53 protein-coding genes and 3 pseudogenes (2 of these 56 running past the window's edge) are annotated in these 54,686 nt (G+C 70.8%); 23 read left to right on the top strand and 33 right to left on the bottom strand.

Going from position 1 to position 54,686, the window contains the following annotated elements; translation table 11 throughout:
- A protein-coding gene (gene rho, locus AB0Q90_RS12755; protein ID WP_363164215.1) for a transcription termination factor Rho crosses the window boundary here: on the top strand, window positions 1–892 show its 3' portion. 254 nt of this gene lie to the left of the window's left edge; the window shows 892 of its 1,146 coding nt (coding positions 255–1,146); its start codon lies off the left edge, out of view; its stop codon occupies window positions 890–892.
- A 19-nt stretch (window positions 893–911) separates the two neighbouring features.
- On the opposite strand, the gene AB0Q90_RS12750 is transcribed toward rho, so the two are convergent.
- The gene (locus tag AB0Q90_RS12750; RefSeq protein WP_363164214.1) at window positions 912–1,907 is read right to left on the bottom strand and encodes a caspase family protein; all 996 of its coding nucleotides are present in this window, start codon (window positions 1,905–1,907) and stop codon (window positions 912–914) included.
- A 315-nt stretch (window positions 1,908–2,222) separates the two neighbouring features.
- On the opposite strand from AB0Q90_RS12750, the pseudogene AB0Q90_RS12745 reads away from it, so the two are divergent.
- Window positions 2,223–3,107 (top strand): annotated as a pseudogene (locus AB0Q90_RS12745) (serine hydrolase); the annotation flags it as partial.
- Between the two features lie 35 nt (window positions 3,108–3,142).
- Here AB0Q90_RS12745 and AB0Q90_RS12740 read toward each other — a convergent pair.
- The 4 genes from AB0Q90_RS12740 to AB0Q90_RS12725 all read right to left on the bottom strand — a co-directional run bounded on the left by AB0Q90_RS12740 (window position 3,143) and on the right by AB0Q90_RS12725 (window position 7,800).
- Window positions 3,143–4,498, bottom strand: a complete 1,356-nt coding sequence (locus AB0Q90_RS12740; protein WP_363164213.1) for a glycosyltransferase 87 family protein — start codon at window positions 4,496–4,498, stop codon at window positions 3,143–3,145.
- On the bottom strand, window positions 4,495–5,889 hold the full coding sequence (gene mptB, locus AB0Q90_RS12735; RefSeq protein ID WP_363164212.1) for a polyprenol phosphomannose-dependent alpha 1,6 mannosyltransferase MptB: 1,395 nt from the start codon (window positions 5,887–5,889) through the stop codon (window positions 4,495–4,497). Before mptB ends, AB0Q90_RS12740 begins: the two co-directional genes overlap by 4 nt.
- 121 nt (window positions 5,890–6,010) lie before the next feature.
- Window positions 6,011–6,421 (bottom strand): hypothetical protein, encoded by a 411-nt coding sequence (locus tag AB0Q90_RS12730; RefSeq protein ID WP_363164211.1) that lies wholly within the window; start codon window positions 6,419–6,421, stop codon window positions 6,011–6,013.
- Between the two features lie 59 nt (window positions 6,422–6,480).
- Window positions 6,481–7,800, bottom strand: coding sequence for a hypothetical protein (locus AB0Q90_RS12725; RefSeq protein ID WP_363164210.1), 1,320 nt, complete (start codon window positions 7,798–7,800; stop codon window positions 6,481–6,483).
- A gap of 104 nt (window positions 7,801–7,904) precedes the next feature.
- Here AB0Q90_RS12725 and AB0Q90_RS12720 point away from each other — a divergent pair, with 104 nt between their 5' ends.
- Window positions 7,905–8,324: a DUF6234 family protein gene (locus AB0Q90_RS12720; protein ID WP_363164209.1), complete on the top strand. Its 420-nt coding sequence runs from the start codon at window positions 7,905–7,907 to the stop codon at window positions 8,322–8,324.
- A 7-nt stretch (window positions 8,325–8,331) separates the two neighbouring features.
- On the opposite strand, the gene AB0Q90_RS12715 is transcribed toward AB0Q90_RS12720, so the two are convergent.
- The 12 genes from AB0Q90_RS12715 to AB0Q90_RS12660 all read right to left on the bottom strand — a co-directional run bounded on the left by AB0Q90_RS12715 (window position 8,332) and on the right by AB0Q90_RS12660 (window position 20,698).
- Complete coding sequence (locus tag AB0Q90_RS12715) at window positions 8,332–9,264, bottom strand: glutaminase (protein ID WP_363164208.1); 933 nt, start codon at window positions 9,262–9,264, stop codon at window positions 8,332–8,334.
- A gap of 36 nt (window positions 9,265–9,300) precedes the next feature.
- Window positions 9,301–10,713: an aspartate ammonia-lyase gene (aspA, locus tag AB0Q90_RS12710; protein WP_363164207.1), complete on the bottom strand. Its 1,413-nt coding sequence runs from the start codon at window positions 10,711–10,713 to the stop codon at window positions 9,301–9,303.
- Window positions 10,714–10,849: 136 nt separating this feature from the next.
- Window positions 10,850–11,860 (bottom strand): asparaginase, encoded by a 1,011-nt coding sequence (locus tag AB0Q90_RS12705; RefSeq protein WP_363164279.1) that lies wholly within the window; start codon window positions 11,858–11,860, stop codon window positions 10,850–10,852.
- Window positions 11,861–11,904: 44 nt separating this feature from the next.
- A complete protein-coding gene (locus AB0Q90_RS12700) occupies window positions 11,905–13,347 on the bottom strand; it encodes an amino acid permease (RefSeq protein WP_363164206.1) in 1,443 nt (480 codons plus the stop codon).
- The gene (locus AB0Q90_RS12695; RefSeq protein WP_363164278.1) at window positions 13,344–14,027 is read right to left on the bottom strand and encodes a FadR/GntR family transcriptional regulator; all 684 of its coding nucleotides are present in this window, start codon (window positions 14,025–14,027) and stop codon (window positions 13,344–13,346) included. The genes AB0Q90_RS12700 and AB0Q90_RS12695 overlap by 4 nt, the downstream gene beginning before the upstream one ends.
- 157 nt (window positions 14,028–14,184) lie before the next feature.
- A complete protein-coding gene (locus tag AB0Q90_RS12690; RefSeq protein WP_363164205.1) occupies window positions 14,185–15,021 on the bottom strand; it encodes an undecaprenyl-diphosphate phosphatase in 837 nt (278 codons plus the stop codon).
- Between the two features lie 67 nt (window positions 15,022–15,088).
- The gene (gene crcB, locus AB0Q90_RS12685) at window positions 15,089–15,463 is read right to left on the bottom strand and encodes a fluoride efflux transporter CrcB (RefSeq protein WP_363164204.1); all 375 of its coding nucleotides are present in this window, start codon (window positions 15,461–15,463) and stop codon (window positions 15,089–15,091) included.
- Window positions 15,460–15,822 carry a DUF190 domain-containing protein gene (locus AB0Q90_RS12680; RefSeq protein WP_363164203.1) on the bottom strand — a complete coding sequence of 121 codons (363 nt, stop codon included), beginning with the start codon at window positions 15,820–15,822 and terminating at the stop codon, window positions 15,460–15,462. The genes crcB and AB0Q90_RS12680 overlap by 4 nt, the downstream gene beginning before the upstream one ends.
- Window positions 15,810–16,280 carry a CrcB family protein gene (locus AB0Q90_RS12675; RefSeq protein WP_363164202.1) on the bottom strand — a complete coding sequence of 157 codons (471 nt, stop codon included), beginning with the start codon at window positions 16,278–16,280 and terminating at the stop codon, window positions 15,810–15,812. The genes AB0Q90_RS12680 and AB0Q90_RS12675 overlap by 13 nt, the downstream gene beginning before the upstream one ends.
- A gap of 244 nt (window positions 16,281–16,524) precedes the next feature.
- On the bottom strand, window positions 16,525–16,812 hold the full coding sequence (locus tag AB0Q90_RS12670) for a helix-turn-helix domain-containing protein (protein ID WP_363164201.1): 288 nt from the start codon (window positions 16,810–16,812) through the stop codon (window positions 16,525–16,527).
- A gap of 194 nt (window positions 16,813–17,006) precedes the next feature.
- Entirely contained in the window at window positions 17,007–18,566 is a 1,560-nt protein-coding gene (locus tag AB0Q90_RS12665) for an arabinogalactan endo-1,4-beta-galactosidase (RefSeq protein ID WP_363164200.1), read from the bottom strand.
- Between the two features lie 110 nt (window positions 18,567–18,676).
- The gene (locus AB0Q90_RS12660; RefSeq protein WP_363164199.1) at window positions 18,677–20,698 is read right to left on the bottom strand and encodes a beta-galactosidase; all 2,022 of its coding nucleotides are present in this window, start codon (window positions 20,696–20,698) and stop codon (window positions 18,677–18,679) included.
- 182 nt (window positions 20,699–20,880) lie between these two features.
- On the opposite strand from AB0Q90_RS12660, the gene AB0Q90_RS12655 reads away from it, so the two are divergent.
- The 7 genes from AB0Q90_RS12655 to AB0Q90_RS12625 all read left to right on the top strand — a co-directional run bounded on the left by AB0Q90_RS12655 (window position 20,881) and on the right by AB0Q90_RS12625 (window position 27,227).
- Entirely contained in the window at window positions 20,881–22,209 is a 1,329-nt protein-coding gene (locus AB0Q90_RS12655) for an extracellular solute-binding protein (protein ID WP_363164198.1), read from the top strand.
- Complete coding sequence (locus tag AB0Q90_RS12650) at window positions 22,206–23,132, top strand: sugar ABC transporter permease (protein WP_363164197.1); 927 nt, start codon at window positions 22,206–22,208, stop codon at window positions 23,130–23,132. The genes AB0Q90_RS12655 and AB0Q90_RS12650 overlap by 4 nt, the downstream gene beginning before the upstream one ends.
- Window positions 23,129–24,034, top strand: a complete 906-nt coding sequence (locus tag AB0Q90_RS12645) for a carbohydrate ABC transporter permease (RefSeq protein WP_363164196.1) — start codon at window positions 23,129–23,131, stop codon at window positions 24,032–24,034. Before AB0Q90_RS12650 ends, AB0Q90_RS12645 begins: the two co-directional genes overlap by 4 nt.
- The gene (locus AB0Q90_RS12640; protein ID WP_363164195.1) at window positions 24,031–25,062 is read left to right on the top strand and encodes a LacI family DNA-binding transcriptional regulator; all 1,032 of its coding nucleotides are present in this window, start codon (window positions 24,031–24,033) and stop codon (window positions 25,060–25,062) included. The genes AB0Q90_RS12645 and AB0Q90_RS12640 overlap by 4 nt, the downstream gene beginning before the upstream one ends.
- A gap of 187 nt (window positions 25,063–25,249) precedes the next feature.
- Window positions 25,250–25,600: a VOC family protein gene (locus AB0Q90_RS12635; protein ID WP_363164194.1), complete on the top strand. Its 351-nt coding sequence runs from the start codon at window positions 25,250–25,252 to the stop codon at window positions 25,598–25,600.
- Window positions 25,601–25,675: 75 nt separating this feature from the next.
- A complete protein-coding gene (locus AB0Q90_RS12630) occupies window positions 25,676–26,065 on the top strand; it encodes a MarR family transcriptional regulator (RefSeq protein WP_363164193.1) in 390 nt (129 codons plus the stop codon).
- A 106-nt stretch (window positions 26,066–26,171) separates the two neighbouring features.
- A complete protein-coding gene (locus tag AB0Q90_RS12625; RefSeq protein WP_363164192.1) occupies window positions 26,172–27,227 on the top strand; it encodes an AraC family transcriptional regulator in 1,056 nt (351 codons plus the stop codon).
- 167 nt (window positions 27,228–27,394) lie between these two features.
- On the opposite strand, the gene AB0Q90_RS12620 is transcribed toward AB0Q90_RS12625, so the two are convergent.
- Window positions 27,395–27,802, bottom strand: coding sequence for an SseB family protein (locus AB0Q90_RS12620; protein WP_363164191.1), 408 nt, complete (start codon window positions 27,800–27,802; stop codon window positions 27,395–27,397).
- A 213-nt stretch (window positions 27,803–28,015) separates the two neighbouring features.
- On the opposite strand from AB0Q90_RS12620, the gene AB0Q90_RS12615 reads away from it, so the two are divergent.
- Window positions 28,016–28,597, top strand: a complete 582-nt coding sequence (locus tag AB0Q90_RS12615) for a hypothetical protein (RefSeq protein WP_363164190.1) — start codon at window positions 28,016–28,018, stop codon at window positions 28,595–28,597.
- A gap of 201 nt (window positions 28,598–28,798) precedes the next feature.
- Here the strand turns inward: AB0Q90_RS12615 and AB0Q90_RS12610 are convergent, their stop codons facing one another.
- The gene (locus AB0Q90_RS12610) at window positions 28,799–31,243 is read right to left on the bottom strand and encodes a tetratricopeptide repeat protein (RefSeq protein ID WP_363164189.1); all 2,445 of its coding nucleotides are present in this window, start codon (window positions 31,241–31,243) and stop codon (window positions 28,799–28,801) included.
- Between the two features lie 183 nt (window positions 31,244–31,426).
- Between AB0Q90_RS12610 and AB0Q90_RS12605 the strand changes: the two genes are divergently transcribed.
- Entirely contained in the window at window positions 31,427–31,882 is a 456-nt protein-coding gene (locus AB0Q90_RS12605) for a carboxymuconolactone decarboxylase family protein (RefSeq protein ID WP_363164188.1), read from the top strand.
- A gap of 71 nt (window positions 31,883–31,953) precedes the next feature.
- Entirely contained in the window at window positions 31,954–32,415 is a 462-nt protein-coding gene (locus AB0Q90_RS12600; protein ID WP_363164187.1) for a DUF1801 domain-containing protein, read from the top strand.
- Between the two features lie 75 nt (window positions 32,416–32,490).
- Here AB0Q90_RS12600 and AB0Q90_RS12595 read toward each other — a convergent pair whose 3' ends face one another.
- Both AB0Q90_RS12595 and AB0Q90_RS12590 read right to left on the bottom strand, forming a co-directional pair.
- Window positions 32,491–33,531, bottom strand: coding sequence for a zinc-binding dehydrogenase (locus AB0Q90_RS12595; protein WP_363164186.1), 1,041 nt, complete (start codon window positions 33,529–33,531; stop codon window positions 32,491–32,493).
- Window positions 33,532–33,573: 42 nt separating this feature from the next.
- Window positions 33,574–33,774 carry a hypothetical protein gene (locus AB0Q90_RS12590; RefSeq protein ID WP_363164185.1) on the bottom strand — a complete coding sequence of 67 codons (201 nt, stop codon included), beginning with the start codon at window positions 33,772–33,774 and terminating at the stop codon, window positions 33,574–33,576.
- A gap of 18 nt (window positions 33,775–33,792) precedes the next feature.
- Between AB0Q90_RS12590 and AB0Q90_RS12585 the strand changes: the two are divergent.
- Window positions 33,793–34,035 (top strand): annotated as a pseudogene (locus AB0Q90_RS12585) (helix-turn-helix transcriptional regulator); the annotation flags it as partial.
- A 153-nt stretch (window positions 34,036–34,188) separates the two neighbouring features.
- A pseudogene (locus AB0Q90_RS12580) lies at window positions 34,189–34,350 on the top strand (RNA polymerase subunit sigma-24); the annotation flags it as partial.
- Window positions 34,351–34,408: 58 nt separating this feature from the next.
- Here the strand turns inward: AB0Q90_RS12580 and AB0Q90_RS12575 are convergent.
- Window positions 34,409–35,548 carry a helix-turn-helix domain-containing protein gene (locus AB0Q90_RS12575; RefSeq protein ID WP_363164184.1) on the bottom strand — a complete coding sequence of 380 codons (1,140 nt, stop codon included), beginning with the start codon at window positions 35,546–35,548 and terminating at the stop codon, window positions 34,409–34,411.
- Window positions 35,549–35,634: 86 nt separating this feature from the next.
- Between AB0Q90_RS12575 and AB0Q90_RS12570 the strand changes: the two genes are divergently transcribed.
- Both AB0Q90_RS12570 and AB0Q90_RS12565 read left to right on the top strand, forming a co-directional pair.
- The gene (locus tag AB0Q90_RS12570; RefSeq protein WP_363164183.1) at window positions 35,635–36,693 is read left to right on the top strand and encodes a ferredoxin reductase; all 1,059 of its coding nucleotides are present in this window, start codon (window positions 35,635–35,637) and stop codon (window positions 36,691–36,693) included.
- A 7-nt stretch (window positions 36,694–36,700) separates the two neighbouring features.
- Window positions 36,701–37,819 (top strand): acyl-CoA desaturase, encoded by a 1,119-nt coding sequence (locus AB0Q90_RS12565; protein ID WP_363164181.1) that lies wholly within the window; start codon window positions 36,701–36,703, stop codon window positions 37,817–37,819.
- A gap of 155 nt (window positions 37,820–37,974) precedes the next feature.
- Here AB0Q90_RS12565 and AB0Q90_RS12560 read toward each other — a convergent pair whose 3' ends face one another.
- The 3 genes from AB0Q90_RS12560 to AB0Q90_RS12550 are packed head-to-tail and all read right to left on the bottom strand — an operon-like array spanning window position 37,975 to window position 40,068.
- Window positions 37,975–38,958 carry an EamA family transporter gene (locus AB0Q90_RS12560; protein ID WP_363164180.1) on the bottom strand — a complete coding sequence of 328 codons (984 nt, stop codon included), beginning with the start codon at window positions 38,956–38,958 and terminating at the stop codon, window positions 37,975–37,977.
- Window positions 38,955–39,557, bottom strand: a complete 603-nt coding sequence (locus AB0Q90_RS12555; protein WP_363164179.1) for a TetR/AcrR family transcriptional regulator — start codon at window positions 39,555–39,557, stop codon at window positions 38,955–38,957. The genes AB0Q90_RS12560 and AB0Q90_RS12555 overlap by 4 nt, the downstream gene beginning before the upstream one ends.
- Before the next feature lie 52 nt (window positions 39,558–39,609).
- Window positions 39,610–40,068: an Lrp/AsnC family transcriptional regulator gene (locus tag AB0Q90_RS12550; protein WP_363164178.1), complete on the bottom strand. Its 459-nt coding sequence runs from the start codon at window positions 40,066–40,068 to the stop codon at window positions 39,610–39,612.
- A 62-nt stretch (window positions 40,069–40,130) separates the two neighbouring features.
- Here AB0Q90_RS12550 and AB0Q90_RS12545 point away from each other — a divergent pair, with 62 nt between their 5' ends.
- Both AB0Q90_RS12545 and AB0Q90_RS12540 read left to right on the top strand, forming a co-directional pair.
- Complete coding sequence (locus AB0Q90_RS12545) at window positions 40,131–40,880, top strand: AzlC family ABC transporter permease (RefSeq protein ID WP_363164177.1); 750 nt, start codon at window positions 40,131–40,133, stop codon at window positions 40,878–40,880.
- Window positions 40,873–41,202, top strand: a complete 330-nt coding sequence (locus tag AB0Q90_RS12540) for an AzlD domain-containing protein (RefSeq protein WP_363164176.1) — start codon at window positions 40,873–40,875, stop codon at window positions 41,200–41,202. The genes AB0Q90_RS12545 and AB0Q90_RS12540 overlap by 8 nt, the downstream gene beginning before the upstream one ends.
- A 69-nt stretch (window positions 41,203–41,271) precedes the next feature.
- Here the strand turns inward: AB0Q90_RS12540 and AB0Q90_RS12535 are convergent, their stop codons facing one another.
- The gene (locus AB0Q90_RS12535) at window positions 41,272–41,814 is read right to left on the bottom strand and encodes a TetR family transcriptional regulator (protein ID WP_363164175.1); all 543 of its coding nucleotides are present in this window, start codon (window positions 41,812–41,814) and stop codon (window positions 41,272–41,274) included.
- A 14-nt stretch (window positions 41,815–41,828) separates the two neighbouring features.
- Window positions 41,829–42,410, bottom strand: coding sequence for a sugar O-acetyltransferase (locus tag AB0Q90_RS12530; protein WP_363164174.1), 582 nt, complete (start codon window positions 42,408–42,410; stop codon window positions 41,829–41,831).
- Between the two features lie 114 nt (window positions 42,411–42,524).
- On the opposite strand from AB0Q90_RS12530, the gene AB0Q90_RS12525 reads away from it, so the two are divergent.
- Both AB0Q90_RS12525 and AB0Q90_RS12520 read left to right on the top strand, forming a co-directional pair.
- Window positions 42,525–43,118 (top strand): TetR/AcrR family transcriptional regulator, encoded by a 594-nt coding sequence (locus AB0Q90_RS12525; protein ID WP_363164173.1) that lies wholly within the window; start codon window positions 42,525–42,527, stop codon window positions 43,116–43,118.
- Window positions 43,119–43,207: 89 nt separating this feature from the next.
- Window positions 43,208–43,885, top strand: coding sequence for a type 1 glutamine amidotransferase domain-containing protein (locus AB0Q90_RS12520; protein ID WP_363164172.1), 678 nt, complete (start codon window positions 43,208–43,210; stop codon window positions 43,883–43,885).
- A 163-nt stretch (window positions 43,886–44,048) separates the two neighbouring features.
- On the opposite strand, the gene AB0Q90_RS12515 is transcribed toward AB0Q90_RS12520, so the two are convergent.
- Window positions 44,049–44,807, bottom strand: coding sequence for a glucose 1-dehydrogenase (locus AB0Q90_RS12515; protein WP_363164171.1), 759 nt, complete (start codon window positions 44,805–44,807; stop codon window positions 44,049–44,051).
- 132 nt (window positions 44,808–44,939) lie between these two features.
- Here AB0Q90_RS12515 and AB0Q90_RS12510 point away from each other — a divergent pair, with 132 nt between their 5' ends.
- Together AB0Q90_RS12510 and AB0Q90_RS12505 are read left to right on the top strand one after the other, a co-directional pair.
- Window positions 44,940–45,614: a TetR family transcriptional regulator gene (locus AB0Q90_RS12510; RefSeq protein WP_363164170.1), complete on the top strand. Its 675-nt coding sequence runs from the start codon at window positions 44,940–44,942 to the stop codon at window positions 45,612–45,614.
- A gap of 247 nt (window positions 45,615–45,861) precedes the next feature.
- The gene (locus AB0Q90_RS12505) at window positions 45,862–46,398 is read left to right on the top strand and encodes a DUF4240 domain-containing protein (protein WP_363164169.1); all 537 of its coding nucleotides are present in this window, start codon (window positions 45,862–45,864) and stop codon (window positions 46,396–46,398) included.
- 161 nt (window positions 46,399–46,559) lie between these two features.
- Here the strand turns inward: AB0Q90_RS12505 and AB0Q90_RS12500 are convergent, their stop codons facing one another.
- The 5 genes from AB0Q90_RS12500 to AB0Q90_RS12480 form a co-directional block, all read right to left on the bottom strand.
- Window positions 46,560–49,619 (bottom strand): SAV_2336 N-terminal domain-related protein, encoded by a 3,060-nt coding sequence (locus AB0Q90_RS12500; RefSeq protein ID WP_363164168.1) that lies wholly within the window; start codon window positions 49,617–49,619, stop codon window positions 46,560–46,562.
- Window positions 49,616–50,608, bottom strand: coding sequence for a MoxR family ATPase (locus tag AB0Q90_RS12495; RefSeq protein ID WP_363164167.1), 993 nt, complete (start codon window positions 50,606–50,608; stop codon window positions 49,616–49,618). The genes AB0Q90_RS12500 and AB0Q90_RS12495 overlap by 4 nt, the downstream gene beginning before the upstream one ends.
- On the bottom strand, window positions 50,605–52,539 hold the full coding sequence (locus tag AB0Q90_RS12490; protein ID WP_363164166.1) for a VMAP-related conflict system protein: 1,935 nt from the start codon (window positions 52,537–52,539) through the stop codon (window positions 50,605–50,607). Before AB0Q90_RS12490 ends, AB0Q90_RS12495 begins: the two co-directional genes overlap by 4 nt.
- A gap of 5 nt (window positions 52,540–52,544) precedes the next feature.
- Window positions 52,545–52,901: a CU044_2847 family protein gene (locus AB0Q90_RS12485; protein ID WP_363164165.1), complete on the bottom strand. Its 357-nt coding sequence runs from the start codon at window positions 52,899–52,901 to the stop codon at window positions 52,545–52,547.
- 92 nt (window positions 52,902–52,993) lie between these two features.
- On the bottom strand, window positions 52,994–54,686 hold the 3' portion of the coding sequence (locus AB0Q90_RS12480) for an aminotransferase (RefSeq protein ID WP_363164164.1). The gene runs 1,259 nt beyond the window's last position; the window shows 1,693 of its 2,952 coding nt (coding positions 1,260–2,952); the start codon falls outside the window, past its right edge; it ends in the stop codon at window positions 52,994–52,996.

Raw genomic sequence — 54,686 nt, 5'->3', positions numbered from 1 at the left:
GCGCGGCCGGCGCCGCTTCGCCGACCTCACCCCGCTGCACCCGGGCGAGCGGCTCCGCCTCGAACACCCGGGCGCAGCCCTGACCGGTCGCGTCGCCGACCTGGTCGCCCCCGTCGGCAAGGGCCAGCGCGGGCTGCTCGTCGCCCCGCCCAAGACCGGCAAGACCGTGCTGCTCCAGCAGATCGCGGCCGCCGTCGCCGGCAACCACCCCGAGTGCCGCCTGATGGTGGTCCTCCTCGACGAGCGCCCCGAGGAGGTCACCGACATGCGCCGCTCGGTGCGCGGCGAGGTGTACGCCTCGACGTTCGACCAGGCCGCCAAGCAGCACATCGCCCTCGCCGAACTCGTCATCGAGCGCGCCAAGCGGCTGGTCGAGGCCGGCGAGGACGTCGTCGTCCTGCTCGACTCGCTGACCCGCCTGTGCCGGGCGCACAACAACGCCGCCGCCTCCGGCGGCCGCACCCTGAGCGGCGGTGTCGACGCCGCCGCCCTGCTCGGCCCCAAGCGCTTCTTCGGCGCCGCCCGCCGCGCCGAGGAGGGCGGCTCGCTCACCATCCTCGCCACCGCCCTGGTGGAGACGGGCTCGCGCGCCGACGACTACTTCTTCGAGGAGCTCAAGAGCACCGGCAACATGGAGCTCCGCCTGAACCGCGAACTCGCCTCGCGCCGCGTCTTCCCGGCCGTCGACATCAACGCCTCCGGCACCCGCCGCGAGGAACTGCTCCTGACCCCGGCCGAGTTGACCACCGTACGCGGACTGCGGCGCGTCCTGCAGAACAAGGACGGCCTGGAGACCCTGCTGGAGCGGATGCGCGAGACGCCGGACAACGCGACGTTCCTGCGGCGGATCCAGCCGACGCTGCCGCAGGACGACGGTTCCGGGCGCGCCTGATCCAGCGGGCGGCCAGACCTCACCAGGCGCGGTCCAGGACCCCCAACTCGTCCTCGAAGTACTCCACATCGTGCGCACGGCCCAGGGCGCGGGCTGCCGCCACGCCGTCGCAGAGCGCCCGTTCCCCGGCGCTCCACAGGAGGCCTTCGGCGAATGCCGGGGCAGCGGCGCGCACGAGCGTCACTACGGCCTGGTACACGCTGACGATCTCGGGATGGGAGAGGACCAGGGCCGCCTCGGCGGCCCGATGGAACCGGTACCGCTGGGTCACGTCTTGTGCGAGGGCTGCGTGCATCCTCTTCACTGCCACGGTGCGGTCGAGACGAGTGTCCCGCGCGCGGTGGACGGCCGCCATCCCGCCTCGCCCGATCAACTCGCCCATCGCATACCGGCCGCCGAGCAGCCGCGCCGCCCGGGCGATGACGACGCGGAACTGCACGTCGGCCCACATCTGGGGACGCTGTCGAAGACTCGCGGCCTGCATCCGTTCGTAGACGTACTCGTAGAGGTCGTTGTGGGTCACCAGGCCGTCGTGGTTGCCGTCGGCCTCGCCCGAGCGCAGTCCCTCGATCACCGCGCCGGTGAAGTGGGACTGCTCGGGCTCCAGTTCGCTGAGGTGGGTACCTTCCCAGGCGAACTCGGCGCGGTTCGTCGCCGTCAGTACCACCCGGCCGTGGCCCGCCAACTCGTCCTTGAGGTGCACCCGGCGGTCCCCCTTGGACCCGGGCAGGAAGGCGCCGCTGTAGCAGCAGTCGAGCAGCAGGACCACGGACCGGGCCCAGCAGCGGCTCATCTGGGCGCGCAGGAAGGCTGCCTCCACGGCGGTCGAGCCGAGCAGGTTCAGGTCCGTGCCGCCGGCCGCGAAATACAGTTCGCCCTGGTCGTCCTTGATGCCGTGACAGGAGAGGTGCAGCAGGAGGACGTCGTTCCTGCGGCGGTCCCGGAAGAACTTCTCGATGGCCCGCTTGACCTCGTGGTTCCGGGCGTCCACCAGGGTCTCGACCCCCGAAGTCACCGATGGACCGATCGGCGAGCACCTCGGCCAGCCCCTCGACATCGCGCACGGGCGAGCGCAGCCGCCGCAGTTCGGCGCTGTCGTACCGGCCCGTGGCGATCAGCAGGGCGAAGCGGCCACCGCCGTCGCCACCCATGCCGGCCCCCTGCCACCGTCACAGCTGATGGGCAGCCAGTTCAGTGCCGGGCGCGCGGCGTTGCCCCGTCGTCGCGCAAGGGCGTGCGGGGCTGCCCGGCGTGCGGCATCCGGGTGCTCGCGGGCGACGCTCCGTCCGGGCAGCGTGGTGTGTCGCGCGGCTGTTCCTACGTTGATCATATGAAGATCGGATTCTCCTCTCGGGTGGCCATCTCGACCTGTGCGCTGTGTGTGGCGGGGCTGATGGGGCTCTCCCCCGCCATGGCCGCTGCTCGTGGCGGCGCGGATCCCGGTGGCCCGGACCGGCAGCGTGCGGCGGTCGCGGACCCGTCCGTGCTGCACCGGCCCGGCACACAGGTCCAGCGGCGGGCCGGGGCGCCCCGGGTGCCGGCCGTTTCCGCGCTGTCGTGGGTCGTTGCCGACGCCGACACCGGCCAGGTGCTGGCCGCCCACAACGCGCACCGCAGACTGCCGCCCGCCAGCACGCTCAAGACGCTGTTCGCGCTCACGGTGCTGCCGCTTCTGCCGGGCGGTGTCCGGCACCGGGTCGACGCGGAGGAGCTCTCGGGGATGGGGCCGGGCAGCAGCCAGGTCGGGGTCGCCGAGGGGCGTACGTACCGGGTCGCCGATCTGTGGCACGGGGTGTTCCTCAACTCCGGCAACGACGCCGTGCACGTCCTGGCCGAGCTGAGCGGCGGCTGGCGCAGCACGGCCGCGCGGATGCAGGCCAAGGCGCGTTCCCTCGGCGCCCTGGACACGCGCGTGCTGTCGCCGGACGGCTATGACACTCCGGGGCAGCTGTCGTCGGCGTACGACCTGGCGGTGTTCGGCCGGGCGGGGCTGCGCAACCCCGACTTCGCCCGGTACTGCGCCACCGTCGAGGCCCGGTTCCCGGGCGGGGGCGGATGGTCGTATCCCATCCGCAACACCAACCGGCTGCTGACCGGGGCCGACGGGGTGGCACGGTACCCGGGCCTGATCGGTGTGAAGAACGGCTATACGAGCAAGGCGGGGCACACCCTCGTGGCGGCGGCGCGCAAGGGCGGGCGGGCGCTCGTCGTCACGGTGATGAACCCTCAGGCGGGCGGCGGGCTCACCGTCTACGAGGAGGCGCGCGAGCTGCTCGACTGGGGGTTCGCGGCAGCCGGGCGGGTGCAGCCCGTGGGCTCGCTGGACGCGCTGCGGGCCAGGCCGAGGCCGGGTCCCGAGGCGGTGACCGCGGCCGTGGCGCCGCCGCCCGCCGAGGAGGGGCCGGGCTGGACGGAGACGGGGGCGATCGCGGGCGCCGCGGCGCTGGGCGCCGGCGCCGTCGTGCTGACCCTTCGCTCCAGGAGCGGCCGCTCGTCTCGGAGTTGACCCACCGGCAGCCACAGCAGCAGGCCCAGGGTGATCCAGACGTAGGTGTTGGCGCCGACGAACCCGTCGGCGCCGGACGCGTCGTCGAACCACAGCCACACCACGCTCGTGCACATCACCGCGTACAGAACGCCCGCCACGCGCGCGTACCCGGCGCGCAGCAGCACGGCGAAGGACGGCAGCAGCCACACCAGGTGGTGCACCCAGGTGATCGGGCTGACCAGACAGGCGGTCAGCCCGGTCAGGGCGAAGGCGGCCTGCCACTCCCCCGCGGCCACCGCCCGGCGGGTCCGCCAGGCCCAGACGCACAGCACCAGCAGCACGGCGATCGCCCACGGCGCGCGGTCCGGTTCGCCGAGGCGGGCCAGGACGCCCTGGAGGGACTGGTTCGAGACGTAGTCCAGGCGGCCCACACGGGTCGTGTCCCACAGGGCGCGCGTCCAGTAGAACCGCGAGGCGTCCGGGGCCGCCCAGGCCGCCAGGGCCGTGGCCCCGGCGGCGACCGCCGTCGCGACAGCCGCGGCCCGCCATCTGCGGGCGAGCAGCAGCAGACCGATGAAGAGCGCGGGCGTGAGTTTGACCGCCGCCGCCAGACCGATCCCGAATCCCGCCAGGCGTCCCCGCCCGGTGCTCAGCAGCCAGGCGTCCGTCAGCACCAGGGCGAGCAGCAGGACGTTGACCTGGCCGAAGCTGAAGGTGTCCCGCAGCGGCTCGAACAGGGCGAGCGCACAAACGGCCAGCGCGCAGCCGTACCAGCCGTGGCGGCGCCAGTCCGGGCCGGCCAGGATGCGCACGACCACGGCCAGGGCGAGCAGGTTCAGCAGGAGCGCGACGACGATCGCGCCGGGCAGGTCCAGCAGGGCCATCGGCGCCATGGCCACGGCCGCGAACGGCGGGTAGGTGAAGCCGTACGTCGTGCCGGGCACCAAGTAGTCGTAGATACGGCCGCCGTGGTGGAGCCAGCTGTCGACCGTGCCGTGGTAGACGCGCAGGTCGAACCAGTCGCGCAGCAGCGGCACGGTCAGGGTGAACACGGTCACGGCGGTGGCGAGGAACACCACCAGCAGCAGTCGGCCGCGGTCGGTGCGGGACAGTCTCATGCGGCCCGTCCCCATGCCGGTGCCAACTCCGCCTGGTGGGCCTGCCACAGAACGACGACGGCGAGCGCGCCACCGGAGACGGCCAGGACGAGTTGCCCGGTGTCGGCCGGACCACCGCTGGGCAGCGTGGCGAGCGCCAGTACGCCGGTCACGGCCGCCACCCGGTGGCGTACCGAGGTGCTGGGGGCCGCGGCGGCTATCAGGAACAGGCCCCACAGCGCGTACCAGGGGCGGACGGCGGGGCCGAGCGCGGCCACGGCGGCCAGGCTCAGGCCGAGCGCGTACACCGGTCGCGGGCGCAGGCGCAGCCATATCGCGGCTACGGCGGCCACCGCGGCGGCGATGCCGAGCGCGTGCCAGGCGGGGACGGCGAAGGGGGCCAGGTCGCTGCCCAGCCACTCCAGCAGGGCGCGGGTGGCACGGCCCAGGAGGCTGGTGAGGGCCCAGTTGTGCGGGGATACGGGGGTGTCGAGGGCGCCGATCCAGCCGTAGCCGGTGCCTGCGACGGCGGTCGCTGCGACCGTGGTGGCCGCCGCCGCGGCCGTCGTGCCCGCGATGGCCGGTGCAGGCCTGCGGCCCGCCCGGATCTGGAGCACCACGACCGCGGCCAGGCCGAGGACGGCGGGCGCCTTGACCAGGGCGGCGAGCGTGACCAGCACGGCGCCCAGCGCGGGCCACCGGCCGAGCGCCGCGACCAGGCCGACGCCCAGCAGACCGAGCATGACGGCGTCGTTGTGGGCGCCCGCCACCAGGTGCAGCAGGACCAGCGGGTTGAGCGCGCCGAGCCAGAGCGCCGCGGCCGGGTCGGCGCCGCTGTGCCGGGCCAGGCGCGGCAGCGCGGCGGCCATCAGCGCCACCCCGATCAGGGCGACGAGCCGCATCCCGAAGAGCCCCGCGGGGAGTTCACCGCTGGTGAGGGCGGACAGTCCGGAGGCGAGGGCGAGGAAGACCGGGCCGTACGGCGCTCCGGTGTGCTGCCAGAGCGGGGCGACCTCGTCGGCGAGGGGGCCGCCGAGGTGTGCGGGGCCGTGCGTGTAGACGTCGAGGTGGGCGTCGACCATGGCGCCCTGGGCGAGATAGCTGTACACGTCCCGGCTGAACAGCGGCGGCGCGAGCAGCAGCGGGGTCGCCCAGGCCGCGAGTGTGACCAGCAGGGCGCGGGGGGACGGCGGCCGACCGCTGGTCAGCAGCCGGCCCAGCAGCGCCCAGGCCGCGATCAGCAGGACGACGCCGAAGTACACGCCGATCAGGCCGAGGGCGGCCTCGGCGGAGGAGGGGGCGAGGAGGTCCCGGACGGGGAGGGCTCCGGCCGTTCCTCCGCCCGCCGTGAGGAAGGCGGTACCGGCCAGCCCGAGCACCTGGCAGCGGCGGAGATCGACGGGAAAAGCCATGGCCAACACTCGGGTAGCGTGTCAACGCAGGGTGGCCGGAAATCGACGCGAAGCCCTCGGGTGGGAAGCCGGGGTGTGTCCGGTGCGTGGTGGGTTCCGGTCCGTACGGCGGGACGCGCCGTCAGGCCTCGCGCGGCGCCGCCGACCCGTCCCCGCCACGGAAGAACCCCGCCTGAAGGGTGTGGACGGTGACCGTGCCTCCGCCGAGCATCTCGGCCTTCTGCCGGAGCTGGTCCACGACCACCGGGCTCGGCCGGCCGTACACGTCGATGGCCCTCATGCGGATGAGCCCGCCGAACGCACGGAATTTCTCCCGGCCGATGTCCAGGTGGAGCTCCATGGACGCCGCATCGGGGTGGACAGCCACGGTCGTCATCATCGACTCGGCCTCGTCGATGAAGAAGCAGTAGGAGATCAGCTGCGGCTCGCGCGCCTCGACGAACGCGGCCAGATCACGCATCGCCTCCTTCACCTCCGCGAGCTTGCCCTCGCGGAGGTCGGAGCGATCCGTGTAGAAGATGGGGTCGGTCATGCCGCCCGAACCTAGCGCCGGCCCGCGGGCAAGCCCGCGCGGCGCGCGGGCCGGCGCAGCTAGATGAAGCGCGAACTCGGTACCGGGCCCGGGGACGACAGATGTGAGCGGTCGCCCTGGAGCCAGGTGTCGCGGATCGCCGTGACGAAGTCCGTGAGGCGGTCGTCCGGGTCCGCAGGGGTTTCCCCGTCGCCCTCGTCCTGGGCCGGGTCGGCGGCGACGATCTGTGCGGCGATCTCCTGCTCCGGGCGGGAGTCGGGTGCCGTCCGCTCCACGTTGCCGTCCTCGCCCACCTGCATGCCCCCGTCCCACGGCGCCGTCGCCGACTGGTGGAGCAGGGTGACGCTGTCGGGGGTGACGGCCGGCGGGTCGGTCCAGCAGCTCGCGTGCTCGTGCAGGATCTGCCCGGGTGCGCGGTCGAAGAGCTGGCCGATGGTCTCGGGGCCCTGCTCCGTGCCGGCCAGTTCGTTCAGGTCGTAGGCGATGACGACGGTGTCCTCGCGGGCGGGGTCGAAGGGCACGGCGGGCAGGGCCAGCACCTCGGCGGCGGCCAGGCCCAGGATGCGACTGCCGCGGTCGGGCAGCAGGGATACGGACGTGGGCCGTACGCCGGCCGCGTCGAGCACCGTCTTCAGCCGCAGCAGGCCCCGCAGGCACTGGTCGTAGGTGTCCTGAAGCCAGGCGAAACGGCCGGTCATGCCCGCGCCGTAGCCGTACGGCGAGAGCGTGCCGAGAACGGTGCCGCCCAGCGCGTACTGCCAGCCGCGCAGGTCCGTGAGGTCCAGGGGACTCACCGCGGCCGCGCTCGCCGCCCGCTCCAGCATGCGGTTCTGGCGTGCCCGCGCGGGCAGCCACTGGGAGTCCTCGGGGTCCGGCAGCAGCGCGTGCTGACGGCGGGCCAGGGGGAGGTCGCCGGACATGAGGGCGTTGAAGACCAGCAGATAGCGGTCCGGCCAGTCGGCGAGGCGGCTCTCGTGCGCGGTCAGCACCTCGACGGCCTCGCCGTGGCGTCCCTCGCGCTCGCAGGCGGAGACGAGTTCGCGCAGCGCGGCCGTGGAGCCCGGTACCTGTCGCAGTGCCTCGCGCAGGGCGGGTATCGCGAGGTAGGGCACGCCGCGTTCGACGCACGCGTAGCCGAAGTCGTAGAGCTCCTGCGGCTGTTCGGGTCGTGCGGTCAGGGCCTCGGCGGCCCGCTGGAGGTCGTCGAAGCCGGCGGATCCGGCCGCGCGGGCGACCACCAGGGCGACCTCCCCGAGCGGTAGCCCGTCGGTCCCGGACCGCATCTGGCGCAGGGCGCCGGGGATGTCCCCGGAGTCCAGGGATTCCCAGGCCTTGAGGAGTTCGGGGGACTTGGGGCGGCGAGGCTTGCGCGAGAACATGGGGACGATCTTCGCCCGCCGCCGGTCCGCCCTCAACCGCATTAACGGCCACAGTGAGTACGCGTACTCAGGACACGGCATGCACGCGCGGCAAGGCTGGGGGCATGACCACAGCTGCCCGGCCCGAGCGTCTGCATCCGGTGGCCGACGTGTTCCTCGCGCTCGTCCTGCTGGTGGCGGACGCCGTGGCCGCGCTCCTCGCCTACCTGTGGGGCCTGGACGCGGCCGGGTTCGAGTGGCTCGCCGACGACGCGAACCGGTCCGTCAGCTTCACCACGGCCGCCGTGTTCCTCACCGTCGTGGGCTGCCTGGTGCTGGCGACGGCGTTCCTCGCCCGCCGCGGCCGGGCGTACGTCACCGTCGCCTTCCAGGGCCTGGCGGGACTGACGCTGCTGCTCGTCGCGGGCTACGGCCAGCTCCAGCAGTACCGTGAGGACCATCCGCCCGCCCCCGAACCGGGTTACAGCGGACCGCAGTCGCAGTGCCGGTCCGGCGGGGACAGCCGGGAGTGCCTCGGGGGCTGACCCGCGCTCAGAACACCGACAGTCCCGTCAGCGTCGTGAAGCGGTCCAGTGCCGCCACACCCGCCACCGAGTTGCCGCGCTCGTCCAGGCCCGGGCTCCACACGCACAGCGTGCAGCGGCCGGGTACGACCGCGATGATGCCGCCGCCCACGCCGCTCTTGCCGGGCAGGCCGACGCGGTAGGCGAAGTCGCCCGCCGCGTCGTAGGTGCCGCAGGTCAGCATGACCGCGTTGACCTGCTTGGCCTGGCTGCGGGTGAGGAGGCGGGAGCCGTCGGCGCGGACGCCGTGCCGGGCCAGGAAGCCGGTGGCCAGGGCGAGGTCGGCGCAGGACGCCTTGATCGAGCACTGGCGGAAGTACTGGTCGAGCAGGACCGGCACCGGGTTGTCGATGTTGCCGTAGGAGGCCATGAAGTGGCCCAGTGCGGCGTTGCGGTCGCCGTGGGTGGATTCGGAGGCGGCGACGTCCTTGTCGAAGTCCAGGTCCGGGTTGCCGCTCTCCGCGCGGAGGAAGGCCAGCAGTTCGCCCGCCGCGTCACCGGTACGGGTCTGGAGGCGGTCGGTGACGACGAGGGCGCCGGCGTTGATGAACGGGTTGCGCGGGATGCCGTTCTCGTACTCCAGCTGGACCAGGGAGTTGAAGGGGTTGCCGGAGGGTTCGCGGCCCACGTGCTCCCAGAGTTCGTCGCCCTCGCGGGCCAGGTCCAGGGCGAGGGTGAAGACCTTGGTGATGGACTGCGTGGAGAACGGCTCGCGCCAGTCCCCCACGCCGTACACCGTGCCGTCCAGCTCGGCAACGGCCATGCCGAAGCTGCGCGGGTCGCAGGCGGCGAGCGCCGGGATGTAGTCGGCTGCCCGGCCGCGGCCGGGGGTGCGTTCGATCTCCTCGGCGATGCGCTCCAGGACCGGCTCGAAGGTCTGGGACGAAGTCATGATCACCATTGTGCCTCCGGGTCGGTCCTGGCGCGCATCCGCAGGTCAGGCCAGGGGTGAACCGCTGCCCGCGACGACCTCCGGGCGCAGCAGGTCGGCGAGCGCCTCGGCGGGCAACAGGCCCTTCTCCAGGACGAGTTCGGCCACTCCGCGGCCGGTGACGAGGGCCTCCTTGGCGATGTCCGTGGCGGCCGTGTATCCGATGTGCGGGTTGAGGGCGGTGACCAGGCCGATGGAGTTCTCCACGGTCCGGCGCAGCTCCTCGGTGTTGGCGGTGATGCCGTCCACGCAGCGCTCGGCGAGGGTGAGGCAGGCGGCCCGCAGGTGGGTGATCGACTCCGACAGGGAGTGCAGGATGATCGGCTCGAAGGCGTTGAGCTGGAGCTGTCCGGCCTCGGCCGCCATGGTGATGGTGACGTCGTTGCCAATCACCTCGAAGGCGACCTGGTTGACGACCTCGGGGATCACCGGGTTGACCTTGCCGGGCATGATCGACGAACCGGCCTGCACGGGCGGCAGGTTGATCTCGCCGAGGCCGGCGCGCGGCCCGGAGGACAGCAGGCGCAGGTCGTTGCAGCTCTTGGAGAGCTTCACCGCGATCCGCTTGAGGACACCGGACATCTGGACGAACGCGCCGCAGTCCTGAGTGGCCTCGACCAGGTTGGCGGCGGTCACCAGGGGCAGGCCGGTGATCTCGGCGAGGTGGCGGCGGGCGGACTCGGCGTAGCCGGCGGGGGCGTTGAGGCCGGTGCCGATGGCCGTGGCGCCGAGGTTGATCTCATGGATCAGCTCGACGGCCTCGTCAAGACGGGACCGGTCCTCGTCAATCATGACGGCATAGGCCGAGAACTCCTGGCCGAGCGTCATGGGGACCGCGTCCTGCAACTGTGTACGGCCCATCTTGAGCACATCGCGGAACTCGACGGCCTTACGGGCGAAGGAGTCCTGCAGTACAGCCATCGCCTTGAGCAGTCCACGGACCGCGAACACCGTCGCGATCTTGACGGCGGTCGGGTAGACGTCGTTGGTGGACTGGCTCAGGTTGACGTCCTCGTTGGGGTGCAGGTGCTGGTACTGCCCCTTCTCGAACCCGAGCAGCTCCAGCGCCCGGTTGGCGACGACCTCGTTGGCGTTCATGTTGGTCGAGGTGCCGGCACCGCCCTGGACGACGTCGACGACGAACTGGTCGTGCAGCTTGCCCTCGCGGATCTCGCGGCAGGCCTCGACGATCGCGGCGGCCTTCCTGGGCTCCAGCAGGCCGAGTTCCTCGTTGGCGAGGGCGGCGGCCTCCTTGACGGCGGCGAGGGCGTCGATCAGGTGCGGGTAGGCGGAGATCGGGGTGCCGGTGATGGGGAAGTTCTCGGTGGCGCGCAGGGTGTGGACACCCCAGTACGCGGCGGCGGGGATGTCGCGGTCGCCGAGCAGGTCGTGCTCGCGGCGGGTGACTGCGGCGGTCATGGGATGGGGTTCTCTTTCTAGGGGGAGAGGATGAGCGCGCCCCAAAGGGGCGCAGGGCTGTATTGATTTGCGGCTCCGCCGCGCGGGCGCGAGCAACCACGGACGGCCCGCAGCAAACGGCGAAACCGAAGCCACATCAGACGGTCACAGTCACCGGGTCCAAGGCCCGGACAGGCCGCACTGCACCCACCGGCACACCGCCCCCGAGCAACGCCTCCCCCGCGAACTCCACAAGCAGCGAGGGATCCACGCCCGCCCGCGCCAGCGCCGCCGCGGCAACCGGAATCCGCGCCCGGTTCGCTCCGTCGGCGATCTTCACGCCGATCGCCCGCCCATCGGCCAGCGCGGCGACCTGCACCCCCTCGAACCCGTCCTTGGCCAGCAGCCCGGGAACGGCCCGCATCAGGGCGGCCACGTCCCGGCCCGAGCCGGAGGCCATCTCCGCGTGCTCGCGCATCGCGTCCGCCACCCGGGCCTCGGGCGTGCCCGCGGCGGCGGTGGTGATCCGCGCCGCGGCCCGCGCCAGGCCGTGCAGGGAGACGGAGAACAGCGGAGCGCCGCAGCCGTCCACGGTCACCTGCGCGATGCGCTGACCCGTGAGGTCCTCGACGATCTCGGCGATGGCCTGCTGCAGGGGGTGCGCGGGGTCGAGATAGCCGTCCAGGGGCCAGCCGTTCAGCCGGCAGGTGTAGAGCATGGCCGCGTGCTTGCCGGAGCAGTTCTGGGCGAGCTGCGACGGCGTGCGTCCCTCGCGGATCCACGTGTCGCGGACGACCGGGTCGAACGGCATGTCGGTGACGTTGCCGAGGTCGCTCTCGGAGACACCCGCGAGCTCCAGGATCCGCCGGGTTCCTTCGATGTGCCGCTCCTCACCGGAGTGGCTGGCCGCGGTGAGCGAGAGGAGTTCGCCGTCGAGCGGCAGGCCGGCCCGGACCATGGCGACGGCCTGGACGGGCTTGAGCGCCGAGCGCGGATAGAACGCCGCCTCGATGTCGCCGAGCTGGAACTGCACGTCGCCGTCGGCGCCGAGGACGACGACGGAGCCGTAGTGGATCCCTTCCACGACCCCGCCGCGTATGAGGTGGGCGACGGGGGCGTGGAGGGGTTCGCGGACAAGGGGTGCGTCCGCGAGGGAACTGCTGCACATCACTGCCTGACTCATGGGGTGGTGGGTGGCAGCCGGGGCGCTGTTCACGCGTCGGCCCTGCTGGATTCCGTGCGCGCGACCCGGTTACGGATGCCGTACCAGCCGGCGACGAGCGCCGCGACGATCAGAGGCAGGCACAGCACGGTGGTGCGGCCGGCGCCTCCGTCGGCGTACATGAGGACCAGGACGGAGGCGAGGAAGGCCAGCGTCACGAGTTCGGTCCAGGGGGAGCCCGGCAGTCGGTAGCCGGGGCGGGTGAGCTCGCCCTTCTGGGTCTTCTGCCAGAAGAGCAGGTGACAGATCATGATCATGCCCCAGGTGGCGAGGATGCCGATCGCCGCGAAGTTGAGGACGATCTCGAACGCGTCGGCGGGGACGACGAAGTTGAGGCCGACGCCGAGCACACAGATGCCGCTGGTGAGCAGGATTCCGCCGTAGGGGACCTGGCTGCGGCTCATCACCGAGGTGAACTTCGGGGCGGAGCCGGACATCGCCATGGAGCGCAGGATGCGGCCGGTGGAGTACAGGCCGGAGTTGAGCGAGGACATGGCCGCGGTGAGCACGACGAGGTTCATCACGCCGCCGGCCGCGGGGATGCCGATGTTGGACAGCACGGTGACGAAGGGGCTCTCGCCCGCCTGGTACGACGACCACGGCAGCAGCATCGACAGCAGGACGACCGAGCCGACGTAGAAGAGGCCGACGCGCCACATGATCGAGTTGATCGCCTTCGGCAGGATCTTCTCGGGGTTCTCGGTCTCGCCGGCGGCGACGCCGACCAGTTCGACGGAGGCGTAGGCGAAGACGACGCCCTGGACGATCAGCAGCATGGGCAGCAGGCCGTTGGGGAAGATGCCGCCGTTGTCGGTGATCAGGGAGGGGCCGGGGGTGGTGCCGTCCACCGGGTGCTGGGTGACCAGCAGGAAGATGCCGATCAGCATGAACGTCACCAGCGCGCCCACCTTGATGATGGCGAACCAGAACTCCAGCTCGCCGAACATCCGCACCGAGACGAGGTTCACGGTGAGGACCACGGCGAGCGCGATGAGCGCGATCACCCACTGCGGGATGTCGGAGAACATGCCCCAGTAGTGGGTGTAGACGGCCACGGCGGTGATGTCGGCGATGCCGGTGGTGGCCCAGTTGAGGAAGTACATCCAGCCCGCGGTGTACGCGCCCTTCTCGCCCATGAACTCGCGGGCGTACGACACGAAGGCGCCGGAGGAGGGCCGGTACAGGACGAGTTCACCGAGGGCGCGCACGACGAGGAAGGCGAAGATTCCGCAGACCGCGTAGGCGATGAAGAGGGAGGGGCCGGCGTCGGCGAGGCGCCCGCCTGCGCCGAGGAAGAGGCCGGTGCCGATGGCGCCGCCGATGGCGATCATGTTGACGTGCCGGGACTTCAGCGACTTGCTGTAGCCCTCGTCTCCGGCGTCGACATGGCCGGAACGTTTCTGCACGCCGTCGTGCAGGCTCTGCTCGCTCAAGGCTGGGGCTCGCCTTTCGTGGGTGCGTCCGTGCCCGTGCCCGGGGGACGCACGATGTCGGTGAGGGTGGTCTCGACGCGGTCGAGGTGGTGGGACATGGCCTCCACCGCGTCGTGCTCGGAACCGTCGATCAGCGCCTCGACGATCGCCCGGTGCTCGCGGTTGGACTGCTCGCGGCGGCCGCCGAGTTCGTTGAGGAAGGCCGACTGACGCGCCAGTGCGTCCCGGATCTCCTCGATCACCCGGCGGAAGACCGGGTTCTGGGCGGCCTCGGCGACGGCGAGATGGAAGAGGGTGTCCATCGCGACCCACGCGGTGGTGTCCGTCTCCCGCTCCATGCGGTCCAGCAGGTGCGCCAGGTGGTCCAGGTTCTCCGGGGTGCGGCGCACCGCCGCGTATCCGGCGACGGGGATCTCGACGTGCCGGCGCACCTCCAGCAGATCGCTGGCCGCGTAGTCGCCGAAGGTGGGGTCCTCCACCGTGTTGGCGACGACGAAGGTGCCCTTGCCGGTCTTGGAGACGGTCAGGCCCATGGTCTGCAGGGCCCGCAGGGCCTCGCGCAGCACGGGCCGGCTGATCTCCAGGGTGCGGCACAGCTCCGCCTCGGAGGGGAGCTTGTCGCCCACGGCGTACTCGCCGCGCTCGATGGCGGCGCGCAGATGCGCGAGCACCGCCTCCATCGCGCTGATGCGCCGTGGAGGCTGTCCGGCTGTCCGGCTGTCTGACAGGTTCACGGGAGAGATGTTCCGGGTGAGCGGCGGGTGGTGTCAAGAGGACCGAAAGGAAAAATTCAGCGGGCGTGGGGACTGAAAGCGGACTTCACGTCCGGAAGGGCGCTCAGCCGCTGAGTCCGCCGGCGGCCAGCATGCCGAGGAGCAGCACGCCGACGACGATCCGGTAGACGACGAAGGCATCGAAGTTGTGCCGGGACACGAACCGCAGCAGCCAGGCGATGGAGGCGTAGGCCACCACGAAGGAGACGGCCGTGCCGACGGCGAGCGGAGCAGCTCCCGCGCCCGCGCCGAGGGCGTCCTTGAGCTCGTACAGGCCCGCGCCGGTCAGGGCGGGGATGCCGAGGAAGAACGACAGGCGGGTGGCGGCGACCCGGTCCAGGTCGAGGAACAGTGCCATGGACATGGTGGCGCCGGAGCGGGAGAAGCCGGGGAAGAGCAGGGCGAGGATCTGGGCGCCGCCGATCAGCATCGCGTCCTTGAACGAGGTGTCGTCCTCGCCCCGCTTGTGCCGTCCGATCCGGTCGGCCGCCCACATCACCCCGCTGCCGGCGATCAGCGAGCCCGCGACCACCCACAGCGAGGCGAGCGGCCCCACGATCAGCGGCTCGGCGGCCAGGCCCACGGCGACGACCGGGAGCGTCGCCCAGATCACCCACCAGGCGAACCGGTAGTCGTGGTGGTGCCGTTCCTCGCGGTGGCGAAGCCCGCGCAGCCAGGCGGAGCCGATCCGGACGATGTCCTTGAAGAAGTAGACGAGCACGGCGGCGATGGCGCCGACCTGGATGACGGCGGTGAACCCGACGACGGCGTCGTCCTCGACGGGGATGCCCATGAGCCCCTCGGCGATCTTCAGATGGCCGGTCGAGGAGACGGGCAGGAACTCGGTGACCCCCTCGACCGCTCCAAGGACGACGGCCTGACCGACGCTGATGACGCTCATGGGCTCCCGTTCCGGGACGGATCGACAGTACGGAGCACCGTCCTACCGCGCCCGGGTGTGAGCCGGCCTAACCCCACACCGCCCCGGCGAGCCACACTCCGCCGAACGCCGCGCCCAGGCCTGCCGCCACGCTCCCCAGCACGTTGGCGGTGGCGTAGAGCCCGGCACCCGTCTCGGTCAGCCGCAAGGTCTCGTAGCTGAACGTCGAGTACGTCGTCAGGGCCCCGCACAGACCGGTGCCCAGCAGCAGCTGAAGGTCGGAACCGGCCGCGCCCGCGGTCGCCGCGCCGGTCAGCAGGCCGAGCACCAGGCAGCCGGTGACATTGACCGTGAAGGTCCCCCAAGGAAACACCGAGTCGTGCCGGGACTGCACCGCGCGGTCGGTGAGATAGCGCAGCGGGGCGCCGACCATGGCGCCCGCGACGACGAGCAGCCAGTTCACGTCGGGTTCTCACCTTCCGGGTCGGTGCGGCCGACGTACCTGATGACCTCGCAGTCGTCGAGGATCACCAGCCCCTCGGTGACGAGTTCGTCGAGCTGCGGCAGGAAGGCCCGTACCCGCTCCTCGGTGTCGACGATCACGACGGCGACCGGCAGGTCCTCGCTCAGGGACAGCAGCCGCGAGGTGTGGATCAGGGAGGAGGCGCCGAAGCCCTCGATACCGCGGAAGGCGCTGGCGCCGGCGAGGCCTGCGGCATGGGCGCGGTGCACGATCTCGCTGTACAGGGGCCTGCGGTGCCAGGTGTCGTTCTCCCCCACGAAGACGGTCACCCGCAGGGCCGTGCCGGTCAGCCTCGCCATGGCTGCCTCCACTTCAGGACGCGGCGGGTCGCGGTGGCCGCGAGCCACACCGCCGTGAGCGCCGCGAGCACGGTGGCGGCGAGGTAGGCCAGCCCTGTGGTCGGGTGGCCGGTGTCGGTGAGTTTGCGGATGTCGACGGCGTAGGTGGAGAAGGTGGTGAAGCCGCCGAGGACTCCGGTGCCGAAGAAGGGGCGCACCAGGCGGTGGGCGGCCCACACATCGCTGATGATCACCATGAACACGCCGATCACGGCGCAGCCGACGACATTGGTCCAGAAGGTCGCCCAGGGGAATCCGCCCGCCGCGGCGGGCCATTGCAGCGCGGCCGCGTACCGGGCGGCGGCGCCCGCTCCCCCGCCGAGCGCGACGGCCGCCACGACGGGGGCCTGGCCGCGCAGGACAGGCCGGCGCGCCGGGCGCGGGCGAGCGGCGAGGCTCTCGGTGTCGGGGGTGGTCATGGTCGTACGTCTCCTACTCGCCGGGGCCCGGGCATGCGGGCACTCGCCAGTGCAAGTAGGGACCGTTGGCGGCACCGGTGCCGCGGTTCGGGTACGGCGGGCCCCACCGCCGCGCCGCGTGAATGATCGCGGCCGGGAACCAGGTTAACGCCGGGGGTGCGGCCGGGGCACTTCGGGGCGGGTGGGGTACGGCGGGGCAGGTCCAGGTGGTGCGCGACGGGCTCGGCCCGTGCCGGGGACTGCGCTACCAGCCCTTCTCAAACATCCGCGCGACCTCGGCGATCCGCATCTCGTCGCGCCGGTAGTAGATGCGGCGGCGGACCTTTGTGGTGCGCAGCAGGCCGACGGCGGCGAGCAGGCTCAGATGGGTCTCGGCGACCGGGCGGGGCACGCCGAGCTTCGCGGCGACGGCGTCGCAGGTGACGCCGTTCTCGACGAGGTCGCCGTGTCGCTGGGGCGGGAAGTGCGCGGCCGGATCCTTCAGCCACTCCAGAATGTCCAGGCGCCGCTCGCTCACGGGAGTCCTCAACATGGCGTCCCCCTCCGTCCGTTCCTCCTCAAGGCGCGTGTTCCCACTGTCCCGCAGTCGAGGCCGCCGTGTCCGGGACTCCCGGGGTCTTGGCCGGGACCGAACGACCTTGTGGTACAAGGCCGTTCGGCCCCGGCGCGAAGGCCGAAGGGCCCAGCCGCACAGTGCCGCGGCCGGGCCCCGTCAACTCACGGTGCTCAGCGGTGGCTGAACCACGCCATCGCCGGGAGCGCCTTGGAGTCGTAGTCGAACAGGGCCTGGTTCTCCCAGCCGTTGCCGGAGGAGGAGTCGGTCGGGTCCCAGCCGTTGCCGGTGACCGCGGTCCAGGTGGACTCCCAGTAGAAGACACCGAGACCGCGGCCGTTGGGGACGGCCTCCACGATGCTCGCGATGTCGTTCATCCAGCGCGTCTGGCCCGCCGTGGTGGCGGGGTAGCCGGAGACCAGCTCGCTGTCCAGGTTGATGATGTTCTCGTGCGAGTCCTCGCTGTCGAGACGGAAGGGGTAGGCCGTCTCGGCGACGAAGACCGGCTTGCTGTAGCGCGAGGCCGCGTCGTCCAGGGTGGTCTGGAAGTCGTAGAGCGAGCCGTGCCAGTAGCCGTAGTAGGACAGGCCGATCACATCGAACTTCACGCTGTTGGCCACGGCGCTGTCGAACCACCAGCGGGTACCGGTGAGGTCACCGCCCTTGGCGAGGTGCAGCGCCACCTGGGTGGAGGAGTTGACCGCCTTGACCGCGTCGTAGCCGGAGTTGAGCAGTCCGGCCAGCTGCGACCAGTTGTCCGTGGAGCCCTCGGACCACAGCATGCCGCCGTTGATCTCGTTGCCGACCTGGACCATGTCGGCGGTGGTGCCCTGCGCCTTGAGCGCGTTGAGGACGTCGTACGTGTGGTTGTACACGTCCGTCTTCAGCTGGCTGTAGCTGTGGCCGGACCACGCGGCGGGCTTGGACTGGGCGCCGGGGTCGGCCCAGGTGTCCGAGTAGTGGAAGTCGACCAGCAGCTTCATGCCCTGCGCCTTGATGCGCTTGGCCAGCGCCAGGACCTGCGTCTTGCCGTTGTAGCCGTCGGCGGCGTTGACCCAGACCTTGACGCGTGCGTAGTTCTGTCCGGCGGACTTCAGCACGGCGAGGGCGTCGCTGGTGGTGCCGGAGCTGTTCTTGTAAGTGCCGCCGAGGGCCTCGCTCTTGGCGAGGGAGGAGACGTCGGAGCCCTTGATGGTCGTGCCGCCGGTGCCCGAGGCGAAGGTCAGGTCGTCGACGTTGATCCAGTTGCCCGCGTTGGCGTCACTGTTGATGCTGATCGTGCACTGGTTGTTCGTGACGCTGACGGGCACGACGATGCGGATCCATCCGCTGGCGGAGACCGGGAGGTCGGTGCGCTGCTCGGTGCCGCCGCAGTTCTTCAGCGCTATGTAGGCCGAGTTCTGGCCGCCGCCGGAGCGGACCCAGGCGGTGAGCTTGTAGTTTCCGTTGGTCAGTCCGGACAGGTACTGGTACGTCTCCACCTTGTAGGCGGCGGACGACCAGTGGCTCAGGCGGTAGCTGCCGCCGTGGCCGCCGGCCTCGCTGAACGAGGCGGCGGTGGTGCCGTATTCGGACCAGCCGGCCGGGGTGGCCGCGCCCGCGCCGTCGGACTCGAAACCGCCGTTGGTGAGGGTGCTGGCGGCGGTTGCAGTCTGCGCGGGCAGGGCGGTGAGGGCGAGCCCGGCCGCGAGCGGCAGCAGCAGGGCCCTGAGAGTGCGTCTGGGATGGAACATCTTCGTCCGTCGTCCCTTCGACGTGGGGGTTGGGGGATTCCCGGCCCAAGCGGCCGGGAGCCCCCTCCGCCCGCGGCACGAGCGGCTCGCACGGGCGGAGGGGAGTCGGCTCAGCCGTCGAGTCGTACGACCCGGACGGCTCCCGCGGGCACCTCGATGCGGCCCGCGGCGCGTTCGCCCGTCAGCAGTTCGGTGCCGTGCGCCTCCAGCGGCACCTTGGCGTCCGACGGACTGTGGTTGACGGCGAACAGGTAGCTGCCCGACTCGCCGGTGCGGCGCACCACCTCGACGTCGTGCGGCAGGTCGGCCCGCGGCGCGATACGGGCGTCCTCGGCGGCCCAGCCGAGCAGGGCGTCCAGGCCGTGCGCGTCGAGGCGGGTCGACACGTACCAGGCGGTGCCCTCGCCGAGCCGGTGCCGGGTGACGGCCGGGCGGTCGGCGGTGAGCCCGTCGGCGTACGTCCACACCGTCTCGGCGCCCCGCGGCTCCACGAACTCGGTCCACACGTCTCCGGTGAGCTCGGAGCCGTCGGGGCCGGTGATGCGTACGGTGTCGCCCTTGAGGAGCGGCGAGAACTCCTCGATCGTCAGGCCCAGGACGTCGCGGAGCGGGCCGGGGTAGGCGCCCTCGTGCACGGCGTCGTGCTCGTCGACGATGCCGGAGAAGTACGACACGACGAGGGTGCCGCCGTTCTCGACGTAGGCCTTGAGGTTGCGGCCGGCCGCCTCCGTCATCAGGTAGAGGGCGGGGACGACGACGAGGGGGTACGCCGACAGGTCGGCTTCCGGGTGGGCGAAGTCGACCGTGAGGTGGCGGTCGTAGAGGGCCTCGTAGAAGGAGTCGGCGCGCTCGCGCGGGTCGTGGTCCTCGCTGGGGCGCCAGGCGAGGTTCTGCGCCCACCAGGAGTGCCAGTCCCACAGCACGGCGACGTCGGCCCGGGTGCGGGTGCCGCGGACGGGGCTCAGCGAGTCGAGGGACGCGCCGAGCTCGACGACCTCCCGCCAGACGCGGGTCTCGGTGCCGCCGTGCGGCAGCATCGCCGAGTGGAACTTCTCGGCGCCGCGCCGGGACTGCCGCCACTGGAAGAACATGGCGCCCTCGGAGCCGCGCGCCACATGGGCGAGGGAGTTGCGGGCCATCTGGCCGGGCGCCTTGGCGGGGTTGCGGGCCTGCCAGTTGACGCCCGAGGTGGAGTGCTCCAGGAGGATCCAGGGGGCGCCGCCCGCGACGGAGCGGGTGAGGTCGGCGGCCATCGCCAGGTTGACGTGGGTGCGGCGGCCGTCGGTGATCAGGTAGTGGTCGTTGGTGACGATGTCGACCTCGCGGCCCCAGGCCCAGTAGTCGATCGAGTCGCACTGGCTGAGGGCGGTCATGAAGTTGGTCGTCACCGGGACGTCCGGCGAGAGGCGGTGCAGGATGTCCCGCTCCATCACGAAGTTCTCGCGGATGGTGGCGTCGGCGAACCGCTTGTAGTCCAGCGCCTGGCCCGGGTTGCCGACCGTGGGGGTGGCGCGCGGCGGGTTGATCTGCTCGAAGTCGGTGTAGCGCTGGCCCCAGAAGGCGGTGCCCCAGGCCTCGTTCACGGCGTCGACCGTGCCGTACGTGGTGCCGAGCCAGCGGCGGAAGTGCGCGGCGCAGGAGTCGCAGTAGCAGGCGGAGACGGGGACGCCGTACTCGTTGTGCACGTGCCACATGGCCAGGGCGGGGTGGTCGCCGTAGCGCTCGGCGAGCTTGGTGGTGATGTTCGCGGCGGCGGCGCGGTAGTCGGCGTTGCTGTGGCAGATGGCGCCGCGGGAGCCGAACTCGTAGCGCACGCCCTCGGCGGTCACCGGCAGGGCGTCGGGGTGCTCGCGGTAGAACCAGACCGGCGGGACCACGGTGGGGGTGCCGAGGTCGACGCGGATGCCGTTCTCGTGCAGCAGATCGAGCAGGCGGTCGAGCCAGCCGAAGTCGTACACCCCGCGTGAGGGCTCCAGGAGCGCCCAGGAGAAAATTCCGACACTCACCATGGTGACGCCGGCCTCCCGCATGAGCCGGACGTCCTCGCGCCAGACGCTTTCCGGCCATTGTTCGGGGTTGTAGTCCCCACCGAAGGCGAGCCTGGTGAGGCCCCTGGGGTTGGTCTCCGGCATGGATCTCTCCCGGGAAGTCGATCATTTGGGAACGTGCACACACAGCGGTGGCGGTGCGAGCCCAACATAACCGCACAGCAACAACCATTGACAAGTGTCCGGGATGTTTCTCTACTGTGAACGCTCACAGAAGCATGGCAGGTCTTCGCAGCAGGCGGGGACCCAGGTCAGGGGAGAAATCCATGCCCAACACGATGCGTCGGCGGCTCTTCAAGGTGGCAGCTACTTCGGTCGCTGTGGCCCTCGGCGCCACCGCCCTCGCCGCTTGCGGTTCGTCCGACGACGACACCGAGGCCGAATCCGGACCGGTCTCGCTGACGTACTGGACCTGGACGCCCGGCATGGACAAGGTCGTCGACCTGTGGAACAAGGGCCCGGGCAAGAAGGACCAGATCACCGTCACGGTGAAGAAGCAGGCGTCCGGCGACACGCTGGTCACCAAGATCCTCACCTCGCACAAGGCCGGCAAGGCGCCCGACCTGGTCCAGGCCGAGTACCAGGCGCTGCCGACCCTGGTCAGCAATGACGCGCTCGCGGACATCTCCGAGGAGGCCGTGGACGCGAAGAGCAAGTTCGCCGACGGCGTCTGGCAGCAGACGACGCTGGGCACGGACGCGGTCTTCGCGATCCCGCAGGACATCGGCCCGATGATGTTCTACTACCGCGAGGACCTGTTCAAGAAGTACGACCTGGACGTCCCGAAGACCTGGGACGAGTTCGCGGAGACCGCCCGGAAGCTGAAGAAGGCGGACCCCGACACCGACCTGACGACGTTCTCCGCCAACGACTCCGGTCTCTTCGCGGGCCTCGCCCAGCAGGCCGGCGCCAAGTGGTGGACCACCGAGGGCGACAGCTGGAAGGTCGGCATCAACGACGCGGCCTCGCAGAAGGTCGCCAAGTTCTGGGGCGACCTCGTCAAGGAGGGCGCCATAGACAACCAGCCGATGTACACCCCGGCCTGGAACAAGGCGCTCAACACCGGCAAGCAGATCGCCTGGGTCAGCGCCGTGTGGGCCCCGGGCACGCTGACCACGGCCGCGCCCGACACCAAGGGCAAGTGGGCCATGGCCCCGCTCCCCCAGTGGTCCGAGGGCGAGAACGCCACCGGCAGCTGGGGCGGCTCCTCCACCGCCGTCACCACGGACTCCAAGCACAAGGCCGCCGCCGCCAAGTTCGCCGCCTGGCTGAACACCGACGACGCCGCCCTGCAGGCGCTGGCCAAGGAGAGCGGCATCTACCCGGCCGCCACCAACGCCCAGACGTCCGGCGCGTTCACCAGCCCGCCGGAGTACTTCTCGAACCAGGCCGACTTCTACACCCAGGCCGCCGAGATCGCGAAGACCACCGCTCCCTCCGCCTGGGGCCCGAACGTGAACGTCGCCTACACGACCTTCAAGGACGCGTTCGGCGCCGCCGCCAAGAACAAGTCGGACTTCGTCGCCGCCCTGAACAAGATGCAGGACGACACGGTCGCCGACATGGAGAAGCAGGGCTTCGAGGTCGCGGAGTGAAAACCGCTGCACGCCGGAGGTCGTACGGGGTCAAGGGGGCCCCGTACGCCTTCCTCCTCCCCGCGACACTCCTCTTCGCCCTGTTCTTCGCGCTGCCCATCGGCTACGCGGTCTGGCTCAGCTTCCGCAAGGTGCAGGTCTCGGGGCTCGGCCTCGGCTCCGGCGCCCGCTCGGAGGTCTGGGCCGGCTTCGAGAACTACAGCGACGCGCTCACCGACAGCGAGCTGGTCGACGGCGCGCTGCGCGTGCTCGGCTACGGCTGCATCGTGGTGCCGGTGATGCTGGGCCTCGCCCTGCTGTTCGCGCTGATGCTCGACTCCGACAAGGTCCGCTTCGCCCCGTTCACCCGGCTCGCGATCTTCCTGCCCTACGCCATCCCCGGCGTGGTGGCGGCGCTGCTGTGGGGCTTCCTGTACCTGCCGGACGTCAGCCCCTTCTACTTCGTGCTGGAAAAGCTGGGCCTGCCGCAGCCGGACCTCCTCGACGGCGGTCCGCTCTACCTCGCCCTGTCGAACATCGCGGTGTGGGGCGGCACCGGCTTCAACATGATCGTCATCTACACCTCGCTCCGGGCCATCCCGGCCGAGGTGTACGAGGCCGCGAAGCTGGACGGCGCCACTCCGCTCCAGGTCGCACTGAAGATCAAGATCCCGATGGTGGCGCCCTCGCTGGTGCTGACCTTCTTCTTCTCGATCATCGCCACGCTCCAGGTGTTCAACGAGCCGACCACGCTCAAGCCGCTCACCAACTCCGTGTCCACGACCTGGAGTCCGCTGATGAAGGTGTACCGGGACGCGTTCGGCACCAACGACATCTACGCGGCGGCCGCCCAGGCCGTGATCATCGCGCTCGCCACGCTGCTGCTGTCCTTCGGGTTCCTGCGGGCCGCGAACCGTCGTCAGAAGCAGGAGGCAGCACGATGAGTTCTCTTGCCGTCCGCAAGGCCGGGCCGGCGGCGGGCACCACGCCCGGTACCGCCCAAGGGCCGCCGCTGCGCAGCCGTATCGCCCTGGTGCCGACGATCGCACTGCTGATCGGCGCGATCTACACGCTGCTGCCCGTCGCCTGGGTGGTGATCGCGTCCACCAAGTCGGGCAGCGAGCTGTTCTCCACCTTCACCTTCCTGCCGGGCACCGGCTTCACCGAGAACCTCTCGGACCTGAACGCCTACCGTGACGGCGTCTACTGGCAGTGGATGGGCAACTCCGCCCTGTACGCCGGTCTCGGCGCCCTGCTGTCGACGTGTGTGTCGGCGTTCAGCGGCTACGCGCTGGCGATCTACCGCTTCCGGGGCCGGGAGACGTTCTTCAACGTCCTGCTGGCGGGCGTGCTGATGCCACCGGTCATCCTCGCCGTCCCGCAGTACCTGCTGCTGGCCGAGGTCAACCTGACGGACTCGTACCTGTCGGTGCTGCTGCCGCAGATCCTCTCGCCCTACGGCGTCTACCTCGCGCGCATCTACGCGAGCGCGGCCGTCCCCGCCGACGTGGTGGAGGCCGGGCGCATGGACGGCGCGAGCGAGTGGCGGATCTTCACCCGGGTCGCGCTGCCGATGATGGTGCCCGGCATGGTGACGGTGTTCCTCTTCCAGTTCGTGGCGATCTGGAACAACTTCCTGCTGCCGTACATCATGCTCAGCGACGACGAGAAGTTCCCGATCACGCTCGGTCTGTACACGCTCCTCGAACAGGGCGCCAACACCCCGGCGTTGTACACGCTGGTGATCACCGGCGCGTTCCTGGCGATCTTCCCGCTCATCGCGCTCTTCCTGGTCATCCAGCGGTTCTGGAGCCTGGATCTGCTGTCCGGGGCCGTAAAGTCATGACCATGAGCAATACGGGGGGCCGACGCAGACCGCCGACGATCCACGACGTGGCGCGCGAGGCCGGTGTCTCACGTGGCACCGTCTCGCGGGTGCTCAACGGCGGGCACTACGTCAGCCCGGCGGCGCAGGAGGCGGTCAACGCCGCCATCCGCAAGACGGGTTACGTCGTGAACCGGCACGCCCGCTCGCTGATCACCGGCAGGTCGGACTCGATCGGCTTCCTGCTGACCGAGCCGCAGGAGCGGTTCTTCGAGGACCCCAACTTCAACGTCCTGCTGCGCGGCTGTACGCAGGCGCTCGCCGCGCACGACATCCCCCTGCTGCTGATGCTGGCCGGCACCGAGGACGAACGTCGGCGCATAACGCGGTACATCACCGCCGGTCATGTCGACGGGGTGCTGCTGGTCTCCAGCCACTCCGGAGACCCGGTCGCCGAGGAGCTGCGCGAGGCGGGCGTGCCGCTGGTCGCGTGCGGCAAGCCGATCGGGCTGGCCTCCAAGGTGAGTTACGTGGCGGCGGACGACCGGGACGGCGCCCGGGACATGGTGCGCCACCTGCTGTCGCTGGGCCGGCGCCGGATCGGTGTGGTCACCGGCCCGCTGGACACCCCGGGCGGTGTCGAGCGGCTGGCCGGCTACAAGGAGGTGCTCGCCGAGGCGGGCGTCGAGCTCGACGAGCGGCTGATCGTCTCCGGTGACTACAGCCGGGCCAGCGGTGAGGCGGGCGCCGAGCGGCTGCTCGCGCAGGCGCCGGACATGGACGCCGTGTTCGTCGCCTCCGACCTGATGGCGCAGGGCGTGCTGACGGCTCTGGAGCGGGCCGGGCGCCGGGTGCCGCAGGACGTCGCGGTCGGCGGGTTCGACGACTCGCCCGCGGCCCTCGCCGCCCGCCCCGAGCTCACCACCATCCGCCAGCCCTGGGACCGCATCAGCTCCGAGATGGTCCGGGTGCTGCTGGCCCAGATAGGCGGCGAGGACCCGGCGGCGGTCATCCTGCCGACGGAGTTGGTGAAGCGGGAGTCGACGTAGTCGCCACGGCGGTTCCTTCTCCGCGTGGGGCGCGCTGCCCGGCGATCCGGCCGGGCGGCGCGCCCTCGGCGTTTCGTGCCCTGCCCGGGACCGGTCAGGATCGAAGAAGCGGGGATCTCTCCCCCGCCCTAGCGTGAAACCACCGACGCATCCCGTCGGGATCCACACCTCACGCAAGGAGCACGCCATGACCGCCGGCCTGAAGACGATCATCTACCCCGTCAAGGACCTCGACCGGGCGAAGGCCCTGTTCACCGCCCTGCTGGGCACCGAGCCGTACGCGGACGAGCCGTACTACGTCGGCTTCAAGGACGCGGGCCAGGACGTCGGCCTGGACCCCAACGGGCATGCGCGGGGCATGACCGGGCCGGTCCCCTACTGGCATGTGACCGACATCCGCGGGACGCTCGCGGCCCTCCTGGCGGCCGGGGCGGAGCCTCTGCAGGACGTCCAGGACGTCGGCGGCGGCAAGCTGATCGCCTTCGTGAAGGACGCGGACGGCAACCTGGTCGGGATCACCCAGGACCCGCCCGCGTGACCCGCCCGGGCCGCCATATGCACATGCACTAGTTGCACACTCAAGAAGTGGCTGGATCGGTGCTACCGTGCGGGTATGGCAGTGAAGACGGCCGAGGCAGCCCTCGAAGAACGATGGCGGGGCATCCTGACGGTGCACGCGCGGACGATGTGCGAGATCGACCGCGTGCTGCACCCGCACGGGCTGGGCGCGAGCGACTTCGAGGTGCTCGACATTCTCGCCGCCGAGTCGCCCGAGGAGGGCGACCAGTGCCGGGTGCAGAACCTCGTCGGACGGGTGCATCTCAGCCAGAGCGCGCTCTCCCGGCTCATCGGCCGGCTGGAGAAGGACGGTCTGGTGGCGCGCTCGGTCTGCGCGGAGGACCGGCGCGGCGTCTGGGTCTCCCTCACCCGCCGGGGCCGCGAGCTGCACGCCGAGGTGCTTCCGCTGCAACGCCAGGTGCTGGCCCGCATGCTCGACGGCTGAGGCAACCCGCTCTCCCATCTGTTCGAAACCGCTACCCCCTGGGCATTCTCAACCCCGGAAAACCATCCGGGGCGAGAATGCCCAGCAGGGACGGGGAGATATCGCCGTGGCCGTCGACGAGGCCGGGACCGCCGAGTTCAACACGTACACGACGCGCGACGTGGAGGAGACCCACGCGGCGATCGCGGCCCATTACTACGACCTGCGGCTCGAAGTCACCGGCCCCGCAGCGGAGTTCTCCACCAGCCTCAACGTCGTCGAACTCGGCTCGCTCACCGTGGGCGACGTCAGTTTCGGCACCGAGATGCGGATGAGCTTCGGCGAACCGGGCGTCTACCACGTGGCCGTACCGCTGTCGGGCAGCTTCAGCGTCCAACAGGGCGCCGCCGCCGCGGTGTTCGCCACCTCGCGGCGCGCCGTCTTCTTCGATCCGGGCTGCGGCATACACATCGACGCCTGGTCGCCGGACTGTCACTCGATCACCGTGAAGATCGACAAACTGGCCGTGCTGCACGCGCTGGAGGACCTGCTGGGCAGACCGGTGCGTCGCCCGCCGATATTCGGGCCGTTCATCGACGTCACCCGGGGCCCCGGCCGCAGCTGGGCCCAACTGGTGGTCTGGAGCCTGCTGGAGAAGGACGTGGCACACGGGCTGCTGCGCCGGCCGATCATCCGCGGACGGCTCGAACAGACCCTGCTCGAAGGGCTGTTGCTGGCCGCCGACCACTCGTGGCGCGAGGAGCTTGAGTCCCCTCCGCCCCCGATGCGCCCGGCCTCCGTCAAGCGGGTCATGGACGCCGTACAGGAACTGCCCGCCGAGCCGTACGACGCGGCGCGGCTCGCGGCGATCGCCCAGGTGAGTGTGCGTACGCTGCAGGAGGCGTTCCGCAAGCACGTCGGCCTGACGCCGATGGCGTACGTCAACGAGGTGCGTCTGCAACGCGTCCACGGGCAGCTACGGGCCTCCACCCCCGGTTCCACGACCGTGGCGGACGTGGCCTACCAATGGGGCTTCGCCCATCTGGGCCGGTTCGCGCAGCGCTACCGGGAGCGGTTCGGCGAGACCCCGTCCCAGACCCTGCGTACGGCCGCCAAACCCGTCCGCCGTGATCCGCCGCGTTTTGCGGACAACCGCCGCGCATCGCGGAGCGACGCGGGGTGAGGTGCGGTCCTATCGTCTGCCACGGCGCCCGCGGACGTCGGACTGAGCGGGGTCGGTGCTGCTCACCCTCGTCGCGTGAGCGTCCGGGTGCGGCAGCGGGAGCACGTCCGCACCCCGGGCCCGACTGCTCCCCCTCCGTACGCCATCGGTGGTCGGGCCCGCCGCGGTCATCCCTGGGGACGGGCCAGCAAGGTGCGTACGCCCTCCGAGGTGAGAGTGAGGGGGTGCGGCGAGCCCGCGTCGATGGTCAGGGACAGATCGTCGGCGGGCCACTGCGAGGCCAGCGCCCCCAGCGGTACCAGGCGGTAGCGGTCCACGAAGGGCAGTAGCTGGGCCATCGCGGGCTCCGAGGTGAACACGGGCACCACGGGTTCCCCGCCCGGCTGTTCGATCACGGGCAGCGCCACGGCACCGGGGTCGGTGGCGTCCTCGTCACTGGCGTCGTCGGGCACGGGCACCAGCACCTCGCTGCCGGCGAGCGTGTCCAGCGCACCGCGGTCCTCGCGGTTGTCGGCCAGCGCGTCCAGCGCCCGCCGGGCCGGTGTGGCGGTGGTGCGGTTCGCGGGTGTCTCCATGACAGATCCCCTGGTAGCGGCGGTCGTACGGCCTGCCCGGGGCAGGATCGACCCGGGGTGCGGTCCTGCTCGCGTACCCGATCGGGAGCGGGGCAATCGTCCTGCCGGGCTTCCCGCCTCCTTCACATCGCAACTTTTCGGACGTACTGCAACCTTTCCCGTAACACGGATGTCTCCCCTGATAACAGCACTACGCACACGTCGGGGGACGCAATGCGAAGATTCAGAACAACATGGGTGGCACTCGCTGTCACAGCGGCCCTGGCGGTTCCGGCCCTCCCGGCCGCGACGGCCTCGGGCGCCACCGCGCAGACCACCACCGCCTGCCCGACCGGCTGGGGAAGCCTGCCCGAGGTCCGGGCCACCTCCACCGCCAAGCCGGTGGAGAACATCAGGACCGGCCGCCACGCCTGCTTCGACCGGATGGTCGTCGACATCCCGGGCGCGGCCCGCAGCACCCTCGGCTACTCGGTCCGGTACGTCAAGCAGCTGTACCAGGACGGCTCGGGCCGGCTCGTACCCGTGGCCGGCGGTGCCATTCTGGAGGTCCGTGTGGCCGCACCGGCCTACGATCCCGAGACCGGTCTGCCCACTTATCCCGGGCGCGTGAACCGGCCGCTGCCGGGAGTGGACCTCACCGGCTACCGCACCTTCAGGGACACCCGGTTCGCCGGCAGCTTCGAAGGAGAGACACTCGTCGGGCTCGGGGTCCGCGCCCGGCTGCCTTTCCGTGTGTTCGTGCTGACCGACCGCATCGTGCTGGACGTCGCCCACAACTGGACCGGCGCCCGCTGAGAACCCACGGCCCGCTCGGCGCGGGCCGTGACCCCTCTCCGCTACGCGGCCCAGGTCCCCTCCTCCAGCAGGAGTCCGTTGGCGACGTGGCTGAGCACCCGGCTCGCCGAGCTGGGCCACGCCCGACTGCTCAGCCCGGACGGTGACGCGTACCGGCTCACTCCGCTCGGCGCGGACCTGGTGGAGGCGCTCAGTCCGGGGTCAGTGAACGCCGGGGGCGAGCTCCCGCAGGACGGCCTCGCCCGCCGCGCGGTGTGCGGCCGCCGCGGCCGGATCCGTCGCGTCGAGCAGGTTCGCGATGCCCTCGTGGGCCAGCGCCTCCTCGTACCGGTTGCCCAGGGTCGGGGCCAGTTCCAGCGCCTGCCGGTGCAGCCGTAGCGCCTCTTCGGTCAGGCCCGCGAGGCGGCAGGTCTCGGCGTAGCCGTTGAGGAAGTGGATCTTCCAGTGTTCCTCGAACAACTCGTCGAGCAGCGCGAACGCCTCCCGGTGGCTGGCCAGCGCCTCCTCGTACCGGCCCATCTGGCGCAGTGCGACGCCCAGGCAGTTCAGGCACCACGCCTGGTTGTTCAGGTGCCCGTCGTCGCGCGCCACGGCCAGCGCCTGATGCAGATGCTCCGCCGCCGTGTCGGGTTCCTCTCGGGCGGTGGCCACGCCGAGCGTGATACGGGCGGTCAGCGCGGGCGGCCATGCGGGGTCGGTGTGGCCGATGGCCAGCACCTCCCGGGCCCGCTGCGCAGCCTCCTCGCGGTGTCCCAATTGGAGCATCGTCCAGGCCTCGGAGGCGGCGGCGTGGGCGGCGTCCGTCGGGCAGCCGGCCTGCTCGTAGAGCTTGCCCGCCAGCCGGAAGAAGTCGAGCGGCTCCTCGGCGTGCCCCGCGTCCCAGCTCAAGTAGCCGCGGCGCATGGCCAGTTCGGCCTCCGCCCGCGCGTCGCCCGTCCGGGACACCTGGAGTTCGGCCGCCTCGTACGCGGCGGCGGCCTCCGCCAGCCGGCCCGCGTTGTAGCGGGCGAAGCCCAGATCGCTGTGCGCTTCGGCCAGTTGCTGCGGATCGCCCAGGCGCTCGGCGGCGGCCAGCGACCGCTCGAAGAGGAAGTTGAGGTGGGTGGTGCCGCAGCGGCGCGCGAAGTACGCCCGCAGGAAGCGCGGGAGTTCGCACACGTGCACGTCGGCGCCGAGGGCGGCCGCCGTCTCGAAGGCAGCGATGAGGTTGGCGTACTCGGTGACGAACCAGGTGAACGCCGCGTTCTTGTCCGTGAAGCGCGGCAGTTGGGCCGGGGGCCGGCCCGCGGAGGCCGCCCGGCCGGGCGACACGAACGGCATCGCGGCGTCGGCGGCGGCGGCCGCGTGCACGTAGTAGTCGAGCACGCGGCCCAGCGCCCGTTCCCGGTCGGCCGCGGAGTCCTGCTCCACCGCGGCCCGGCGGGCGTGCTGATGCACCAGGTCGTGCAGCCGGTAGCGGCCGGCCGTCGGCTGCTGGACGAGGTGGGCGTCGAGCAGGTCCTCCAGCATGTCCTGGGCGCTGTGCAGCGGCACGTCCGCCAGCGCGCCGACCACGTACTCGTCGAAGGACGCGCCGGGCAGCAGCCCCAGCATGCGGAACAGGCGGGCCTGGGACCGGTTGAGCTGCCGGACCGACATGGCGAGCGCGGTGTCGAACTCGCCCGCGCCCTGGGCCAGTCGCTCGGCGAGGATGCCCACCGTCCAGCCCGGCCGGTGCCGCAGCCGTGCCGCGGCCAGCCGCAGGGCGAGCGGCAGACGGCCGCACAGCCGCAGCACCTCGGCCGCGGACTCCGGGTCGCGGGCCAGCCTGCCCTCGGGGCCGCCGGGGTCGCCGCTGGCACGGGCCAGCAGTTCCGCGCTCTCCTCGGGGCTCAGTACGTCGAGCGAGACCGGGGGCACCTCGTCCAGGCCGAGGAGCCGGTTGCGGCTGGTGATCACCGCGACGGAGGGGCCGGCGCCGGGCAGCAGCGGGCGGACCTGCTCGGCGTCGGCGGCGTTGTCGAGGACCACCACGACCCTGCGGCGGGCCAACTCCGCCCGCCAGCAGGCGGACAGCTGCTCGACGCCCTCCTGCGGGACCCGCTCGGACGGGACGTCCAGGGCGCCCAGGAGCATGCGCAGCGCGGAGTCGGGGTCGAGCGGGGGGCGGCCCTCGGTGAAGCCGTGCAGGTCGACGTAGAGCTGGGCGTCGGGGAAGTCGGGGGCGAGCCGGTGCGCGGCGTGCACGGCCAGACAGGACTTGCCGACGCCCGCCATGCCGTCGACGGAGACCGCGCGATGGCTGTCGACCGCGGCGAGGACGGCGGCGAGTTCGGCCTCGCGGCCGGTGAAGTCGGCTGCGTCGCGCGGCAGATCGTTGCGCGGCTGCGTGCGGACCTGGCGGCTGCTCTTGGGCGGCGCGGGCAGCGGGTTCGAGGTCCGCTCCCACAGCGGCCGCAAGGGGCGCGGGTCGCGCTTGACCAGGCGGCACAGGGCGACCACCGCGGGCCAGGGCGGAACGGTCTGCCCGGACAGATAGCGCGAGAGCGACGAGGAGCTCAGTCCGGTGTCCCGCGCGAGGGCCCGTACACCGAGCCCGGACAGTTCCTGGATCAGGCGCAGCCGTGCCGCAAGCTCGCCCTGTGCTGTCCCGTCGTGTGCGTCCACGGTGTTCCCCCCGGCCTTCCGTCCCGTTCGCAAGGAAGTCTCGCGGGCCAAGTCGCCGCAGGTCAAGGCTGTTTCAGCTGTCCCACGGTGTCCCATCGCCGTGGTCGTGGCAGGCGGTTGCGGCTGTGATGGTGTCACGCCCCGGGGGAACGGGGCACCGGCCCAAAAGAGGAGCAGATCGAGATGCAGTCCCGTATGCAGAACCCCGCAGTCGTCCTTTCCGGCGCGATGCAGCCCATCCAGGAGATCCTCAGGACCGCGCACTCGGGAGGCGTGGACGGTCAGACACTGGAGCTGGTGCATCTGCGGGTGAGCCAGATCAACGGGTGCAGCGCCTGTGTCGACGGCGGCGCCAAGACCGCCCGCAAGGCCGGCGTGAACGACGAGCGGCTCGCCACGGTCGCCGCCTGGCGCGAGGCCCCCTACTTCACCGACGAGGAGCGGGCGGCCCTCGCGCTGGCCGAGGCGGCGACCCGGCTGGCCGACCGCCCCGATGCGGTGAACGACGAGATCTGGGACACGGCCGCCACGTACTTCGACGAGAAGCAGCTGGCCGCGATCGTCCTCATGATCGGCGTCACCAACATGTTCAACCGGCTCAACGCGACGACCCGCCAGATCGCCGGGGCCTGGGGCTGACGTCACCGGCAGGGCCGACACCCCGGAACCAGGATAGAACCGTAAGAAACGCAAACCAGGAGGAAACAGTCATGACGCAGACGCAGAAGGACACCGCCGGGACGTACGAGGGATTCACGCCCGAAGAGCGCGCCGCGATGAAGGACCGGGCCCAGGAACTGAAGGCGTCCGCACGCCGCCGGACCCGCGCCGACAAGGTCGCGGAGGACGAGGCCGCCGTACTCGCGAAGATCGCCGAAATGCAGGAGTCGGACCGCGTCATGGCCGAACGGCTGCACGCCGTCGTCAAGGAGAGCGCGCCGGAACTCGCGCCGAAGCTCTGGTACGGGATGCCCGCGTACGCCAAGGACGGCAAGGTCCTGTGCTTCTTCCAGAGCGCCCAGAAGTTCAACGCCCGGTATGCGACGTTCGGTTTCAACGACGTCGCCCATCTCGACGAGGGCGCCATGTGGCCGACGGCCTTCGCGCTGAAGGAGCTGACGGAGGCGGACGCGGCGCGGATCGGCGAGCTGGTGAAGAGGGCGGTGAGTTGAGAACCGCTTCGGTTCCGCAGCGCCGTCGGCGCCTTCCTCTCGGCCGAGAGGTGGGCGCCGACGGCGCTTTGTGTATCAGTCGAAGGTCACGACGACCTTCTCCGCGGCCCCCGGCGTCAGGGCCAGCTCGACGGCACGGTCCACTTGTGTGAAGGGAACACGGTGGCTGATCAGCCGGGCGAAGCGGTCCTGGTGCTCGACGAGTTCGGGGGTGACCTCGAAGATCTCGGTGGGGTAGCCCTGGGAGGCGATGAGGGTGAGCTCGCTGCGGAGCATGCCGCCGAGGTCGATCTCGGAGCCCTTCTTCTGCACCGCGACCATGATCAGCTTCGCGTGCCACTTGGCGGCGGCCACCACGGTGTTGAAGACGGCGGCGGCGCCGGCCGCGTCGAGGTAGATGTCGGTGCCCGGCCGGGGCTGGCCGAGCGCGTTGGCAGCCCGGCCGTGCAGCTCGGTCAGGCGCGCGGAGACGTCCTCCCGCGCCGAGTCGATCACCGCGTCCGCGCCGACGGCCAGCGCCGTCTCCAGCCGGGCGGGGATGACGTCCGCGACGACGACATGCTCGACGCCCCGCAGCTTCAGCCAGATCGCCGCGCCCAGACCGATGGGACCGGCACCGAAGACGACGACCTTGTCGCCGGGCTTCGCCTCGGAGCGGTTGACGGCGTGCCGGGCGACGGCCATGGGCTCGTTGAGGGCCGCCACGGCGAAGGGCATGTCACCGGGGCCGACGGCGACGCTCCTGCCGACGACGGCGTCCTCCACGAGCAGGTACTCGCTGAGCGCGCCCTGCCGGCCGCCGCAGCCGATGATCCCGCCCGGCCCCTGGGGGTTGACCACGACCCGGTCGCCCGGCCTCAGCCCCTCGACCTCGGACCCCACCTCGACCACCTCACCGGCCGGCTCATGGCCGAGCGCCACGGGGACGATGTCACCGCCCTGGTGGGCGCCGGCGGGCATGCCGCCCATGTGCAGGAACGACACGTCGGTGCCGCAGATGCCGCAGGCGCGGATCCGGACGAGCGCGTCGCGCGGGCCGGGCGCCGGGCGGTCGACCTCCAGGATCTCGACGGTGTCGGGGGTGGTGCCGGTGTAGAGGGACTGCATCCTGCTCACGGTGGTGCCTTCTTTCCGTGGGTTTCCTACGACGAGAGGGGCTCAGGCGCGCTTCGGCTGCGGCCGCTTCCGGAGGAGACCGAGGCCCGCTCCCAGCGCTACGGCTCCCATCCCGGCCGCGGTCATGACGCCCTGGGCGCCGTCGACGGCGACGACGGAGAACGCGGCGACGGCGGCGTTGAACAGGAACAGGAACCACAGCACGGGACGTGAAGCGAGACGGGACGCAAGTGCGGACTTCATGAGGGAACTTCCTTCCGGACCCGCCGCCGCGACACCCCGGTCGACTCGCTCACCCCACGGGAGCGCGAGGTCCTGAAGCTGATGGCGCAGGGCCACGACAACGCCACGATCGCCGAGACCCTCGTCATCACCGAACGCTCGGTCAGCAAGCACATCGGCAATGTGTTCCTGAAGCTGAACCTGCCGCAGTCGGACAGCGGTCACCGGCGGGTACTGGCGGTGCTGGCGTATCTCAACAGCCCTGAGGCCAGGCGGACTTAGCCGCCGTGTGATGGGCAGCGTCGGGAAGTCGGCGGCGGCTCCGGGTCGTTCAGAATCCGATGGCTTCGCGGAGCAGCAGGACGGTGCCGCGTCCTGGGGGTGAACTCCGCATGGAGGATGCCGTCCAGGAGACGTACACCCGCTGGTACGCCAGGTGAGTGGCTTCCCGAGCCGCTGCCCGAGTCCACGGAGTGGATCAGCGGGCGGCCGGGCGGCACGGGCGTCGACCCGGCCGACCGGGTCACCCTGGACGAGTCGGTCGGCCTCGCCTTCCTTGTCGTGCTCGAATCGATGCCCCCGGCCGAACGCGTTGCCGACGAGGCACGATTCCCGGACCGCTCTCGGGCGCGGTCGTGGACGGTCGAAGAACGCGTCAGCCGGCCTCAAGACCGACCGCCAGCGTCAGTTCAAGGACCCGGTGGGGCGATGCGAGATCCGGAAACAGCTCCCGCAGCTGCGACATCCGGTACCGGACGGTCTGGGGATGGACGAACAACGCCGCCGCCACCTCCTCCCGCCTGCCCTGGTGCAGCAGCCACGCCCGCAAAGTCTCCTCCAGCCGCCGTGCGGTCCCGGCAGGCAGGGTCCGCAGCGGTGCGAGGGCTCGGGCACGCAGGTCTGCGAACGCGTCCATGTCGGCGCTGAGCACCAGCTCGGGCAGGTGGTCCTCGGTGTCGCAGATCTCGGAGGAGAGCGAGCGCGCGCGTACGGCTCGTGCGTACGAGGCGGACGCACGGGTCCATGGCCGGGCCGGGCCGACCACGGCGGTGCGGTCGGTCAGCTGCCGCAGGAGATATGACCGGTCGGCATCGGGGACGAGCAGCACACCGGTGGCGTCCGGCAGATCGTCGAGGACGAGGGTGCTCGGGTCGAGCGCGCGGTAGGCAGGCCGGGCCTGGACGGCGGGCAGCAGGACCGCGGTCAGCGAAGCGGGAGGCTGCCACGCGGCCCGTTGAGCAGAGGCCAGCAGCAGGTCCGGGCTCGCGCCGCTGAGGAGGTCGCGGGCCAACTGTTCCAGGTGGCGCTCATGAACCCGGCCCCGGGCGGCCAGTTCGTCGGCGTGGCCCGCGGCGCTCGCTGCGGAGAGTTCATCGATGTAGGCGAAGGTCAGCTCGGCGAACTTGGCGACCTCGGCGGCGGGCAGACCTGCGGGTACGGCACCCGCTGCCAGACATCGCCAGGCCACGCGGGCGCCGACGCGGTAGGCGCTGAGCAGGGCGTCCATCGAACGGCCGTCCCGGACCTCGCCGCGGCCCAGCTCGTAGGCTGCGTCACCGGCGTCGCCGCCTGTGACGTTCCCGCTCGCGAGGTCCAGGTAGTGCCCCAGGGCGGTGCGGACGGCTCGGCGGATGGTGCCGCCCATGCGGCCCGAAAGGGCGCCCGCGTAGGAAGGGACCTCGTCGATGATCGCCTGCACGACCTCGTCGGCGGTGGTCTTCAGCGCGGCCCGCAGTGCGGTGACCGTCGTCTCATCCAGGGCCAGTTCGCTGGCCCTCCGGACTGCATGGCTCATTTTTTGTTCCCTGCGAACAATTCGGTCGACCAGATTTACGTCCTGTGGTCAGGACTTTACGCCTTGAGGCGCATCAAGCTGGAGTCATGACGAGTGCAGCAGCCCTTCGCAGCAGGGCATGGAAACTGCTGGAGATGGTCACGACACCGCTGCTGCCGTCGGACTACCTCGACCTGGTCAGCCCGCTGCGTGCGGGCGCTGACCTGCGTGGGCGCATCGAAGCCGTGCACCCCGAGACGAGTGACGCCGCGACCATCGTGATCAGGCCGGGACGGGGCTGGCGCGGCCACACGGCCGGTCAGTACGTGCGGATCGGGGTCGATGTCGACGGGGTGCGCCTGTGGCGTGCCTACTCGCTCACCTCGCCGACCAACCGCCGGGACGGCCGCGTCACGATCACCGTGAAGGCGATCCCGGACGGCCAGGTCAGCAACCACCTGGTCCGCAGGGCGAAACCGGGCACGCTGGTCCAGCTCGACCAGGCGGCCGGTGACTTCGTGCTGCCGCAGGCCAAGCCCGCCAAGGTGCTCTACCTGACGGCCGGCAGCGGCATCACGCCCGTGATGGGCATGCTGCGCGACACCGAGTTCGACGACGTCGTCATGGTCCACTGCGCGCCGCAACCGCAAGACGTGATCTTCCGCAACGATCTGCACGACCTGGTCGCGGACAAGAAGCTGCGTCTGACCGAGGTGCACACCGACACCGACGGCATGCTCGACATCGCCCGTCTCGACGAACTCGTGCCCGACTGGGCCGAGCGCGAGACCTGGGCCTGCGGGCCCGCGGGCCTGCTCGACGCCGCCGAAAAGCACTGGAGCGAGCACGGCGTCCCAGAGCGCCTGCACACCGAACGCTTCCGCCCCAGCATCGTCGTCGCCGGTGACGGCGGCGAGGTCACGTTCAGCGCCACCGGCAAGACGGTCGACGCGGACGGCGCCACGCCGTTGCTGGACGTCGGCGAGGAGGCCGGCGTGCTCATGCCCTCCGGGTGCCGCATGGGCATCTGCTTCGGCTGCGTCACGCCGCTCAAGGCGGGTGCCGTCCGCGACCTGCGCACCGGCGAGATCACCGAGGCCGAGCCGGGCGTCCTCATCCAGACCTGCGTGTCCGCCGCGGCGGGCCCCTGCGACATCGAACGGTAGGAGCACCTTGACCGCCATCGACCCCACCGCCCACCTGACCGCGGAGCAGATCGAGGAGCTCGGCCGCGAGCTGGACGCGATCCGCGACGAGGTGATCGCCGGCCGCGGCGAGAAGGACGCCGCCTACATCCGCAAGGTCATCTCGGCGCAGCGCAAGTTGGAGCTGGTCAGCAGGGGCGTGCTGCTGTTCTCGATCTTCCCGCCCGCGTGGGTGATCGGCACCGCGGGCCTGTCCGTGGCGAAGATCATGGACAACATGGAGATCGGCCACAACATCCTGCACGGCCAGTGGGACTGGATGCGGGACCCGAAGATCCACTCCACCACCTGGGAGTGGGATCACGTCTCGCCGGCCGACCAGTGGAAGCACTCGCACAACGAGCTGCACCACACGTACACCAACGTGATCGGCAAGGACAACGACCTCGGCTACGGCATCATGCGCGTCGACGAGGACCAGAAGTGGCACCCGTTCCACCTCGGCCAGCCGCTGTGGAACTTCATCAACGCCTGCTTCTTCGAGTACGGCATCGCAGCGTACGACCTGGAGCTCGGCAAGAACCTGCACAAGCGCCGCCGCAAGAACCCGGAGTTCCGCGCGCGGGCCAAGGCCGTGGGCCGCAAGATCCGCAAGCAGGTGCTCAAGGACTACGTGATCCACCCGCTGCTGTCGGGCCCGTCGTTCCTCCCCACGCTCGCCGCCACGTTCACCGCGAACCTGGTCCGCAACCTCTGGTCCCACTCGGTGATCATGTGCGGGCACTTCCCGGAGGGCGTGCAGGTCTTCGAGCGCCGGTCGATCAAGGGCGAGACGCGCGGCCAGTGGTACCTGCGCCAGATGATGGGCTCGGCGAACATCAGCGGCAGCAAGGCCATGCACTTCATGACCGGCAACCTGTCGCACCAGATCGAGCACCACCTGTTCCCGGACCTGCCGAGCAACCGGTACGCCGAGGTCGCGGTGAAGGTGCGCGCGCTGTTCGAGAAGTACGAGCTGGAGTACGTCACCGGCCCGCTGCCCAAGCAGGTGTTCTCCGCGTGGCACAAGGTCTTCCGGCTCTCACTGCCGAACAAGAAGCCCGCGGTCAAGACGCCGGACCACGAGCAGGAGCTCGTCGCGGCCTGATTCCCGGCATTGGTTCAGATCTCTCGAACGTACCGGCGGCCGAGTTGCCGGACATGCCCGGCAACTCCGCGGAAGGTGCCGGGTACGTGCCCTCAGGTATGACGGGTGTCGTGCCGGCTCCCGGTGTGCCCTCCCCGATAGGGGGGTGCAGCCCGCTACACCCCCACCTGTTCGGGCTTGGCCGCGCCGTCCCCCACGGCGCTTGCCCGGCGCTTCGCAGCAGTGCTGCGAGTCGGCGTGGTGAGCACGGCGAGGCAGCCGACGACCAGGGTGATGCCGAACCACCCGAGCAGGGGCAGGCGTTCACCCACCACCAGCACGGCGAGTACGGCCGCGACGGCGGGTTCCAGCAGCGAGAGTGTCGTCGCGGTGCTCGCCGGGACATGTGCCAGGCCCCAGCCGAACAGGACGTAGCCGACGAACATGGGCACCAGGGCCATGTAGGCGCCGACGGCGGCGTTGGACCAGGAGTGGAGCAGCGGGGCGCCGGTGGTCAGCAGCACGGGCAGGAGCAGCATGCCGCCCAGCCCGAAGACGGTGCCCATGGCCGCGCCGGAGGTGACACCGCGGCTGATCAGGCGGTGGGCCGCCCAGGAGTACAGGGCGTAGGTGAAACCGGCCACCAGGCCCAGACCCACGCCGAGCACGGTCGACCCCACGGACCGGGCGCCGGAGTGCACGTCGGCCGCTTCGGCCATGCACAGCAGTACCGTCCCGGAGAGTCCCAGAGCGGCGCCGGTCATCCAGCGGCGCGTCAGGCGCCGTTTGTCCACGACGCGTTCGACGACGGCCGAGGCGAGGGGCGCCGAACCGATCGACACCACGGTTCCGGCGGCGACTCCGGCCAGGTGCATGGAGGTGTAGAAGGCCAGAGGGTAGGCGCCCACCGCCAGCGCGCCGAGCAGCACCACACCGCGCTGCGCGCGCAGCGCGGGAGCCTCCCTGCGGACACGGGGTGCGGCCATGAGGGCTTGCAGCAGTCCGCCCAGTCCCATGGCGACGGCCCCGATCGCCAGGGGCCCCACGTCCGGTGCGAAGGTCGCCGCGGTACCCGTCGTGCCCCACAGCACCGACGCGACGAGTACGCACAGGGAGCCCACGCCCACCGAGCCGGTGTCACGTCCGGCGGACCGCGTCACAGCCGGTCCACCAGGTCCGCCGCCATCGTCCGCGCATGCTCCAGACGGGTGCTCGCGCCCTCAAGTCCGGCGCGTGCCATGGCTCCCTCCAGCAGGAACGCCAGATGCTCCGCCATCGCGCGCGCCTCCTCGGGCCGCCCGGGCAGCAGCTGCGCAAGGTGCCCGGCGAGCAGCGACTCGACCTCCTCCTTGTGTCGGCGCACCACGGCCCGGCCCTCGTCACCGGCGGGCAGTTCGGCGGCGGCGTTGAGCAGACCGCACCCCCGGAAGCCGTGCTCGTAGGCGAAGGCCGCGTGGTCGGCGTACGCGTCGAAGACGGCGAGCACGCCAGCGCGGCCGTCACCGTCCCGGACGCCCTCCAGCCGCCGCCGGTACAGGTCGAGCCACTCCTCGTGACGTGCGTCGAGGTAGGCCATCACCAGGTCGGCCTTGGAGGAGAAGTTGTTGTACAGGCTCATCTTCGCCACGCCCGCCTCGGCGGTGATCGTGTCGATCCCGGTCGCCGCCACGCCGTCCGCGTAGAAGCGGCGGGCCGCGGCGGCGAGCAGTCGCTCGCGCGCGACTCCCCGGCGTTTCTTCGGTTGTGTCCCGTCGCTCATCGGACCTCTTCCGTCACTAGGTAGGTCAGTCTACCTAGTGTTCCGTCGGGGGTCAGCCGATGGCTTTGATCTCCTTCATCGTGAGGTGGGATTCAAGGCGCTGGACGGCCGGCAGCCCGCTGAGCCGACCCATGAGGAACGCCTCGTAGGCGGCATGGTCGGCAACGGCGACTCGGAGGAAATAGTCGGGGCGCCCGTACATGCGGCGGAACTCGATGACCTCGTCGTAGGAGGCGACGGTCACCTCGAACTCCTCGACGGTCCTGCGGTCCTGGGCGGAGATCTCGACGTCGACCAGAACCTCAAGCCCGCGCCCCATGGCCGCCGGATCGACGACTGCCCGGTAGCCGGCGATGACACCGGCCTCCTCAAGGCGTTTGACGCGGCGCAGGCAGGGAGGCGGCGTGAGGCCGACGCGTTTGGCGAGTTCGACGTTGGTCAGCCGACCGTCCCGGCGGAGGTGAAACAGAATTTCACGATCGATGGCATCCAGGCTGATTTCATTGCTCATTTAGCGATCCTAGAGGAACAATACGCAACCATATGAGGCGAACGCTTTCCTAAAATGTCCGTATGCCCATACCTGCCACCGCCGTCGGCGATCCCCCCGAACCGGCCCTCGCCGCTTCGTCCCGCACGCCGTCCGATGCCGCGGCCGCGTTGCGGGACTCCGCTTCGGTGGGCCTCGGGTTCGTCCCGCTCGGCCTGGCCTTCGGAGCGCTCGCCGTCCAGTCCGGTCTGGACTGGTGGTGGGCCGGCCTGTCGGCCGCGGTCGCCTTCGGCGGCTCGTTCGAGTTCCTGCTGATCGGCCTGGTCACCGCGGCGGCCCCGCTGGCGTCGATCGCACTGGCGGCCTTCATGGTCAACGTCCGGCACGTCTTCTACGCGCTGTCGTTCCCCCTGCACCGCGTGACGGGCCGCCTCGGCAAGACGTACAGCACCTTCGCCCTCTGCGACGAGGCCTACGCACTGACCTCCGGCGAGCAGGCCCGCACCTGGCCCAGTGGGCGCATCCTCCGGCTCCAGTTCCTCCTGCACCTGTACTGGGCCGGGAGCGCGACCGCCGGAGCGCTCCTCGGCTCGCTCATCCCCGAGGGCGTGACGGGCCTGGACTTCGCGCTGACCGCCCTGTTCACGGTGCTGGCGCTCGATGCCGTACGCGAGCTGCGCGGCGACCTGCCCACACCCGTGCTGGCACTGGCCTGCGCGGTCGTCGCTCGCGTCGCCGCCCCGGACCAGATGCTGCCGGTCGCCTTCGCCCTGTTCACGGCCGGGCTCCTGGCCCGTCAGCTCGCCGCCGGCCGGAGGCGGCGCCATGCCTGACCCCGCCTACGCCGTCGCCGCGATCGCGGTCACCGCGGCCGTCACCTGGGCACTGCGTGCCCTGCCGTTCGCCGTGCTCGCGCCACTGCGGGCGAGCGCGACCGTGCGCTACCTGAGCACCCGTATGCCCGCGGGCGTCATGATCATCCTGGTCGTCTACTGCCTGCACGACCTCCCCGTCACCCAGCCGCGCGCCCTGGCCCCACTCACCGCGCTCGCCGTCACCGTCGGCCTGCATCTGTGGCGCCGCGACGCGCTGCTGAGCATCCTCGGCGGCACGGCCGTCCATGTACTGCTGAGCAGTACCGTCTTCGCCAACTGACCACCCGTTGGGGGCCCGTGGGGGTGCGGTGTCAGGTCCGCTCCCCCACGGGCTGCTTGCGGGCGCCGATCATACGGCGGTGATGCGCGCGACGGCCTGTCGTGTCAGTTCACGGTCGTGGGGCGTGGGGTCGAGGGCCCGATGCAGGGTCAACCCCTCGACCAGCGCGTCCAGTTGACGGGCGGTGTCCGCGTCGAAGTGCTGCGCGAGCAGATGGCGACTGCGCTCCATCCAGCGTTGGGTCAGTTCGCGGTATTCGGGGTGGCGGGCGGCAAGAGTGTAGAGCTCCTGGGTCAGGACGAGGTCGCGGCGGGGCCCTTCGGAGAGCGTGTGGACGAGATCGGTGACGGCCTCGCGGGCCTGATCGGGAGTGTCAGCCGGACCGAGGTGCTGTTCGAAGACGGCGACGATGTGGTCGGCGAAGCGGGTGAAGGCGTGCCGCAACAGGTCGTCGATGCCGGTGAAGTGATAGGTCATCGACCCCAGGGGCACATCGGCGCGGGTGGCGATCTTGCGGTGCGAGACGCCGGCGACCCCCTCGTCGGCGATCAGGTCGAGCGTGGCGGCGAGGATCCGTTCGCGCCGCTGCGGGTCGGTGTGTCCGGTGGCCATGGTCGGTCGCGCGGTCAGACGCTGCGGACAGGACGGGCGGGGTTGCCCACGGCGACGACATTGGCGGGCACGTCCTTGGTGACGACCGCACCGGCGCCGATGACGGAGTTGTCGCCGATGCTCACTCCGGGGCAGACGATGACGCCGCCGCCGAGCCAGACGTTGTCCCCGATGGTGATGGGCAGCGCGGCTTCGAGCTTGTCCCGGCGGGGCTCCGGCTCCACGGGGTGGGTGGGGGTGAGGAGTTGGACGTTCGGGCCGATCTGGCAGTCCTCGCCGATCGTGATCCGGGCGACGTCCAGGGCGGTGAGGTTGTAGTTGACGAAGGTGCGGGCGCCAATGCTGATGTTGCTGCCGTAGTCGACATGGAGCGGCGGGCGCACGTCGACGCCTTCGCCGACTGCCGCGAGCAGTTCGGCGAGCAGGGGCCGGGCCGTGTCGGTGTCCTCGACGTAGGCGGCCTGGTAGCGGGCGGCCAGCCGCATGGCGCGCTGCTGACGGCGGGCGATCTCCGGGTCGTCGGCGATGTAGAGGTCGCCCGCGAGCATGCGCTCCAGGTTGGTGCGGGGGTCGTCGGCGAAGTAGTCCATGGGCATGCGTACGATCGTACACTCCGGAACGTACGAACGTACACTCCCGCGCGCCGGTGGCCGCCCGACGCGGAACAGACAAACTAGACGACTGGTCTACTCGGCTGCTACGGTTCACCCATGCCGGTCACCACGCGCAGCACAGACACCCGTCGACTCATCCTCGACACCGCCCAGCGGATCATGGCCCACAAGGGCTACTCGGCTGTCGGCATCAATGAGGTGCTCGCGGAGGCCGGCGTACCGAAGGGGTCCTTCTACCACTACTTCGCATCGAAGGACGCCTTCGGCGAAGCGATCCTGAAGAGCTACTTCACGGACTACCTCGCGGAAATCGACGGCATTTTCGCCCACTCCGACCAGTCGGCGGCCGAGCGGCTGATGGCCTACTGGCAGCAGTGGCAGGAGACGCAGAGCCTGGAGGAGTGCCAGGGCAAGTGCCTGGCCGTGAAACTCGGCGCCGAGGTCGCGGACCTGTCCGAGTCGATGCGTCTGGCCCTCAAGGAAGGCACCAGCGCCGTCGTCGACCGCATCGAGCGGACGATCACCGACGGCATCAAGGACGGCTCCCTCTCCATAGACGGCGAGGCGCGCGACATCGCACAGGCCCTGTACGACATGTGGCTCGGCGCAAGCGTGATGGCCAAGATCCATCGCAGCCCGGCCCCGCTCGACACCGTCACGACGGTGACCCGCAGCCTGCTGCACCTGTAGAAGGCAGCTACCCGATGCCCAATCGGACATCGGGTAGCTTTTCACCCGCGATAGTAGACTGGTCTACTCATCTCAAGGAGCGACGCGTCATGAAGGTTCTGATCGTTCTCACCTCGCACGACGAGCTGGGGAACACCGGCCTCAAGACCGGGTTCTGGCTGGAGGAGCTGGCGGCTCCGTACTACCGCTTCAAGGAAGCCGGTGCGGAGATCACGCTCGCCTCGCCCAAGGGCGGTCAGCCGCCGCTGGACCCCAAGAGCAACGAGCCCGACTTCCAGACCGACGAGACCCGGCGCTTCGAGGCCGACCCGGAGGCGACGGCGGCCCTCGCGAACACCGTGCGCCTCGACTCGGTCTCGGCCGGCGACTTCGACGCGGTCTTCTACCCCGGCGGGCACGGACCGCTGTGGGACCTGGCCGAGGACCCCGCCTCCGCGCGGCTGATCGAAACGACCCTCCGCTCGGGCAAGCCGCTGGCACTGGTGTGCCACGCGCCCGGCGTTCTGCGGCACACCGTCAACGAGGACGGCACCCCCCTGGTCTCCGGCAAGCAGGTCACCGGATTCGCCAACTCCGAGGAGGCGGCCGTCCAGCTCACCGACATCGTCCCCTTCCTGGTCGAGGACGAGCTCACCAAGCTCGGCGGCGTCTACTCCAAGGGCGACGACTGGCACCCCTACGTCCTCAAGGACGGTCTGCTGATCACCGGTCAGAACCCGGCGTCTTCGGCTCCCGCGGCCGACGCGCTGATCGATCTGCTGAAGTAGGGATACGGCGGGGGCGGCGATGGAGCGACCCGACGGCTACACGGAGGACGCCGACCGCATCACCGCCCCCCCTCCCGACCGACCAGGCAGGGAGAGGCAGGGCCGGAGGTTGTGACACAGGCACCTATCAGGGCGACTTCGGGCCTGCGTCGCCGCAGGGCTTTTACTGGGCCTTGTAGCCGCCGTCGACGTTGAGGATGGTTCCGGTCACGAAGGACGCGGCGGGTGAGGCGAGCCAGGTGATGGCTTGGGCGACTTCGGTGGGGCGGCCCATCCGGTTGACCGGCTGGAGGGCGGCGATGCTTGCCTCGTCCCAGGTGCCGGCCTCGATGGCGGCGTTGAGGATGTCGGTCTTGATCGCGGCGGGGGCGACCGCGTTGATGCGGATGCCGTCGGTGGCGTACTCCAGCGCGGCGGACTTGGTCAGGCCGACCACGGCGTGCTTGGTGGCGGAGTAGTTGGCCGCGTAGCGCATGCCGCCCAGGCCCGCGATCGAGGCCAGGTTGACGATGGAGCCGCCGGGGGTGTCCTGGGTGAGCATCTGCTGGATCTGGTACTTCATGCTCCAGAAGACGCCGAGGACGTTGGTGGTGAGCATCTGCTGGAAGCGGCTGGTGGGCTCGTCGGCCATGCGGCCGGCGTCGAGGGAGATGCCGGCGTTGTTGACCGCGACATCGAGCCGGCCGAAGCGTTCGGCGGTGGTGGCGACCAGGGCGGCGACGGACTCTTCGGAGTCGACGTCGGCGGCGACGAAGACGGCTTCGCCGCCGTTGTCGCGGATCTCGCGGGCGACGGCTTCGCCCGCTTCCTTGCGGCGGCCGGAGACGACGACGGCGTGGCCCGCACGGGCCAGAGCAAGGCTGGTCTCCTTGCCGATGCCGGTGGTGGCTCCGGTGACCAGGGCGACGCTGGAAACGCTCATGACATGGACCTCTTTCACATACAGGTGAGTACAGCCGGCGATCCCACTTCAAGAGACCGCCGGTCTCTTGCGCTCAACATTAAGAGACTGGCGGTCTGATGTCAAAAGACCGGCAGTCTGTAAGATGGGGGCATGACGACCTTCCAGCGAGCGCGCAGCGAGGAACAGCGCGAAATCCGGCGGCGGGCGATCCTCGACACCGCGGCGGCGATGCTCGACGAGATGTCCGCGGGCGCACTCAGCCTGAACGAACTGAGCAGGCGCGTGGGCCTGGCGAAGTCCAACGTGCTGCGCTACTTCGAGTCACGCGAAGCCGTCCTGCTGGAACTGCTGGACCGCGACTGGCGGGAGTGGACCGCCGCCCTTCCCGAACAGCTCGCCTCCTCGGTCACCCCCGACGCCCCGCCGATCCAGCGCGGTCAGGAGTTCGCCGCCGTCCTGGCACACTCCCTCACACAGCGCCGAGTACTTTGCGACCTGCTCAGCGCCCAAGCAGGCGTCCTGGAACACAACGTCTCCCCGGACGTGGCCGCCCGCTACAAACGAGCAGCCCTCGACAACGTCGCCGCTCTGGCCGCACTCGCCCGCCGACACCTCCCCGAACTCGGCGACAACGCCGACCAGTTCTGCGCCCAGGCCGTCATGGTCAGCGGCGCGGTATGGACCCATGCCCGGCCGTCCGCCGCCATGCTCGCCGCCTACGAAGCCGATCCCTCACTCGCCGCCCTGCGCATGGACTTCACCACCACCCTGCAGGAGATGCTGACAACCCTCATCGCGGGCACCCTCTTCAGAGCGGAGGACTGACCCCACCCGTTCCTCGCCGCGGGCACCGGCGGGAACGGCAGGGCGCCTCCAGGGGCATGACCCGGATACGCCAGAAACCCGCCACGGGATGATCGGCGGGGACGGCGCCGGCACGCAGGGTGTAGCCCTGGCCGCGCCGTACGGTCACTCCCCGGTCAAGCGCGGCGCGCTCGGCGGCTCCAGCTGCTCTGGTGGGCCACGCTCCCGCGAGGACCGATGTCAGAGCCAGGTGGCAGGCTCAGCCTCCATGAACAAACAGCAGTTCTGGCAGCTCATTGAGGCAGCCCGCAATCAGGCGTCCAACCCGAACGACGGCGAAGCGGTCGCTCGCAAGGCGACCTCGCTGCTGGCCTCCCGGCCGATCGAGGAGATCGTCGCCGCGGAGCAGGTGCTGTGGGACCTGATGGTTGACTCCTACACCAACCCTCTCTGGGCCGCTGCCTACATCGCCAACGGTGGGTGCTCTGACGACGGCTTCGACTACTTCCGCGGCTGGCTGATCGCTCAGGGTCGTGAAGTGTTCGAGCGCGCAGTCGCTGACCCCGATGCCCTGGCAGAACTGCCCGTCGTTCAAGCCTCCGCGGCCGACGGCGTCGACCTGGAGGGTGAGGACATGCTGGGCATCGCCTGGAACGCACACATCTCGGCGACCGGTGGTCAACTGCCCACGAGCCCACCCACCATCCGCTACCCGGAGCTGGATCCCACCTGGAACTTTGATTTCGATGACCACAGCGAAATGACTCGCCGACTGCCCCGCTTGGCAGCTCTTTTTCTGGAGTAAGCGGAAGCGTCCGTCACACCACGTCAGGCCATGGATTTGCCCTTGCCGTGGTACTCGTCGGAGGGCATCGAGTCCATTCAGTATTCGCGCCGTCGCGCGTCACCATGAACCAAGGCCGCGATACATGTGAACGCCTGCCGCGGGGCTCGGAACTGCACGAACTAGGTCACCGTGGGCGCGGGAATGCGGTCCGGATCGTCCAGCAGGAGGGTGATATGGCGTCCTACGTGCCGGTCCCAGCCTTCGGGGCCGAGCGTCAGCGCCTCCTTGCGCCACTTCCCGAAGCGCTCCACCAGGCTGCCGAGCTCGCGGTCCTGGAGGATCTCGCCGACGGCGTCCTGGAACATCGGGTCCGCACAGTCGCTGCGATGCCAGATCATCGCCGGCACCCCCGCCCGTAGCCCTGCCAGCAGTTCGCGGCGGCCTGTGCCGGACGGGACCGTCGGTGGCTCACTGAGGATCAGACACACCGCGCCGGGATCCTCCTTGAGGTGGCGCTCCAAGTGGAAGGAGTTCGAGTCGTTCGGGCGCATCCCGCTCCAGTAGGCATAGCTCTCCGTAGGTCGCTCCTTCAGCTGACGCCACTTGTTGCGCCAGGGTCGGTGCCAGGCGGCCCGCCGCTGCCGCTCCAGGCTGCGCACCACCACCGAATAGTCCATGGCCAGCGGGATCGGGGTGGAGGTGTCCGATTCCTTCAGCCACCACTCGACCGGCTCGTTGAGCAGTTCGACAGGAAGGACGAACTCAAGGACCAGTGGCTGCCGCAGATCGGCCCAGATCTGCTCGGTCGCCTCCACCAGCCGCTCCACGGCCCTCGGCAACTCCTCCCGGTGCAGGTGCAGAGTCTCGCCGCGCACCGGATGCCAGCCCTCGGAATCGGACTGGCGCCAGCGCGAGAGGTAGTAGCGATCCTCCTCGATCGCGTCCGGCTCGATCTCAATGACCAGATACGCGGGCACGAGGGAGGGAGCCGACGGCGGGGACCCCGCGTACACCGATTGGGCCAGCAGCTGCTCCAAGCCCAGCTCCTGAGCTTGACTGCGATTGAAGCCGCGCAGCACTGCGGTGGCGTCCGCCCGGCCCTCCGCCACCAACTGGTCGGTGCACAGCGCGACAAACGCCAGGCTGGGTGGGAGCTCACCGGACGCGGATACCTCGCCGGCCAGCCGCAGGAAGACCCGCCACCCCGTGTCGCACCACGGAGGCAGTTCCTGAATCCGGGACCGGCTCGCGCGTCGCGCGAGTGCCGCCAACCTCTCGGGCCGCACCAGCTCCAGGGCCGGCCGAAGCGGCTCCAGATCGGCGAAGTCGAAGAACTCGGCTGCGTCCCATTCGTCCACGAGCAGCCGCAGGGCTTCGACGACGAGCGATGCCTGCTCGACGTACGACAGCGATCGCACCAGGCAGGAAAGCCCGTCCGGCTGCGCGGCGCAGGTTCTCACCACATTCAGCAGCCAGACGCGCACTGGTTCGCCGCGGTGTGGCTCCACGGGTACGCCGAGCTCGTCCTGGAGCATGTCGGCGAAGAGATGCCGGGAACTGCCGTGCATCATCGTGGGCGATTCCTGGAGTGCGTCCACGGTCCTGAGGATCAGTGACTGACGCACGCGTTCCGGATTTCCCTTGACCCAGGTCCGGGTCGGCACGGGCGCGGCGCTCGGGGACGGTTCGCGGGCAGGACGGGATGGGGAGACGGGTGCGCTGTCGCGCAGGGGAATCTCCGCGAAGGGGGTGCTGGGGCCGGTCAGGGTGACGTTGCCCAGGCCGGAGGGGAGCACGGCGAGAGCCGGTGTGTCCCGGGTGTCGCCCGCGTGGGCTGTCAGATACGCGGAGACCTCGTCGTAGACACGGCGGGTGTCGGAGTGCCGCACGGTGCTGCGCAGCACTTCTCCGACCCCGTCGACGAAGTGGTACGCGGCGCCGGCGGGGTCCTGGTGGAGGAGGCCGCTGAGGAGGAGCTCGGCCAGGTGGGCGGGGCGTGACTCGGGGAGCATGACGCGCTGGACGAGCCGCATGACGGGGAGCGTGAGGGGAACGGTGGCCAGGCAGCCGGCGAGGCGGTAGGCCTGCGGGGAAGCGTGGGCCCGGAAGGCGCGGACCAGGCTCAGGGGGTCGTCGGTCGGTGTGTCGGCGGAGGTGGTGCCGGGGTCGGCCGCGCCGGTGGTGGCCGGGGTGCTGCTCGTCATCGTGACGACGGCCGGGACTCCGCCGGGAGCGGTGGCGGTGACCAGGTGGGTCCAGCGGGTGAGCCACGAGGCGTCGAGTTCGAGGACGGGCACCGGTGTGCCCGGGACGGGTACGCGCAGCAGGGCAGGACCGTCGGGCCGGGCCGTGCGCAGCCGCGTGTTGGGGAGACCGGGCATGCCGGTGTGCAGGCGGACCTGTTCCAGGCGCAGGCCGGTGCGGCGCCAGAGTCGTTGGGGAAGGGGCTGGATCACCGCCAGGGGGCCCCTGCGGCTCCACAGGTCGAGGAGGCGATCGGCGCGGCCGTCGTGCCAGAGGGCCGATACACAGTCGCTGAGACACCAGATGGCCTGGCGGCCCGTCGGATCGAGAATCTCCCGGGGACTGTGCAGCGCACTCGTGGGGTTCGCCCGCGGATGCAGGCCGGCCGATCCGTCCGGCGTGGGATGCAGGTACCAGAGGCGAATGTCGCGGAACGCTCCCGTGCGCTGCAGCAGGGCCATGAGCTCGGCCACGAGGGAGTGCCAGACGGACATGGTGGGGCCTGTCTCCATGACGAGGGCCAGGCTGAGCCAGCGTTCGGGCTCGGGGCGGGTCGCGGGCAGGAACAGGCGTTCCTCTGCGCTGCGTTCGGCCGTGGCGGTCTCGTCGAGAAGCACTCGGTCGCGGGAGGGGACCTGGCGTTTGAGCGGGCGCAGGGCGCGCAGGATGTTGAGTTCGTGCGGGAGTGCGGCCGCGTCGGCGACGCGGACGGTGACGGCGCGGGTGGAGCTCGGGCCGGTCGCCGTCGTAGCCGCTCCCCCGGTGGGGACGTGCAGGGTGGCGCGTGCGGCCGGGTTGGCGGGGCGGGGTGCGCGGTGGGCCGGGCCGGGTTCCGCCTTGCCGGGGGCCTGCGGGCGTGCGGCTTGTGGTGCGCCGGTGCTTCCCGACCGGGCGATGTGCGTGGCGAGCCACAGTGCTTCCGCTGCCTCGCGGGCGGTGGGTTCGACCCCGATGTCCTCAAGGGCGCTCAGGATGTGGTCGAAGTCGGGGTTCATGTCGCGGAGGGGGGAAGGTGGCCGAGGAGCTGTTGGGCGAGCTGTTCCCGGTCGCCGCCGCCGCGGGCGGCGTGGAAGGTGAGGTACAGGGCGTTCAACAGGTGGTCCGTGGCCAGGTCGCTGGCGTCGCGTCGGTGGAGGAACTCCGTTACGAGGGCGGCGGCCTCGGAGCTGATCTCCGGGGCGAGCCGGGCCTCGACGATACGCATCAGCTCGTCGTGGCCCGGGGGCAGGATCTGCAGTGGAACGCATCGGCGCAGGAACGCGGGTGGGAACTCCCGTTCCTGGTTGCTGGTGAGCACGACGAACGGGAAGGCGCGGCAGCGGACGCGCCCACCGTGTACGACGACGCCGTCGGAACCGCGGTCGGCGGTGGACACGTTGACCTCGGTCTGGTCTCCCCGGGCGGCGCGTTCGAGCTCGGGAATGGTGAACTCGCCCTCCTCGAAGACGTTCAGCAGGTCGTTGGGGAGGTCGATGTCGCTCTTGTCGATCTCGTCGATCAGCAGGACGCGCGGTCGCTCGCGCGGCAGCAGGGCGGTGCCGAGCGGGCCGAGGGTGACGTAGCGGCCGATGTCGGTCTCGGCGTCGTCCTGTTCTCGGGCGGTGGAGACGTCGTGGAGGCGTCGGATGGCGTCGTAGGTGTACAGGCCGTCCTTGAGCGTGGTGCGGCTGGTGATGGGCCAGCGGAGGACCGGGCCCAGGCCCAGTTCGTGGGCGACGGCCAGCGCGAGGGTGGACTTGCCGACGCCGGGCTTGCCGGTGACCAGCAGGGGGCGGCGCAGATACAGGGCCGCGTTGACCAGGTCGAGAATCTCCGGGGCCGCCTGGTAGTTGGAGGCGCGGTCGGTGTCGACGGGCGACCAGTCGGGCAGTTCGGCAGGGACGGAGGGACCGCCGTCGAAGGCTCGCCACGACTGGGGTGGCGGTAGCCGGGTGATCCCGTCGTGGGGTGTGTTCTTGCCTTGGAAAATCCGCCAGTCGCTCAACTGGGCTGCCCTCCTTGGGCGGTGCGCTCGGGAATGCGCAGGGTGGGGCCGTCGCCCGGCAGTTTGCGGGTGGCGTCGTCCCACAGCAGGACGACCTTCTCCCCGCAGTGGCCGGGTGCTGTGGCGGCGTGGAGGCGCAAGCTCCTGATCAGTTCCGGCAGGTCGCCGAGGCTGCTGCGGGCGAGTTCCGCGGCGAACTCGTCGCGGAAGACCACTCCGGCGCAGGCCCTGGATGCGTCGTCATGCACGGCGGTGCGGGCGCCGTCCTGGCGCGGGCCGGTCCCGACGCGGCATCGCACCGAGCACCCGGCGCGTGTCCACACGGCGGCAGGGAGTCCGGCGTACAGCGCCGTTTCGAGCACGTGCTGACGTGCCGTGTCCTCCGGGCTGAACGGCAGCCCCAGCACGGACAGGTCCCGCTGCTGCTGGAGCCAGGCGAAGAACTGTTCCGGGCGCACGTCCTTGTGGCAGTCCACCCAGTCCATCACCCTGTCGTCGAAGGGGCCGTTGCGCAGCCGCCGCCACCGCGCCGTCCACGCCGGATACGTCTCCGGTTTGCGGTCCAGGACGCGCAGCACCACCGGGTACTGCCGGCCGACCGGCCACCACACCTGGGACAGGTACCAGGTGTCAACGTCCACGGAGCCCAACTTGGCCGTCGGCAGGGCGAATTCCATGAACACGTTGCTGCTGATCTCCGCAAGGTCACCGATGGCCGGGGGAACCACGGCCCGGAACTGCTCCTGCGCCTCGGCCAGGGTCAGGGGCCGGTCGTCGCACAGAACGGCGTACGGGGGCTCGGTCAGGTCCGGATACTTCCACACGCGGAGAAAGTAGCGGTCGCTGTCCGGGCCTTGTGTGTCCAGGTGCACGCTGATCGCCGCGACCCGGTCGGGGGCAGGTGCGGACGGCGTGGCCGCGGGAGGCGGCGCGGGCACTCCCAGCCGCTCGGCCACGCTGTCGACCAGATGGGCGAGCGGGCCGACGTCCTCGGGCGAGGTCGCCTCGGTGACCTGCCGGATGAACTGCAGGAGGGGGTGCGGTCCGTCCAGCATGGCCGGGGCGTCCGCGACTTCCCGCAGCACGTCGCCCATGGTGTCCAGGCGGCCCGACGGCTCGCCGTAGTCGCGGTGCACCGAACGCCAGTACAGGGCTGCGGGCGCAAGGCCGGAGCTCTGGGCGGCGCGGAGCAGCGCTTCCTCCTCGCTCAGCGACAGGACCGCGCCTGGCGCGTATTCGTGCTGCAGTGCGGCGCGCAGTCGCCAGAGCTCGGTGTCCAGAGGGCTGGGGGCCCGGTTGGCCGCCCACAGGTCGGGAAACTCGGCCCGTACCGTGGACACGGCGAGCGCCAGGCCGCCCATGTCGAGGTTCTCCCTGCGGGTGGTGGTGATGATCCCGCACACCTCACCCCGTTCCAGGTCCAGCAGCGGTCCGCCGGACTTGCCCGGGGCCAGTTCCCCGTCCGTCAGCTGGAGCATGGTGTGGCGCTCGCCCTGGAGTTGGGGTCCGGCGTACTCGACCGGGCTGACGCCCAGCCGGGGGGTCTGCTCGTAGATCGCGCTGTACCCGGCGGCGTACAACCGTTGTCCCAGGCCCGGTTGCCCCTCGGCCATCCGGATCCACGGGTGGTCCGGCACCGGCTCGTCCAGTGTGATCACGGCCAGGTCCGGGGGCTTCCACAGGCCGCGGCCCGTGTGCGTCGGCGGTACGGCGACCACTGTCCCCTCGCCATGGCCGCCCAGCCAGGTTGCCCGGGCCCGCCCGGCCGTCCTGCGGCTGCTGCCCTCGGCGGGGAGTGCGACGACGTGTGCGCAGGTGACGACGAGGCCGTGGCCGACGAAGAAGCCGCTGCCCCCGCGCAGGCCCGGCCCGCTGATCTGAACGACGAAGCCGCCCAGCAGATCAAGGACTTCACGTCCGCTGGTGTCCACGCGTGTCACCGGCCGCCGGACACCGAACCGTTCTGCCACTCCAGGCGTACGCGCAAGGTGGCGGCAGCCTCGCCGCCGACCAGCATGCACACCAACTGTGATCCCTTCAGGGCGAATTGGAGGCCGAACTCGGCCTCCACCACATCGGGCTGCACCGACTTGAGGGCATCCTGCACCGTGGTCGCCACTCCGCGCAGGGCGGTGCTCACCGCCGTGAGGGAGAGGGCCTCGCGCAGCCCGATGTTCGACGGCCCGCCGTCGTCGTCCAGCTCGTCACCGGCGCCGGCCTTCACCGGCAGCGCGTGCACCAGCAGGGCGCCGCCGTCGGGCAGCTCCAGTTCGACGACCTCCGCTTCCCGCATGGTTCGCCCCCGTATCCTGCGCTGTCTCGCGGGAGGCCATGGTGGCACGAACCGTTCGCGCGGGGGCGGTTGTTCAGCAGATTCCGAAGGGGTCAGAGGCCGAGCTGGGCGAGGGCGCGGTCCAGCATGTCGGCGAAGAAGTCGACCGCGGCGGCGTCGATGCACAGCGGGGGCTTGATCTTGAGGATGTTGAGGTGGTCTCCGGTGGGCTGGACCACCACGCCGAGGTCGAGCATCCGGTCGCAGAGTTCGGCGGTCTCCTCGGTGGCGGGCTCCAGGGTGCCGCGGTCCCGGACGAGTTCGAGGCCGAGGTAGAGGCCCGAGCCGTGGACGGCGCCGATGACGCCGTAGCGGTCGGCCAGTGCTTCGAGCCGGCTCTTCAGGCGGCCGCCGACGCGTACCGCGTTGCCCTGGAGATCCTCGTCGCGCAGGGTGTCCAGGACGGTGAGGCCGACGACGCTGGAGACGGGACTGCCGCCGGTGGAGGAGAAGAAGTAGCCCTGGTCGCGGTACCGGTCGGCGACCGCCTTGGAGGTGATGACGGCGCCGAGGGGGTGTCCGTTGCCCATGGCCTTGGCGACACAGACGATGTCGGGGACTACCTGCTGCTGCTCGAACCCCCAGAACCAGTGGCCGAGGCGGCCGTAGCCGACCTGCACCTCGTCGGCGACCGCCAGGCCGCCGTGGCGACGGACCGCTGCGTACGCCTCGGCGAGGTAGCCGTCGGGCAGCGCCACTCCGCCGGCGTTGCCGTAGAAGGTCTCGCTGACGAAGGCTCCCGCCGGGCGTCCGGAGGCGGCCAGCTCGTCGATCGCCGCGACGGCCTCGGGGGCGTAGCGCACTGCGTCGGGCCCGCGGTGGCGGCCGCGATAGGAGTTGGGCGAGTCCACGGTGTGGACCCAACTCGGGCGCGTGGCCAGGGCGTTGGGGTTGTCCTGGAGCGATGTGGAGACCGCGTCGGAGGCGTAGGTCCAGCCGTGGTACGCCTCGCGCAGGGCGACGACGTCGGGCTGTCCGGAAGCGCCGATGGCCAGCCGCAGCCCCAGATCCACCGCCTCGGAACCGGAGTTGACCAGGAACACCGTGTCCAGCGGCTCGGGAAGCAGGGCGGCGAGGCGCTCGGTGAACTCCACCACCGAGGCGTAGTGGAAGCGCGAGTTCGTGTTGAGCCGGCGCAGTTGCCGGGAGACCGCCTGCTCGACGCGAGGGTGGGCGTGGCCCAGCGGGGTGACGTTGTTGACCATGTCCAGGTAGGACCGGCCCTCGGTGGAGAGCAGATGGTGGCGCCAACCCCGCTCGATCCGGGGCGGGTTGTCGTAGTAGTGCCCCTGCACCGTCGCGAACACGGCGTCACGCCGGTCCAACAGGTCGGCGTGCTCGGCAGGTTCGGCGTCGGGAAGCCCGATGAGCGGGGCGGGGTCGGCGGTGAGCGCGAGCCAGCCGGCCGCGTATTCGGGGCGTACCAGGGCAGGGACGTCGGGTGCGTCGCCGTCGCGCAGCGCGATGTGGACCGAGGTTCCGGAGGGGATGTGGGCGAGCTCCTCGCCCGCCCGGACCGTTGACCCTGCGGAGACCACCGGGTGAACCGGAGAGGCGAAGGACAGCGTCAGCACCTGTGGACCGCAGGTGATCTCCGTACGGCGCGGAGTAGCGGCGAGAACCTTCCCCGCGCGGGGAGCCAGCACTTGGGCGGCCTGGCCGAGCCACAGGTCGATGCCGGTGGACACGGTGGCGGCGGACACGGCTGACAGGGCCGGAGCCCGAGTGAGCCGCGCCTGCCCGTAG

Origin of the sequence: Streptomyces sp. NPDC079141 (assembly GCF_040686775.1) — a bacterium.
Lineage (GTDB): Bacteria > Actinomycetota > Actinomycetes > Streptomycetales > Streptomycetaceae > Streptomyces.
Note: the sequence above shows the minus strand (reverse complement) of the source record. Positions and strands in the feature narration are given on the sequence as shown.

Bases quoted from the DNA above. Each gene is read 5' to 3' on its own strand.
- AB0Q90_RS12740 (WP_363164213.1), bottom strand. From the start codon at position 4,498: ATGAGACTGTCCCGCACCGACCGCGGCCGACTGCTGCTGGTGGTGTTC.
- mptB (WP_363164212.1), bottom strand. From the start codon at position 5,889: ATGGCTTTTCCCGTCGATCTCCGCCGCTGCCAGGTGCTCGGGCTGGCC.
- AB0Q90_RS12730 (WP_363164211.1), bottom strand. From the start codon at position 6,421: ATGACCGACCCCATCTTCTACACGGATCGCTCCGACCTCCGCGAGGGC.
- AB0Q90_RS12725 (WP_363164210.1), bottom strand. From the start codon at position 7,800: ATGTTCTCGCGCAAGCCTCGCCGCCCCAAGTCCCCCGAACTCCTCAAG.
- AB0Q90_RS12720 (WP_363164209.1), top strand. From the start codon at position 7,905: ATGACCACAGCTGCCCGGCCCGAGCGTCTGCATCCGGTGGCCGACGTG.
- AB0Q90_RS12715 (WP_363164208.1), bottom strand. From the start codon at position 9,264: ATGGTGATCATGACTTCGTCCCAGACCTTCGAGCCGGTCCTGGAGCGC.
- aspA (WP_363164207.1), bottom strand. From the start codon at position 10,713: ATGACCGCCGCAGTCACCCGCCGCGAGCACGACCTGCTCGGCGACCGC.
- AB0Q90_RS12705 (WP_363164279.1), bottom strand. From the start codon at position 11,860: ATGTGCAGCAGTTCCCTCGCGGACGCACCCCTTGTCCGCGAACCCCTC.
- AB0Q90_RS12695 (WP_363164278.1), bottom strand. From the start codon at position 14,027: ATGGAGGCGGTGCTCGCGCATCTGCGCGCCGCCATCGAGCGCGGCGAG.
- AB0Q90_RS12690 (WP_363164205.1), bottom strand. From the start codon at position 15,021: ATGAGCGTCATCAGCGTCGGTCAGGCCGTCGTCCTTGGAGCGGTCGAG.
- AB0Q90_RS12680 (WP_363164203.1), bottom strand. From the start codon at position 15,822: ATGGCGAGGCTGACCGGCACGGCCCTGCGGGTGACCGTCTTCGTGGGG.
- AB0Q90_RS12675 (WP_363164202.1), bottom strand. From the start codon at position 16,280: ATGACCACCCCCGACACCGAGAGCCTCGCCGCTCGCCCGCGCCCGGCG.
- AB0Q90_RS12670 (WP_363164201.1), bottom strand. From the start codon at position 16,812: ATGTTGAGGACTCCCGTGAGCGAGCGGCGCCTGGACATTCTGGAGTGG.
- AB0Q90_RS12665 (WP_363164200.1), bottom strand. From the start codon at position 18,566: ATGTTCCATCCCAGACGCACTCTCAGGGCCCTGCTGCTGCCGCTCGCG.
- AB0Q90_RS12660 (WP_363164199.1), bottom strand. From the start codon at position 20,698: ATGCCGGAGACCAACCCCAGGGGCCTCACCAGGCTCGCCTTCGGTGGG.
- AB0Q90_RS12655 (WP_363164198.1), top strand. From the start codon at position 20,881: ATGCCCAACACGATGCGTCGGCGGCTCTTCAAGGTGGCAGCTACTTCG.
- AB0Q90_RS12645 (WP_363164196.1), top strand. From the start codon at position 23,129: ATGAGTTCTCTTGCCGTCCGCAAGGCCGGGCCGGCGGCGGGCACCACG.
- AB0Q90_RS12640 (WP_363164195.1), top strand. From the start codon at position 24,031: ATGACCATGAGCAATACGGGGGGCCGACGCAGACCGCCGACGATCCAC.
- AB0Q90_RS12635 (WP_363164194.1), top strand. From the start codon at position 25,250: ATGACCGCCGGCCTGAAGACGATCATCTACCCCGTCAAGGACCTCGAC.
- AB0Q90_RS12630 (WP_363164193.1), top strand. From the start codon at position 25,676: ATGGCAGTGAAGACGGCCGAGGCAGCCCTCGAAGAACGATGGCGGGGC.
- AB0Q90_RS12620 (WP_363164191.1), bottom strand. From the start codon at position 27,802: ATGGAGACACCCGCGAACCGCACCACCGCCACACCGGCCCGGCGGGCG.
- AB0Q90_RS12615 (WP_363164190.1), top strand. From the start codon at position 28,016: ATGCGAAGATTCAGAACAACATGGGTGGCACTCGCTGTCACAGCGGCC.
- AB0Q90_RS12605 (WP_363164188.1), top strand. From the start codon at position 31,427: ATGCAGTCCCGTATGCAGAACCCCGCAGTCGTCCTTTCCGGCGCGATG.
- AB0Q90_RS12600 (WP_363164187.1), top strand. From the start codon at position 31,954: ATGACGCAGACGCAGAAGGACACCGCCGGGACGTACGAGGGATTCACG.
- AB0Q90_RS12590 (WP_363164185.1), bottom strand. From the start codon at position 33,774: ATGAAGTCCGCACTTGCGTCCCGTCTCGCTTCACGTCCCGTGCTGTGG.
- AB0Q90_RS12575 (WP_363164184.1), bottom strand. From the start codon at position 35,548: ATGAGCCATGCAGTCCGGAGGGCCAGCGAACTGGCCCTGGATGAGACG.
- AB0Q90_RS12570 (WP_363164183.1), top strand. From the start codon at position 35,635: ATGACGAGTGCAGCAGCCCTTCGCAGCAGGGCATGGAAACTGCTGGAG.
- AB0Q90_RS12555 (WP_363164179.1), bottom strand. From the start codon at position 39,557: ATGAGCGACGGGACACAACCGAAGAAACGCCGGGGAGTCGCGCGCGAG.
- AB0Q90_RS12550 (WP_363164178.1), bottom strand. From the start codon at position 40,068: ATGAGCAATGAAATCAGCCTGGATGCCATCGATCGTGAAATTCTGTTT.
- AB0Q90_RS12545 (WP_363164177.1), top strand. From the start codon at position 40,131: ATGCCCATACCTGCCACCGCCGTCGGCGATCCCCCCGAACCGGCCCTC.
- AB0Q90_RS12540 (WP_363164176.1), top strand. From the start codon at position 40,873: ATGCCTGACCCCGCCTACGCCGTCGCCGCGATCGCGGTCACCGCGGCC.
- AB0Q90_RS12535 (WP_363164175.1), bottom strand. From the start codon at position 41,814: ATGGCCACCGGACACACCGACCCGCAGCGGCGCGAACGGATCCTCGCC.
- AB0Q90_RS12530 (WP_363164174.1), bottom strand. From the start codon at position 42,410: ATGCCCATGGACTACTTCGCCGACGACCCCCGCACCAACCTGGAGCGC.
- AB0Q90_RS12525 (WP_363164173.1), top strand. From the start codon at position 42,525: ATGCCGGTCACCACGCGCAGCACAGACACCCGTCGACTCATCCTCGAC.
- AB0Q90_RS12520 (WP_363164172.1), top strand. From the start codon at position 43,208: ATGAAGGTTCTGATCGTTCTCACCTCGCACGACGAGCTGGGGAACACC.
- AB0Q90_RS12515 (WP_363164171.1), bottom strand. From the start codon at position 44,807: ATGAGCGTTTCCAGCGTCGCCCTGGTCACCGGAGCCACCACCGGCATC.
- AB0Q90_RS12510 (WP_363164170.1), top strand. From the start codon at position 44,940: ATGACGACCTTCCAGCGAGCGCGCAGCGAGGAACAGCGCGAAATCCGG.
- AB0Q90_RS12505 (WP_363164169.1), top strand. From the start codon at position 45,862: ATGAACAAACAGCAGTTCTGGCAGCTCATTGAGGCAGCCCGCAATCAG.
- AB0Q90_RS12500 (WP_363164168.1), bottom strand. From the start codon at position 49,619: ATGAACCCCGACTTCGACCACATCCTGAGCGCCCTTGAGGACATCGGG.
- AB0Q90_RS12485 (WP_363164165.1), bottom strand. From the start codon at position 52,901: ATGCGGGAAGCGGAGGTCGTCGAACTGGAGCTGCCCGACGGCGGCGCC.